General features: G+C 53.6%; 54 protein-coding genes and 1 tRNA gene (1 of these 55 running past the window's edge). 24 read left to right on the top strand and 31 right to left on the bottom strand.

Features of this window, described 5'->3' with window-relative positions; genetic code table 11:
* The 3 genes in view from CKL79_RS02800 to CKL79_RS02790 are tightly spaced (at most 18 nt apart) and all read left to right on the top strand, a layout consistent with a single transcriptional unit that may run on beyond the window.
* Positions 1-223 carry the end of a GNAT family N-acetyltransferase gene (locus CKL79_RS02800; protein WP_121968063.1) on the top strand. Its footprint begins 281 nt before the window's first position, so the window shows 223 of its 504 coding nt (coding positions 282-504); its start codon lies off the left edge, out of view; its stop codon occupies positions 221-223.
* 7 nt (positions 224-230) lie between these two features.
* Positions 231-1,679 (top strand): ATP-binding protein, encoded by a 1,449-nt coding sequence (locus CKL79_RS02795; RefSeq protein WP_121968062.1) that lies wholly within the window; start codon positions 231-233, stop codon positions 1,677-1,679.
* An 18-nt stretch (positions 1,680-1,697) separates the two neighbouring features.
* The gene (locus tag CKL79_RS02790; RefSeq protein ID WP_121968061.1) at positions 1,698-2,996 is read left to right on the top strand and encodes a DNA cytosine methyltransferase; all 1,299 of its coding nucleotides are present in this window, start codon (positions 1,698-1,700) and stop codon (positions 2,994-2,996) included.
* Here CKL79_RS02790 and CKL79_RS02785 read toward each other — a convergent pair.
* Positions 2,971-5,316, bottom strand: a complete 2,346-nt coding sequence (locus CKL79_RS02785; protein ID WP_121968060.1) for an ATP-dependent helicase — start codon at positions 5,314-5,316, stop codon at positions 2,971-2,973. The genes CKL79_RS02790 and CKL79_RS02785 overlap by 26 nt on opposite strands.
* Before the next feature lie 15 nt (positions 5,317-5,331).
* Positions 5,332-6,816, bottom strand: coding sequence for an MFS transporter (locus CKL79_RS02780; protein ID WP_205878974.1), 1,485 nt, complete (start codon positions 6,814-6,816; stop codon positions 5,332-5,334).
* Positions 6,817-7,263: 447 nt separating this feature from the next.
* On the opposite strand from CKL79_RS02780, the gene CKL79_RS02775 reads away from it, so the two are divergent.
* Positions 7,264-9,765 carry a CHAT domain-containing protein gene (locus CKL79_RS02775; RefSeq protein ID WP_121968059.1) on the top strand — a complete coding sequence of 834 codons (2,502 nt, stop codon included), beginning with the start codon at positions 7,264-7,266 and terminating at the stop codon, positions 9,763-9,765.
* A gap of 44 nt (positions 9,766-9,809) precedes the next feature.
* Here CKL79_RS02775 and CKL79_RS23025 read toward each other — a convergent pair whose 3' ends face one another.
* The gene (locus CKL79_RS23025; protein WP_170943942.1) at positions 9,810-9,983 is read right to left on the bottom strand and encodes a hypothetical protein; all 174 of its coding nucleotides are present in this window, start codon (positions 9,981-9,983) and stop codon (positions 9,810-9,812) included.
* 103 nt (positions 9,984-10,086) lie between these two features.
* A complete protein-coding gene (locus tag CKL79_RS02770; RefSeq protein ID WP_170943941.1) occupies positions 10,087-10,413 on the bottom strand; it encodes a DUF4282 domain-containing protein in 327 nt (108 codons plus the stop codon).
* Between the two features lie 113 nt (positions 10,414-10,526).
* Between CKL79_RS02770 and CKL79_RS02765 the strand changes: the two genes are divergently transcribed.
* The 7 genes from CKL79_RS02765 to CKL79_RS23725 all read left to right on the top strand — a co-directional run bounded on the left by CKL79_RS02765 (position 10,527) and on the right by CKL79_RS23725 (position 16,007).
* The gene (locus CKL79_RS02765; RefSeq protein WP_121968057.1) at positions 10,527-11,948 is read left to right on the top strand and encodes an FAD-binding oxidoreductase; all 1,422 of its coding nucleotides are present in this window, start codon (positions 10,527-10,529) and stop codon (positions 11,946-11,948) included.
* Positions 11,949-12,075: 127 nt separating this feature from the next.
* Positions 12,076-12,441 (top strand): hypothetical protein, encoded by a 366-nt coding sequence (locus CKL79_RS02760; RefSeq protein WP_121968056.1) that lies wholly within the window; start codon positions 12,076-12,078, stop codon positions 12,439-12,441.
* A complete protein-coding gene (locus CKL79_RS02755; RefSeq protein ID WP_121968055.1) occupies positions 12,434-13,228 on the top strand; it encodes a hypothetical protein in 795 nt (264 codons plus the stop codon). Before CKL79_RS02760 ends, CKL79_RS02755 begins: the two co-directional genes overlap by 8 nt.
* A gap of 261 nt (positions 13,229-13,489) precedes the next feature.
* Positions 13,490-13,672 (top strand): CsbD family protein, encoded by a 183-nt coding sequence (locus CKL79_RS02750; protein WP_121968054.1) that lies wholly within the window; start codon positions 13,490-13,492, stop codon positions 13,670-13,672.
* Positions 13,673-14,121: 449 nt separating this feature from the next.
* Complete coding sequence (locus CKL79_RS02745) at positions 14,122-15,525, top strand: MFS transporter (protein WP_121968053.1); 1,404 nt, start codon at positions 14,122-14,124, stop codon at positions 15,523-15,525.
* Between the two features lie 32 nt (positions 15,526-15,557).
* Complete coding sequence (locus tag CKL79_RS23730) at positions 15,558-15,770, top strand: hypothetical protein (protein WP_240518604.1); 213 nt, start codon at positions 15,558-15,560, stop codon at positions 15,768-15,770.
* 36 nt (positions 15,771-15,806) lie between these two features.
* Positions 15,807-16,007, top strand: coding sequence for a hypothetical protein (locus CKL79_RS23725; RefSeq protein WP_240518603.1), 201 nt, complete (start codon positions 15,807-15,809; stop codon positions 16,005-16,007).
* On the opposite strand, the gene CKL79_RS02735 is transcribed toward CKL79_RS23725, so the two are convergent.
* From CKL79_RS02735 to CKL79_RS02715, 5 genes are all read right to left on the bottom strand, one after another.
* Positions 16,004-16,567 (bottom strand): Uma2 family endonuclease, encoded by a 564-nt coding sequence (locus CKL79_RS02735; protein WP_121968052.1) that lies wholly within the window; start codon positions 16,565-16,567, stop codon positions 16,004-16,006. The genes CKL79_RS23725 and CKL79_RS02735 overlap by 4 nt on opposite strands.
* 47 nt (positions 16,568-16,614) lie before the next feature.
* Positions 16,615-17,685 carry an anthranilate phosphoribosyltransferase gene (gene trpD / locus CKL79_RS02730; protein ID WP_121968051.1) on the bottom strand — a complete coding sequence of 357 codons (1,071 nt, stop codon included), beginning with the start codon at positions 17,683-17,685 and terminating at the stop codon, positions 16,615-16,617.
* A 60-nt stretch (positions 17,686-17,745) separates the two neighbouring features.
* A complete protein-coding gene (locus tag CKL79_RS02725; protein WP_121968050.1) occupies positions 17,746-19,593 on the bottom strand; it encodes an ABC transporter ATP-binding protein in 1,848 nt (615 codons plus the stop codon).
* A 99-nt stretch (positions 19,594-19,692) separates the two neighbouring features.
* Positions 19,693-20,340: an ATP phosphoribosyltransferase gene (gene hisG, locus CKL79_RS02720; RefSeq protein WP_121968049.1), complete on the bottom strand. Its 648-nt coding sequence runs from the start codon at positions 20,338-20,340 to the stop codon at positions 19,693-19,695.
* An 84-nt stretch (positions 20,341-20,424) separates the two neighbouring features.
* Positions 20,425-21,729, bottom strand: a complete 1,305-nt coding sequence (locus CKL79_RS02715; RefSeq protein ID WP_121968048.1) for an aminotransferase class I/II-fold pyridoxal phosphate-dependent enzyme — start codon at positions 21,727-21,729, stop codon at positions 20,425-20,427.
* A 159-nt stretch (positions 21,730-21,888) separates the two neighbouring features.
* Between CKL79_RS02715 and CKL79_RS02710 the strand changes: the two genes are divergently transcribed.
* The gene (locus CKL79_RS02710; RefSeq protein WP_121968047.1) at positions 21,889-22,704 is read left to right on the top strand and encodes a fatty acid desaturase; all 816 of its coding nucleotides are present in this window, start codon (positions 21,889-21,891) and stop codon (positions 22,702-22,704) included.
* Positions 22,705-22,792: 88 nt separating this feature from the next.
* On the opposite strand, the gene CKL79_RS02705 is transcribed toward CKL79_RS02710, so the two are convergent.
* The 5 genes from CKL79_RS02705 to psbZ form a co-directional block, all read right to left on the bottom strand.
* Entirely contained in the window at positions 22,793-24,007 is a 1,215-nt protein-coding gene (locus CKL79_RS02705; protein ID WP_121968046.1) for an aldehyde dehydrogenase family protein, read from the bottom strand.
* A gap of 3 nt (positions 24,008-24,010) precedes the next feature.
* Complete coding sequence (locus tag CKL79_RS02700; RefSeq protein ID WP_141242137.1) at positions 24,011-24,325, bottom strand: hypothetical protein; 315 nt, start codon at positions 24,323-24,325, stop codon at positions 24,011-24,013.
* A 355-nt stretch (positions 24,326-24,680) separates the two neighbouring features.
* Positions 24,681-24,752: transfer RNA gene (locus CKL79_RS02695), tRNA-Gly, on the bottom strand.
* Positions 24,753-24,821: 69 nt separating this feature from the next.
* Positions 24,822-25,379: a 6,7-dimethyl-8-ribityllumazine synthase gene (gene ribH / locus CKL79_RS02690; RefSeq protein WP_121968044.1), complete on the bottom strand. Its 558-nt coding sequence runs from the start codon at positions 25,377-25,379 to the stop codon at positions 24,822-24,824.
* 79 nt (positions 25,380-25,458) lie between these two features.
* A complete protein-coding gene (gene psbZ / locus CKL79_RS02685; RefSeq protein WP_121968043.1) occupies positions 25,459-25,647 on the bottom strand; it encodes a photosystem II reaction center protein PsbZ in 189 nt (62 codons plus the stop codon).
* A gap of 183 nt (positions 25,648-25,830) precedes the next feature.
* On the opposite strand from psbZ, the gene CKL79_RS02680 reads away from it, so the two are divergent.
* The 6 genes from CKL79_RS02680 to CKL79_RS02655 all read left to right on the top strand — a co-directional run bounded on the left by CKL79_RS02680 (position 25,831) and on the right by CKL79_RS02655 (position 33,771).
* Positions 25,831-28,587: a CBS domain-containing protein gene (locus tag CKL79_RS02680; protein ID WP_121968042.1), complete on the top strand. Its 2,757-nt coding sequence runs from the start codon at positions 25,831-25,833 to the stop codon at positions 28,585-28,587.
* 47 nt (positions 28,588-28,634) lie between these two features.
* Positions 28,635-29,306, top strand: a complete 672-nt coding sequence (locus CKL79_RS02675) for a hypothetical protein (protein WP_121968041.1) — start codon at positions 28,635-28,637, stop codon at positions 29,304-29,306.
* 145 nt (positions 29,307-29,451) lie between these two features.
* The gene (locus CKL79_RS02670; RefSeq protein ID WP_170943940.1) at positions 29,452-29,775 is read left to right on the top strand and encodes a DUF6825 family protein; all 324 of its coding nucleotides are present in this window, start codon (positions 29,452-29,454) and stop codon (positions 29,773-29,775) included.
* Positions 29,776-29,975: 200 nt separating this feature from the next.
* Positions 29,976-31,961, top strand: a complete 1,986-nt coding sequence (locus CKL79_RS02665) for an AarF/ABC1/UbiB kinase family protein (RefSeq protein ID WP_240518602.1) — start codon at positions 29,976-29,978, stop codon at positions 31,959-31,961.
* A 48-nt stretch (positions 31,962-32,009) separates the two neighbouring features.
* Positions 32,010-32,747, top strand: coding sequence for a protein phosphatase 2C domain-containing protein (locus CKL79_RS02660; protein WP_121968039.1), 738 nt, complete (start codon positions 32,010-32,012; stop codon positions 32,745-32,747).
* Between the two features lie 139 nt (positions 32,748-32,886).
* The gene (locus tag CKL79_RS02655; RefSeq protein WP_121968038.1) at positions 32,887-33,771 is read left to right on the top strand and encodes a universal stress protein; all 885 of its coding nucleotides are present in this window, start codon (positions 32,887-32,889) and stop codon (positions 33,769-33,771) included.
* A gap of 14 nt (positions 33,772-33,785) precedes the next feature.
* Here CKL79_RS02655 and CKL79_RS02650 read toward each other — a convergent pair whose 3' ends face one another.
* The 4 genes from CKL79_RS02650 to CKL79_RS02635 are packed head-to-tail and all read right to left on the bottom strand — an operon-like array spanning position 33,786 to position 37,727.
* Positions 33,786-35,363 (bottom strand): serine/threonine-protein kinase, encoded by a 1,578-nt coding sequence (locus CKL79_RS02650; protein WP_121968037.1) that lies wholly within the window; start codon positions 35,361-35,363, stop codon positions 33,786-33,788.
* Between the two features lie 20 nt (positions 35,364-35,383).
* Entirely contained in the window at positions 35,384-35,824 is a 441-nt protein-coding gene (locus CKL79_RS02645) for a hypothetical protein (RefSeq protein ID WP_121968036.1), read from the bottom strand.
* 38 nt (positions 35,825-35,862) lie between these two features.
* Positions 35,863-37,011: an anhydro-N-acetylmuramic acid kinase gene (locus CKL79_RS02640; protein ID WP_121968184.1), complete on the bottom strand. Its 1,149-nt coding sequence runs from the start codon at positions 37,009-37,011 to the stop codon at positions 35,863-35,865.
* The gene (locus tag CKL79_RS02635) at positions 37,011-37,727 is read right to left on the bottom strand and encodes a TrkA family potassium uptake protein (protein ID WP_121968035.1); all 717 of its coding nucleotides are present in this window, start codon (positions 37,725-37,727) and stop codon (positions 37,011-37,013) included. Before CKL79_RS02635 ends, CKL79_RS02640 begins: the two co-directional genes overlap by 1 nt.
* Before the next feature lie 359 nt (positions 37,728-38,086).
* On the opposite strand from CKL79_RS02635, the gene CKL79_RS02630 reads away from it, so the two are divergent.
* The 3 genes from CKL79_RS02630 to CKL79_RS02620 all read left to right on the top strand — a co-directional run bounded on the left by CKL79_RS02630 (position 38,087) and on the right by CKL79_RS02620 (position 41,454).
* Positions 38,087-39,250, top strand: coding sequence for a GuaB3 family IMP dehydrogenase-related protein (locus CKL79_RS02630; RefSeq protein WP_121968034.1), 1,164 nt, complete (start codon positions 38,087-38,089; stop codon positions 39,248-39,250).
* Positions 39,251-39,634: 384 nt separating this feature from the next.
* Positions 39,635-39,955: a thioredoxin gene (trxA, locus tag CKL79_RS02625; RefSeq protein ID WP_121968033.1), complete on the top strand. Its 321-nt coding sequence runs from the start codon at positions 39,635-39,637 to the stop codon at positions 39,953-39,955.
* A 407-nt stretch (positions 39,956-40,362) separates the two neighbouring features.
* On the top strand, positions 40,363-41,454 hold the full coding sequence (locus CKL79_RS02620; protein WP_121968032.1) for an LOG family protein: 1,092 nt from the start codon (positions 40,363-40,365) through the stop codon (positions 41,452-41,454).
* A 26-nt stretch (positions 41,455-41,480) separates the two neighbouring features.
* Here the strand turns inward: CKL79_RS02620 and CKL79_RS02615 are convergent, their stop codons facing one another.
* The 9 genes from CKL79_RS02615 to CKL79_RS02575 form a co-directional block, all read right to left on the bottom strand.
* The gene (locus CKL79_RS02615) at positions 41,481-42,968 is read right to left on the bottom strand and encodes an N-acetylmuramoyl-L-alanine amidase (RefSeq protein WP_170943939.1); all 1,488 of its coding nucleotides are present in this window, start codon (positions 42,966-42,968) and stop codon (positions 41,481-41,483) included.
* A gap of 152 nt (positions 42,969-43,120) precedes the next feature.
* Entirely contained in the window at positions 43,121-44,449 is a 1,329-nt protein-coding gene (locus tag CKL79_RS02610) for an aminopeptidase P N-terminal domain-containing protein (protein WP_121968031.1), read from the bottom strand.
* Between the two features lie 28 nt (positions 44,450-44,477).
* Complete coding sequence (locus CKL79_RS02605; RefSeq protein WP_121968030.1) at positions 44,478-45,260, bottom strand: MBL fold metallo-hydrolase; 783 nt, start codon at positions 45,258-45,260, stop codon at positions 44,478-44,480.
* A 108-nt stretch (positions 45,261-45,368) separates the two neighbouring features.
* Positions 45,369-45,959 carry an aminodeoxychorismate/anthranilate synthase component II gene (locus CKL79_RS02600; RefSeq protein ID WP_121968029.1) on the bottom strand — a complete coding sequence of 197 codons (591 nt, stop codon included), beginning with the start codon at positions 45,957-45,959 and terminating at the stop codon, positions 45,369-45,371.
* Positions 45,960-46,019: 60 nt separating this feature from the next.
* Entirely contained in the window at positions 46,020-46,538 is a 519-nt protein-coding gene (locus tag CKL79_RS02595) for a diacylglycerol kinase family protein (RefSeq protein ID WP_121968028.1), read from the bottom strand.
* 64 nt (positions 46,539-46,602) lie between these two features.
* The gene (gene ybeY / locus CKL79_RS02590) at positions 46,603-47,109 is read right to left on the bottom strand and encodes an rRNA maturation RNase YbeY (protein WP_121968027.1); all 507 of its coding nucleotides are present in this window, start codon (positions 47,107-47,109) and stop codon (positions 46,603-46,605) included.
* Positions 47,110-47,142: 33 nt separating this feature from the next.
* Positions 47,143-47,328, bottom strand: coding sequence for a DUF3285 domain-containing protein (locus CKL79_RS02585; protein WP_121968026.1), 186 nt, complete (start codon positions 47,326-47,328; stop codon positions 47,143-47,145).
* Positions 47,329-47,374: 46 nt separating this feature from the next.
* Positions 47,375-48,500 (bottom strand): peptide chain release factor 2 gene (gene prfB, locus CKL79_RS02580; protein ID WP_121968025.1). Its coding sequence is split into 2 segments (ribosomal slippage): positions 47,375-48,424 and positions 48,426-48,500, totalling 1,125 coding nucleotides; the frame shifts between segments, so codons are not numbered across the junction.
* Between the two features lie 40 nt (positions 48,501-48,540).
* Positions 48,541-49,269 (bottom strand): Bax inhibitor-1 family protein, encoded by a 729-nt coding sequence (locus tag CKL79_RS02575; protein WP_121968024.1) that lies wholly within the window; start codon positions 49,267-49,269, stop codon positions 48,541-48,543.
* Positions 49,270-49,841: 572 nt separating this feature from the next.
* Here CKL79_RS02575 and CKL79_RS02570 point away from each other — a divergent pair.
* On the top strand, positions 49,842-50,669 hold the full coding sequence (locus CKL79_RS02570) for an RNA polymerase sigma factor SigF (protein WP_121968023.1): 828 nt from the start codon (positions 49,842-49,844) through the stop codon (positions 50,667-50,669).
* A 220-nt stretch (positions 50,670-50,889) separates the two neighbouring features.
* The gene (locus CKL79_RS02565; RefSeq protein WP_121968022.1) at positions 50,890-52,467 is read left to right on the top strand and encodes a peptide ligase PGM1-related protein; all 1,578 of its coding nucleotides are present in this window, start codon (positions 50,890-50,892) and stop codon (positions 52,465-52,467) included.
* Between the two features lie 46 nt (positions 52,468-52,513).
* On the opposite strand, the gene smpB is transcribed toward CKL79_RS02565, so the two are convergent.
* On the bottom strand, positions 52,514-52,996 hold the full coding sequence (smpB, locus tag CKL79_RS02560; protein WP_121968021.1) for an SsrA-binding protein SmpB: 483 nt from the start codon (positions 52,994-52,996) through the stop codon (positions 52,514-52,516).
* Between the two features lie 97 nt (positions 52,997-53,093).
* The gene (locus CKL79_RS02555; protein ID WP_121968020.1) at positions 53,094-53,396 is read right to left on the bottom strand and encodes a YciI family protein; all 303 of its coding nucleotides are present in this window, start codon (positions 53,394-53,396) and stop codon (positions 53,094-53,096) included.
* Positions 53,397-53,515: 119 nt separating this feature from the next.
* Between CKL79_RS02555 and CKL79_RS02550 the strand changes: the two genes are divergently transcribed.
* Positions 53,516-54,082, top strand: a complete 567-nt coding sequence (locus CKL79_RS02550) for a 2'-5' RNA ligase family protein (RefSeq protein WP_205878973.1) — start codon at positions 53,516-53,518, stop codon at positions 54,080-54,082.
* Positions 54,083-54,086: 4 nt separating this feature from the next.
* On the opposite strand, the gene CKL79_RS02545 is transcribed toward CKL79_RS02550, so the two are convergent.
* Together CKL79_RS02545 and CKL79_RS02540 are read right to left on the bottom strand one after the other, a co-directional pair.
* Complete coding sequence (locus CKL79_RS02545; protein ID WP_121968181.1) at positions 54,087-54,707, bottom strand: TenA family protein; 621 nt, start codon at positions 54,705-54,707, stop codon at positions 54,087-54,089.
* Positions 54,708-54,821: 114 nt separating this feature from the next.
* Positions 54,822-57,041, bottom strand: a complete 2,220-nt coding sequence (locus tag CKL79_RS02540; protein WP_121968019.1) for an alkaline phosphatase PhoX — start codon at positions 57,039-57,041, stop codon at positions 54,822-54,824.
* Positions 57,042-57,137 lie beyond the last annotated feature (96 nt).

Genomic DNA, 57,137 nt, shown 5'->3' with positions numbered 1-57,137 from the left:
GCTGCCAGCAGCGCGAGGGCAGGGTTTGGGCCGGTTTTTGCTAGCCCAGCTAGAGCAGGCCGCCGCTATTCAAGGCTTTTTAGAAGTTTGGGTAGAAACCGCTACCGTCTTACGCGAAGCCGTGAAACTCTACGAAAAGAGCGGCTATCAGCCAATGAGTGGTGTAGAAACCGAGCGCTGCGATAAAGTTTACAGCAAAGCTATTGCAGACCCTCAACGGTAGAGAGAGCATGGATTCGATTAATGCGTCGCCGACCAAGAATTTTTTCGTAGACATGCTGACGCGAGATATCGATTTAAAGGACGCCATTCTCGACCTGCTCGATAACTGCATAGACGGCATTCAGCGTACAATTAGGGGCCAAGCGCCCTCAGAGACGCCCTACGAAGGCTTTTGGGCCAAAATAGAAGTTTCCGAAACGTCTTTCAAAATAGAAGACAACTGCGGCGGCATCCCGCTCGATGTCGCGCAGCGCTATGCCTTTAGAATGGGCAAGCCCAAAGAAATCACCGACGATGACGATATCTTGACCATCGGCACCTACGGCATTGGCATGAAGAGAGCCTTCTTTAAGCTGGGGCGCTCTGCTCAAGTTTTTTCTCAAACAGAAGCTGAATCCTTCAGGGTCATCATTAAACCAGACTGGCTGCTAAGCGATGAAACCTGGGATTTGCCGCTAGAGATAATAGACAGCCCGCTCGGTAGAAACGGCACTTCTTTAGAGGTGCAGGCGCTGCGAGACGAAGCGGCCAAGCAGCTCTCAACCCAGACTTTTCAAAACATGCTTGCCGGTGAGATAGAAGCGCTGTACAGCTACATCATTGGCAAAGGCTTTCAAATCACTGTAAATGATAAACCGGTCAAGCCTAGACCGCTAGTCCTTCAATGGGAGGGCCTCTCAAAGCTGAAAAATACCGACAAAGAAGCCGTCGCACCCTACCTCTACGAAGCTTACGAAGAAAACGTCGAGGTTCAGCTGGCGGTGGGGTTTCATCGGGCGCTGCCCAGCTACGAAGAAATTGAAAACGCCGAAGGCAAGCGCCGAAAAAGAGATACCGCCGGATGGACGAGTGTCTGTAATGACCGGGTCGTCGTCGCTAACGACAAGACGCTGCTAACCGGCTGGGGCGAAGCGGGTGTGCCCCGATACCATCCGCAGTACATCTCTATTTCAGGCATTGTTCACTTCAAAAGTACAGACGCCAGAAAGCTACCGATTACCACAACCAAACGCGGCATTGACGCTTCTTCTGATCTGTATCTGCATGTCAAAGAGCGTATGAGAGAGGGCCTGAAGGTATTTACCACCTACACCAGCAAATGGAAGCAAATGCCCAAAGAGGAAAAGCAAAGGTCTAAAAAGGCCAAAGCAGCAACGCCTGCTGCCATGTTCGACCAGGTCAAAACCGTGGATACTAGCGAGCCTGTCTCTGGCGGTAGCAAAAACATTTGGAAAGCGGTTGCGCCCACCGCTAGAAAGCTAGACGTAGAGCAAAGGTACATTCCCAATCTACCCTCGCCGCCGCCCATCGCCCAGCGCAAAAGAATCAGCTTTAATAAACCAGTTGAAGAAGTCAGACTGATTGCTGAACACTTGTTTGGCGACCCAGACTGCCCGGCTTCTACTGTAGGCGAAGCCTGCTTTGAAGAGATTCTCAATCAAGCTCAGGAAGACTAATTACATGCTGTCAAGACTATGACCTACAGGCGACCTATAGCGGTTGACCTCTTTGCCGGGGCAGGTGGGCTCAGCTTGGGGTTTGAGCAGGCCGGTTTTGATGTTGCCGCTGCCGTCGAAGTTGATCCTGTTCATGCTTGCGCTCATCAATTCAACTTTCCAGACTGCGCGGTCATTCCTAGATCGGTCTCTGAAGTCAGCGGCAAAGATATCTGTGCAGCCGCTGGCCTGACCAGCGCGAGGATTGATGTCGTCATTGGCGGTGCGCCCTGTCAGGGGTTTTCTTTAATGGGTCAGCGGGCACTTGATGACCCGCGAAACTCTTTAGTGCGAGAGTATATTCGACTGGTTCGCGAGCTTCAGCCTTCATATTTTTTGTTTGAAAATGTAAAGGGACTGACCGTTGGCAAGCATGGCCAGTTCTTAAATGAAATTATTCAAGTACTCAGTGATTCAGGCTACGTTGTCTTGCAACCGTGGCAGGTGTTGAACGCAAAAGACTATGGCGTGCCGCAAAGCCGGGAACGGTTATTTTTGGTGGGCGCTAAAGCCGGTAGTCCTTTGCCTAGATACCCTATCCCCTTGAAGTATCAGGTTACCTGCGCCGAGGCTCTGGGCGACTTGCCCGATGCGGAGCAATTTGAACAGCTCATGTTCGGCGACGAAGTTCGCACTGGCTGTTTAGGGTTGTCCAAACACTATTCATCCTTGATGCGGTGCAGCACAAAAGAGAGTTGGAAATATGGCTACCCGCGTCGATGGAACCAGAATCTATTGACGAGTAGTCGTCGCAGCCAACATACAACAACTTCTCGCAGGCGATTTGAACAAACTGAACCGGGCACAGTAGAGCCAATTTCAAGATTTTTTAGACTATCTGCCGATGGCGTCTCTAATACACTGCGGGCAGGCACTGATTCTGCGCGAGGCGCGTTCACCAGTCCTAGACCTATTCACTATCGGTATGCCCGCTGTGTGACTGTTCGCGAGATGGCACGTCTGCATGGGTTTCCAGACTGGTTTCGCTTCCATGAGACCAAGTGGCATGGTGCCAGGCAGGTCGGAAATTCGGTGCCGCCGCCGCTGGCATTTGCGATCGCCCAAGAACTCATCAAAGTACTGCCCACAAAACCCATCTGCCCCACAAAGATAGTCGCTTTGGGCGATCGCGCCTTGCTCTCACTCACTATGTCATCCGCCTCAAGATACTGGGGCATCAGAAACCCGATCAAAAAGCGCAATCGAAAGAGTGGCCAGCGAAAGCGAAAGCAAACAGAATTGTTTCCTACCCTTACAGATCGCGAGCTAGTGCCGTAAAAACAGGGCTGGCTTCGGCGTCTTGCAGGTTGTCAGGGTTACTCCAGGCAAAGGGAGCCTGACGAGCGGCAGACATCCACAGCAGTTTTTTGGCGCGGGTCATGGCGACGTAGAGTAGGCGGTACTCTTCAGCTTTTTTGAGGTTGCTGGCCTGCTGCCAGGCAGTCTCGATGTCGGGGATAGGTGCAGGTTTGTAGCTGTGGGCGTAGGTGGCGTGCGTGTGGGCGCGAAGCTGAGCGCGGGCGACTTCATCTAGGGCAAAATCACCGAGAAACTGCATTTGCTGCGGCACCCAGACTTCGCCAGGAATGCTGCGTTTATGCAAAAAGGGCAGATAGACCATATCCCAGTCAAGCCCTTTGGCTTTGTGCATGGTCATGATCGTGAGCCGACCGGGGCGAGCGTACTGAGATTCGGTATCTTCGGCTTCGACGGCGCTGAATCGTTCGCTGCTCAGCAGTTCTTGAAGTGCGATCAGCATCGCAGTCAGAGTACTGTCTTCTAGAGTTTGCTGGGCAATGCGGGCGGCGAGCTTATCGGCAGTGGCCAGTTCGCTCTGGTCGTAGCGGAGGGTGAGGCCCAAAAAGGGGATGAGATGGTAGGCGGGCAGTTCTAGCCTGGCTCGGAGCAAAGAGGCGCAGTAGCGGCGGGCCTGCTGAGCTGGCTGAGTTTGAGGCGGAGTGTCGAGCGGGCCGGGATAGAGAAACTGCTCGGGATGAGTGGCAAGCGGGTTGAGGTCTTGGGTGGGAATGAGCTGACGGGAGACCAGTACGCGCAGCGCGGCTTTGATATTGTCGGGTGAGTGAGGGCGCTCGATGAACTGCAGCAGATCGAGCATTTCTCTGGGGATGTGGGTTTTGCGATCGCGCGCGCCCACATCATAAATCTCAATCCCAGTTGCCTCAAAATCGAATCCGAGCCGGTCAGCATCTTCTAAGATTTCTCGAATGAATTTACCCTGCCGCGCTTCTCTCACCAATATCGCTGCGCTGAGATTTTTATCCGCTTCAAAAGCGTCTACCACTCTTTGAGCAAGCTGTTTGACGGTTTCAAGCGTGCTTTTAGGACGAACCAATTCTACACCGCTCCCAATGGGCTCCGGGTTAGCGTTTGGCTGCGGATCGTCAGCGCCAACCGGCAGGATATCTTGAGTGCGAAAGGCTTGGACCGCCGCGTTTTGATTGACCCAGTGCAGGGTGAAGTTAGCTGCCGCCATGATGCGATCGCAGCTCCGGCCTGCCTGCTCAATGCTGGCCAGCCGTCCGATTTCTTGAGCTCGATCGCAAAACTGATTGAAAAATACTGGGTCAGCCGGAGTAAACGTGGAATTGATGGCCTGGTTCGGATCGCCCACTCGTACCAGGTTTAGCGGCTGCTGAGGATTGTCGGGGTCAGCGGCGAGCACTTCCAATAAGCGGGTTTGTAGCGGCGAAGAGTCCTGCGCCTCGTCTTCAAAGATGGCAAATACTCGGCTCTGCCAGAGCTGACGCAGGGTTGGCTCCTGTAAGGTTTTGAGCGCGGCTAAGATCATGTCGTCGTAGTCAATGAGCCCTTGGTCAGCCAGCAATGCCTGATAGTGGGCGTAGAGGCCAGCGGCGATCGCCACTACCGCGTAATCAGCAGCCCCTTCGGGCACCCCGATCACCATTGTTTGAGCAATCTCAGCTAGCTCATCGGGCAACAGCCCCGAGCTTTTAGCTTCGTGGATGACGGTATCGGCCAGCGCGGGTAGCACTTCTGTCCGCAGCACCGACTGACGGCGCAGTCGTTCAGCCTCTTCGCCGTCAAAGCTTTGCCCCTCAATTAGCCGCTGATAGTCGATGGGATTATCGGCAATCCAGCGTTCCACCGCCATGCGAATCAGCCGATGGTTTTGGGTCGGGGAGACTAGCGTTGTGCCTTCTGAATCCAAGGGAGACAGGTTAATGCCGGAAACTTCGGGATGTCGGGTGGCAATATTGAGCGCTAGGCCGTGCAGGGTGTGGACGACAAAGCTATTGAGTGGTAGCGAGAGCGATCGCAAATGCTGACGCACTTTAGCTTTAAGATTAGCCGCCGCCGAGCGCGTAAAGGTCACTAAAACGAGCTGTTTGCGGGCGTGCAGCTGATGGTGGGCAATGGCGATCGCTGCGCCCGCCGCCATCCCAGTAGATTTACCAGAGCCGGGCACCGCCGAAACCGCCAGTGGGCCAGATCGCCATTGCGCCAGAGACCGTTGCCCCGGACGCAGACTATCCGCTATCTGCTGGAGCTGAAGCGCTCTGTCTTCAGCCAGGTCGGCGGTATTCGCATCAGTCACATGAGTAGGAGTGGCAACCATACCTAGATTTTAGCGTCAGGCTTTGACTCTAGAGAGCCGCCACTGTCGCGGAGCCCAGTACCCGCGCAGGTTGATAAGCTGACGGATAGGTTGAGCGCGGGCTTCTGTGACAAAGACCAGGGGTGTAATACTGGCCAGCCGAACGAGCGCCGAAAGCGCAAAGACACCCAGCAATCCAAAGGCAGGCAGCTCAGCTAAAAAGCTGCCGACCGTTGCCCCCAGTGCGCCAGCAACGCCCATAATCGCCGCTGCGATCGCAAAATAAACCGACTGCCGGGTTACTGGCGCTAGCTCTAACTGAATATTACCTAAGCAGAGATCAATGGCGGCAAAAGTACCACCCTGCAGTATGTGTAATAGCGGCAGTCCCAGCAGCAAGGAGACCGCGCCGCTGTCGGTATAGAGCCACAGCAGCGGAATGGCTGCGACCAACAGACAGTTAATCATCAAAACCGGACGGTTACCAATCCGATCTGCTAGCCGACCCCACAGCATAATCATCAGGAAGAATGCGCCGTAGTTCAGGCTGCTGTAGAGCGTCACCCATTTTACATCTAGCCGCAGCGTATCGAGCAGGTAGAAGTTGAAAAAAGGTGCGCTCAAGTTGACGCCAAAAGTCCAAAGGCCCAGGAATAAGAGCAGGGTGAGAAAATTGCGATCGCCCCAGATACCGGGTGGTGACTGATCGCCTTCAGCAGAAAGTTTGTGATCGGAGCCTCGAACAGACCTGGCTACCTTCTGGCTAGTGACCATCTTCGGATTGGCGTCGCTCATCCGAAACTGAAAGCCCAGACTCACTAACCCCATCAGTACAGCCACAATCAAGACAATGCCATAGCCTTCCACTTCGCCGCCCATCCAGCTAGAAACCAGCCAGCCGCCCACCGGAATGGTCAGCAGCGCTGCCAGACTAGAGAGCGATCGCCGCAGGCTAAAATAGCGACCTCGCAGCTTAGCAGGCACCAGCACCGCCATCCAACTCATCCAAGATGCGCAGCCAATCGCGTCGAGAATATTGCTGATGGTCAGCACGCCCATGGTCAGCAGCGTCAGTCCGTGGGCATCAAGAAAGCCACTGCTGAAGCAAAAAATGCCCATCGCTGGCAGCAGCCACAGCAAGCGCGACGTGCCATAAATCCACAGACAGTAAAGGTGGCGGCTAGTCGTTTTCTCTGAAAAATAGGCTCCCAACGGCTGCAGCAGGTGAGCCAGCATGGGGATAGAAGCGAGCAGTCCCACTTCAAAAGCGCCTGCCCCTAGTCCCAGCAAAAAGTTGCTAATTAGCACCCCTCTGACAACATTTTCAAAAGCAGAGGAAAAGGTGCCATCTAAAGTAGAGGCTCTCAGGCTCTTGCGAACGTCAGATTTTGGCAGCCGTCCGACTGCTAACGGCTGGTCTACTAACGGCAGCTCTACTAACGGCGACTCAGTTGAGGAAAGCGGGGCGATCGCCATCATCGAAACGGCTGGCTGGGTGGCTTCAATCTGTAAAGAAGTCATCCGATAAAAGCTCTTAAAGGAAAGTACTTAAAGAAATGAAAAGCGTCTGTAACGGAGCAAGTATAAAAAATCTGCAATTATTTACACAAGCTTAAATCAGATTGAGAGCCAGTGGTTCAAGTCGCTGAACAAATATGTCCTGAGTCGCAGAGGCTTCATCTTTGCTTCAGTATTGAGACAGCATTGAAACAGACTCATTCCGAATGAGTGGGCGCGCTCACAACTGTCCTAACATCGTCCTGAAAATAGAACTTGCTCCCTACTCTAGGGATAGGGATAGCGGCCTTGAGGTATTAAATACTGCCCAGCCTCACCAATTACAGCGCCTTAGCAGAGCGTTTAAAGTAGTGAGGTGGGCTGTGTAGGCGACTAACGCTGAGGCGATCGCCGTTGTGCCTCTGCCAGACGAGGCTATCGCGACCTATCTACCAGGGGATAAGAGCTGCCGTGATTCAGGAATTTGAAATATCCATCACTGCTGTGGGTGGCGATCAGTATTTGGTGCGTACAGAAAATGTCGCCAAGGGCGTCCCACTGGCTGAAGAAAAAGTGCGCTGGTCTGTCAGTGAGTGGCTAGAGCAGACCAAAGCTTTGATGCACGATCCGCTGCTGGGGCTGCTAAAGGGGCAACAGCGTCACGCTCTGACAACTCGGACAGGCCGTCAGCCCAGCCAGCACAGCGCTCTAACAGATGCCGAAGCGGCTACCCTGATTCACTTAGGGCAAACCCTACACGACGAACTCTTTCAGGGGCAACTGCACGATAGCTGGGTCACCGCTCAAGGAGTTGCCCAAAACCGTCAAGATCTGCTGCGGCTCAGAATTGGCATGAAAGACAGCCGCCTGCAGCAGTTGCCCTGGGAAACTCTGCATGCGGGCACGAGACCGCTGGCAACGGGCACTGACGTAATTTTCTCCCGCTACATTTTAGATCGGCGGCAGGCTCACTCACTGCCCCTTACAAGAGCGAGTGAGCCAGGGCAGAGCTTACGCATATTAATGGTAATTGCCGCGCCTGATGACCAGGAGCGCTTGGAACTGAAGCAAGAGGTCTATCATCTACAGTCTGAGCTGCATCCCGATCTACTGGTTAAGCATGCAGACACTGGCGAGACGCTGCTAGACGTGCAACTGACCATCCTTGAGCAACCCGGACGCGCTGAACTCACCCAGGAGCTAGATCGGGGTAACTATCAGGTACTCCACTACGCAGGCCATAGCAATCTGGGCAATGCTGGCGGCGATCTCTATCTAGTGAGTCGCCAAACGGGCTTAACTGAGCCGCTCAGCGGTGAAGACCTCGCTGGCCTACTGGTCAATAACGGGATTAAGCTAGCGGTCTTTAACTCCTGTCGGGGCGGCTACAGCTCCAGCAGTGAGCCGGGCTGGCAGGAGCGCAACCTGGCTCAGGCACTGGTAAACCGGGGCTTGCCGGCTGTGATCGCCATGACCGAGCGCATTCCTGACCATGTGGCGATTACGTTTACCCAACTGCTCTATCGCAACCTGAGAAAGGGCCAGTCAATTGACCTCAGCTTGAACCGCACCCGGCAAGGGTTGATCTCAGCTTACGGTTCACATGAGTTTTACTGGGCGCTGCCAACGCTCTATATGCAGCCTTCTTTTGACGGCTATCTGGTGAGAACAACAAACAGCACCGAAAACGCCCAGGCACTAGACAACGATCTCTTTGGCGACCTCTTTTTCGAGTCGGAGCTAGCCGATACTGATGCGGCAGACCGTCGCACTAGCCAGGCGACCGATGCAGCGTTAGCCGGTTCAGAGACAGCAGCATCAGCGCCTCAACCCTTACTGCCAAACGACAGTTCGGCGGTAAGGGCTGATGTTAGCCCAGAAGCTAGCTCGGACAATCAAAAGGTGAGCTACCCAGTGAGGAGCAGTGCCGATGCCGACGCAACTAACGCTTTGCTAAAACAGCTATCGATGCCGCTGTCTACCGCTGATACGTCTACCGCTGATATAGATGACGAGCTGCACGTACCGGAAGCCGTTGAGACCCCCAGCGGGTTTTATGGAGAGCAGCAGACTGCCGTTCCTGTGCCGCCCGAGATCGCCGATCCGACGACTGAAGCCGTTCCCGCTGAGCGAGTAGGTAAGCGCCTGCCCCGCCGTCGTACGCCTCAGCCTAGAAAATTTTCTCAGAAGCAACTGTTGATAGTTTCGGGCATTGCGGGGGTGGCTTTGGTCGGTTGGCTAGGGGTGGTTACAGCCGGTTGGTTACAGCGCGATCGCCTCACCCCAGATCTGCTGCCCACTTCCGTAAGCGAGCTAGAGCTACCCGCTCAATTGGAGATCGCCCTCAATCAAAAAGATCTTGATGCCGCGACAATAGCGACTCAAAAATTGATTGATCAAGGAAAATTTACGGCGGCAATTAATGCCTTGAATACCGCTAATCGCAGCCAGCAGACAGATGTCATTGTCTCCTTCTTTAAAGGCCGGGCGCAGTGGGGATTAGTTAAGCAGGGCAGTAATGACTTTTCAGTTAACGATGCCATGCGCTCTTGGGTAACGGCGCTAGCGGGCGAGCCTGACTGGATGGAAATCTCTATGGCACTGGGATTTGCCCAATATGCGATGGGCGATGACGATCTGGCGCTAGAAAGCTGGCAGCGAGCCATTGTCTTAGCTGAGCGTCAGCCCGCAGCGGAGAATATCTATTTTTCTGATCAACCCGCTAGCGAATATGTGCTAAATGCCTATGCTGGCGTGGCCATGGCGGCGCTCTCCCTCTCAAAAATCGAAGCCGACCCGGTTCAGCGGAACTTGCTGACAGAACAAGCCCTGGCCGCTTTTGTTCAGGTTTTAAATGAAGCCCCTGACGAATTTAGAGCCAATTCTCTAGGTGATAACTGGCTCTGGTTAGGAAGTGCGATCGCCGACTGGAGTGAGACAAAGGAAGAACTCAGTTTGCTCCTAATAGAATAGGCTGCATGAGGTGAAGCAGAGATCCGATTGTGTCAGACGGCAGCTTAATGCGTTCGCTCTTCGGGCATATAAGACTTCACCCAGCAGCGCTCGATGTGGTGAATTTTTTGCTGGTGCCAAAACTTTAGAGGATTCACAACTAGCCGATGCTCAGGCTGCCCGATAGGCTGAGTCAGGTATTGCAACAGCGGAAATGTAGAGACAGGATTAGCAAACATATTCTTTACAGGGCGACAGGTTGACTCAAAGGGCGTGGCGATGCACTTACCTCTCCATAATTGGCAATATGCCAGAGCTTCTCTCACCGTAAAAATACCTCAGTTATTCTGGTCGAGAAGAATCAGCCGGATTATTCAGTACATTCTCTGCCAGTACTCGGGTATTTTCCGCAGTGCGAATAATGGCAATAAAGCTCTCTAAAGAGACTCTCAACACAATTGAGTAAACGAGGAGCCCTACAAGCGATGCGATCAGCGTGATAACGCCTTCGATAGGGCTAAATTGAAACCCATTCACAACTGCGATTAGCGCAAACAGAACAGCGCCAATTAGCCCCAAAATGTAGAGAACACCCACTACTTGAGGCGCGACAAACGTCGAGAAAGAAAAGTCAAACAGCTTTGCAAAAAAGCCTCTACGCTGATTCATCGCCATCTCCCTTGTCTATTTGAGCGGTCAGACCGCTTGTGAGTAACCGTACTGCCATCGTAGGCGGTTTAATATGGGATTGGTATCACTGCTAGGTTAGCTAAAAAAACGTGATGAAACCTTCGGATCAAGCCTCGGCGCAAACGACAGCCCAATCGGGGATTCAGTTAGCGTCTCAATCAACAGACTGGCAGGCGTTTGCTGACCGCTTTGGCACTATCGAGACCATACTAGACCCTAGCCAGGTCGCTAAGCTTTCTAAAGACTACTATCACTTCAGCCCGATTTTAGCGGAGCAGCTCAAAGATAAAGTCGGCAATCTGGTCGTGCGGCCTAAAACTGAAGCCGAGGTTTTAAAGGTAGCCAAAGTTTGTGTCGATAGCAAAGTACCGCTAACGGTGCGCGGCGCTGGGACGGGTAACTATGGGCAGGCGATTCCGTTGGCGGGCGGCGTGATTGTAGACCTGAGCGCAATGAATGCGGTGAAGTGGGTGAAGCCAGGGCAAGCTTGCGTGGAAGCGGGGGCTAAGCTGGCGGCGATTGACCGGGTGACTCGTCTGCAGGGGTGGGAGATTCGGATGTTTCCCTCCACCTATCGGACGGCGACGATTGGTGGATTTATCGGTGGGGGCAGTGGCGGCATTGGCTCGGTGATGTATGGGCAGTTGCGCGATCGCGGCAATCTTCAATCCGTCCGCGTGGTCACCTTAGAAGACACCCCTCGCGTGCTCGAACTGCGCGGCGGCGACGTGCAGCAGGTCAGCCACGCCTACGGCACCAACGGCATTATTACCGAGCTAGAAATTCCCTTAGGGCCAGTCTATCCCTGGGCAGACGTGATTGTCGTTTTCGATGACTTTATGAGGGCCGCTCACTTTGGTCAGGCACTGGGCGACGCCGATGGCATTATCAAAAAGCTGATCAGCATTCACGCCTGGCCTATTCCTAGCTACTTTGCCGCGCTCAAAGACGCCTTGCCCGAGGGAAAAGCAGCGGCGCTGCTAATTGTCTCCGAAGCCGACCTGTTGGCATTAGGCGAGCTCATCAAAGAATACGAGGGCACCCTTACCTATCAAAAAGACGCGCAGGCGGCGAGTAAAGGCGCAGCCCTCGGCGAATTTACCTGGAACCACACGACGCTTCACGCTCGCAATGTGGATGAGCGCTGGACTTATTTACAAACAGTTTTTCCTTACGACCCCGACTTGCAGCTACTGCAACATATGTATGAGCACTTCGGCGACGAGGTGGTCATGCACTTGGAGTACATCCGGGTGCAGGGAAATATTTTGCCTGCCGCACTTCAGCTAGTGCGCTACTCCACCGCCGAACGCCTGAATGAAATCATCCGCTACCACGAAGAGAACGGTGCATTTATCGCCAACCCACACACCTATATCCTGGAAGACGGCGGACGCAAAACCATCGATGAAAAACAGCTTAAGTTCAAAGAAAAGGTAGACCCTCACGGTCTGCTAAATCCTGGCAAAATGCGCGGCTGGTCAGAGCGGCATCTTCAACGGCGATTCAGTTGAGAGAATTTAAGGAATTGTCACACAGGCTGTATTGAGCAGAAGAATTAATTGTCTAAACTGGTCGAAGCGGTCAATCTTAACTTGTAAAGATAGACAGTAGCCAATATTTCTGACTCTGTGGCAAGTCGTGCTAAATATCTCTTGGAAAGCTCAGCTCAGCGGTGGTTTAGCTGCTGTCGCTCTACTCTGCGCAAGCAACACTGCACAGGCACAGTCAACCGATCTTACCCTAGCTAAACAGCTAGCAGACATCGCCTTTGGGTACGCTCAAGCCCAGCAGCCCGAAAAAGCGATCACGCTGCTTGGGCAGGCCGAAACCTATGCGGGCGAAGACTGTTTTGAGTCGATTGCCTGGTTAAAAATCGGCGTAGCTTACCAAGCTGCTGGTGATCAAGCTCAGGGCGAAAAGTTCTTGACCCGAGCCGCCGAGTCAGCTGTCGAGCGCACCGCTAGCAGAGCTAGGAAAGTCTCAGCAAGCCCTGTCGTTGCTTGATTCCATTGTACCCAGCATTCAATCCTCACCACAGTACCCGCTGGAAGCAAACTATAGCCGGATTGAGGCTGCGCAGATTTATCACCGACTGGACAGCCGCCAAGCTATAGAAGTTTCAGCGCAGGCCCGAACCAGCTCGGCTCAGCTGTCAGATTCTCAAATGCTGCCATTGGCGCAAGCTGCGCTTGTGAGGGGATACGCTGAGGTAGGTGAGTTTGACCAGGCCCTTGTTTTAGCCAAATCCATAGACAATGTCTCTCAGCGACAGGTGGCATACGGAGCGATCGCTACTGCCTATGCCAGAGCTGGGCTGCCCGGGGAAGCCGATAGCCTGGTCAAGTCAATCGGCAATCCGCAGTTTGCGCGGGCTGATATGCTGCGCGCCTACCTGGAAACCGAGCAGTATGTCCAAGCCGAGCAAGTCGCCCAGCAGCCTAACATGATAGAGTTCCTGCCAGAAGTAGGACGCACCTACTGCAAAGCCGGACGGCTAGAGAAAGCAGTCACCCTAATTGACCAAAACCCGGTTGAGGATTGGCTACGTGAGTGTGTTGCTACCGAATTTGCCAAGCAGGGAGAATTTGAGCGCGCACTAGCGCTGGTTCAACCCATCGAAGCACCCGATGACAAAGCCGAAGCCCTCACTCAAATCGCGGTTCAATACGCTAACCCTGCTGCCGATTCGCGCTGGCAGCGATTCTGGCAACGCTGGTTTGGAGGCGATCGCTTAGAACCAGCAGCCGAAATCTTAGACCAAGCCCTGAGCCTCATTCAGCCTAAGACGTAGGGAGCGATCGCTGGAGATATTTAAAGTCAGCATTCGCATTATTTCGGCGCGCAAAGCGACTCGTAAGGAACGTGAATATGTTGACAGTCTGAAACGTTACGGGGCCAGTGATGGAGTGATTCGAGCAGCTCTCAACGAGGTGGCTAAGCAGTAGATCTATCTTTCGATTTGCCAAGAGACGCCATTGGATAGAGCTGATTGTGGTTTTTTTGTCATATACTATTTATAAATTAAGACAAATAGCTTTGGAGAATACTTGTTATGGGTCTCGACGACAAGATTAAAAACGCTGCTAAAGATGCCGAAGGTAAAGTCCAGGAAGCTGCTGGTAAAGCTACCGACAATAAGGAAGCTCAAGCTAAAGGCAAGGCTAAGCAAGCAGAAGCTTCTGCTAGAAAGGCAGGGGAAAACGTCAAAGATGGCGTGAAAGACGCTATCGATTAGGTAAGCATTCCTGAATTACTTTGCTTGGGTAAGTAAGCTTATGTTGAGAAGAGCGAAAGCCTTGCCTCACGAAGCTCTTAAAAACTGGTGCAAGGTAATTTTGAATGATTTACACATCAGGGTTTGCGCATTTTTGCTCTCTTATCTAGTGAAGCATCTTGGTGTCGCTTAAATCTGATTAGAAGGGTGACCTGAACGCACTGCGTTCGGGTCACCCTTTTTAGTTGCTATAGGGACTTAGGCGGTCAGGGGCACTGAGTTATTCTGTTTACATTTTTTGGCATCATGATCTCATCGCCGATTTCTAGCGTTACCTGCTAGTTCATGGCTAGCCGGAGGCTGGTGTTCGTGGGGGCAACTCTAGTTTTTGCGCTCCAAATACCGGTTGGTAGGGCTGACTGTAGGTGAGTTAGGGTGATGGTAGTACTTGGTAGATATGTGGTTCATCGATGGCAGACGGGCAGATTGACGTGCTCTCCGACGTTTCAGGGGATAGTACAGAAGAGGTAGAACAGGGTGAAAATGCGACTGCGATCGCCCCAATAAAAGTAAATCTTAGGTTCTGGCAGCTGTGGAATATTAGCTTTGGCTTTTTCGGCATTCAGGTGGGCTGGGGCCTGCAAATGGCTAATACTAGCGCCATTTTTGAATCGCTAGGGGCTAATGCGGAGCAGATTCCGGTTTTGTGGCTGGCTGCGCCGATGTCGGGGCTGATTATTCAGCCGGTGGTGGGGTATCTGAGCGATCGCACCCGCTCCTCCCTCGGTCGCCGCCGCCCGTATTTTCTTGTTGGTGCCCTGTTTAGCTCTGTTGCCCTGCTGGTGATGCCGAACGCGCCTTCTCTATGGATTGCCGCAGGGGCGCTATGGCTGCTCGATGCCTCTGCCAATATCAGCATGACGCCTTTTCGCTCTTTTGTTTCTGACCTGGTGCCCAAGCATCAGCGCACGCGGGCATTTTCTATGCAGGGAGTGGCTACTGGCTCAGGCGCGGTGCTTGCCTCGGCGCTGCCCTGGCTAGTGGCCCGGTTTGTGCCGCCTCAGCTAGGCGAGGTGATCCCCCAGTCGGTGAAAATTTCCTTTTATATTGGTGCGGCGGCTTTTTTGGGGGCAGTTCTGTGGACGGTGATAAGCGCCTCTAAGCCGTTTTTTCCGCCGGATGAAGTCGAAACGCTGGAAGAAGGCAATCTGGTCGCCGATATCTGGCAGGCGATGCGGACCATGCCGCCGCTGATGCGTCAGTTGGCCTGGGTGCAGTGCTTTAGCTGGCTGGGCATGTTTTGCGTGTTTTTGTACTTTCCGCCCGCGATCGCTCACAACGTTTTCCACGCCATCGAGCAAGACACGACACTCTACGCCGCCGGGATCGAATGGGCCGGACTCTGCATGGCGCTGTACAACCTGGTCTGCTGTGGCTTCTCTTTTGCGCTGCCGATGTTTGTGCGCCGCCTCTCCTCACCGGTGACTCACGGCCTCTGTTTGCTCTGCGGGGCGCTTAGCCTGGCATCGCTTCACTATGTTCACGACCAGTACTGGCTGCTGCTGCCGATGGTAGGGCTAGGGATTGCCTTTGCCAGTATGCTGTCGCTGCCCTATGCCATGCTGGTAAAAGTGCTGCCGCCAGAGCAAAACTGTCTATATATGGGCATTTTTAACTGCTTTGTGGTGATTCCTGAGATTGTGGTGTCGCTGCTATTGGGGTGGTTTATGGGAGCGTTTTTGGGGGGCGATCGCCTTTCAGTCGTTGTGCTTGGCGGTGGATTCATGGCTGTCGGTGCTGTCCTCGCGCTTTTGGTCAGCCAGCCAGCCGAAGCGGGTAATCAATCACCTAAAATGGAAGCGACAGATACCTGAGCTAGTTGCGCTGTAACCGGAGAATTGTTGATATGAAGACGTTATTTTCCGATAATTCAGCGGGCGCAGTTTATTCGACGATAAAGCTCACCAATGCCGCAGATGAAGCAATGGTCAGCCGAGGGGTATTAGCGCCAAAGCACCTGCGACAGCATGAAGAGAGGGCGCTGGTGGATACGGGTTCTGTACACTTAGTCATTTCCGAGCAGATCGCTCAAAAGTTAGGCTTACGAATTTTAGATTAGCAAGGCGTTGAATTCGCCGATGGCTGCAGGGAAACTGTGGGCGTCACTGAAGCTATTTTGATCGAGTGTGAAGGGCATCGAACGACTGAAGATGCTCTGGTTGTCGGCAATGGCATCTTGATTGGTCAAGTCGTTTTAGAAAAGCTGGATTTGCTCGTAGACTGCCGCCAGCAAAAGCTGATTCCGAATCCGGCTCACCCAGACTATCCAGTGACTTACATTTTGTCAGCGGCTTAGCCATTCAGAAGTTCATCAACGGTCACACTGAACCCTGGCAATACCAGCCGCGTTTCAGCAATTTCACTTGGCCCAAAGATCTGCTTGCTCTCTGCTGTCACCACTATTATCCAGCGAACTTCTGGATACACCAGCCAGACTTCCTGTCCGCCTGAAGCAAGATATTCGTAGGCTTTTGCAATCATTTCTTCTGCTAAATCGGTGGGTGAAACAATCTCTGCAATTAACGGAGCGCTTTGGGGTACCACCTTGACATTGCCGTACTGTTCCAGTAGCTCGGGTGTTAGGTAAGCGATATCCGGTTTTCGCCCCTGTTGATTGGTTTGGCAAGGCAGTTCGGTATAGACCTCTCCTCCCAGCGCTTGGTTGGTTTGATAATTAGCCCACAGCGTACTTAATAGTCGCTGAGCCCTGCTGTGCTTCACCGTTATGCCGCTTTTCTCAATCAGATGATCGTTTGCCCATTCCGTTCCTTCGAGGGGGTTGTCTAACCAGGCTTCTAGAGAGTCTGGAACTGAAAGTGCAGCTTGTCCAATAGCTTTATAAGAGGTCGTGACCATAACCCATATTCCCACCGTTGATTTCTTCTAGTGTAGCTAGCGATTTATTAGTTCTTTAAGAAAGCAACTAGCTGCTCCAGCTTCTTCCAGGCAGCGCCGCTTTGAATAATTTCCTGAGCTTTTTGTAAGCCGTCCGCGCAAGCTGCTTCAAAGGTGTCGCCGGTTGCCATGCCGCCGACTTTGAGCGCCAGCGCTGCATTCAGCGCCACGACATCTCGCTGTGCCTGTGTGCCTTTGCCCTGAAGCACATCGCGGAAGATTGCTGTATTTTCCTCTAGCTCACCTCCTTTCAAAGCTTCTAAGGGAGCGCGATCTAGCCCAAACGCTGCCGGGTCTAGCACTTCCGAGGTGACTGAGCCATTTTCTACGACAGCCACATCGGTTTCTTTGCCTAAGCCGACTTCATCGAGCTTTTCTCGCCCGTGTAACACCATTGCCTGCTGTATTCCTAGCTGGCTGAGCGCTTCGGCCATGGGCATCAGCACTGAGGGGTCGTAAACGCCGATTACTTGTCCGGTGGGTCTGAGCGGATTGACCAGTGGCCCTAGCAGGTTGAAAACGGTGCGAACTTTTAGCTCGCCGCGTATGGGCGCGACGGCTTTCATGGCCGGATGCCAGCCCCGAGCAAACAGAAAGGTAACGCCGACTTCTTTGAGGGCGGCTTTGACCTTGTCGGGCGGCGCGTTGAGATCTACGCCTAGTGCTTCGAGTACGTCGGCTGAGCCTACTTTGCTGGAGGCTGAGCGGTTGCCGTGCTTGGCGACCGGGATGCCAGCGGCAGCGGCAACAAAGGTGACAGCAGTAGAAATATTGAAGGTAGAGGAGCCGTCGCCCCCGGTGCCGCAGGTATCAATACGGGGAGAAGGCAAGCTGAGATCCGCGCTCATACCACCGAGCGATTGGCCTTGCAGGACTCGGGCCATGCCTGCGAGTTCGTCGCCAGTGACGCCTTTGGCCTGAATTGCAGCGAGGATGGCACCTGAGAGGGCTGGGGTAATAGATTCGGTGAGCCAGCCGTCCATTAGGGCTTCGGCCTGGGCGGGGGTGAGCGATCGCCCCTCAATTAACTGCTCCAATACCTGCGGCCCATAAAACTCAATGTGCTTAGTCCCGGTCACGGCGGCGCTCCTTACTTAGGTGATATGCCTATTAAATCAAAGCATGTGACCGCAAAACATCTACTGACCTAACATCTGTAGCTTGTACAGACTGGCGTAGAGCCCGTTAGTTTCGAGCAGTTCGTCGTGACTACCCTGCTCCACGAGCTGACCCTGCTTCAGCACCATGATCCGATCCACGTTGCGAATGGTCGAAAGGCGGTGAGCAATAATGATGGCGGTACGATTTTCGAGTAGTTTGTCGAGCGCCTGCTGAATCATCGCTTCGGTGCCCACGTCCAGATTGGCGGTGGCTTCGTCCAGTACCAGAATGCCAGGGTTGCGAATGGCGGCGCGGGCAAAGGCAAGCAGTTGCTTTTGTCCGCCCGACAGGTTGGTGCCGCGCTCTCGTAGAGCGGTATTGTAGCCCTGAGGGAGCTGTTCAATAAACTGCGCGACGTTGGTTTGCTCAGCGGCCCGGCGCACCTGCTCAAAGCTGTAGTCTTCGCCGAGTGTGATGTTTTTCTCTACGTCGCCTGAGAACAAAAAGCCGTCTTGCAGGATAACAGCCATGCGATCGCGCAAATCCTGCTGCGCAATCTCTCGAATATCCACGTTGTCGAGCAAAATTTGCCCTGCGCTCACCTCATACAGGCGGCAGAGCAGCCGAATAATCGAGCTTTTTCCCGCCCCGGTGGGGCCAACTAAGGCAACTTTCTCCCCTGGGCGAATCGTAAAGTCGAGATCCTTCAGCACATAGTCATCTGCTTTGTAGCCAAAAGATACGTTGTTGAATCGAATCTCGCCAGGTACGACCGTCTCATTATCAGCCAATGTCTTAGACGGCAGCGACACCGGATTTTTGGCATCGCGGATGGCAATCGGTTCGCTCATCAGGTCATTTAGCCGCTCCACGGCAGTTAGCCCGGCCTGAATGGCGGTGAATTTATCGGCAAACTGACGCAGCGGGTCGAATAGCTTTTGGGCAAATAAAATAAATGCCGTTAGCGTACCGATTTCTAGAAGGCCCCCTGTGACTAAAGATCCGCCCAGCGCTAAGACGCCAGCGATCGCCACCAGCGCAATCCACTCTAGGGTCGCTGAGACTGCCGAGTCATAGAAAATTGTTTTGTCAAGGGCACTCACATAGCGCTCATTGATGATCCGAAACAGCTCAGAATTGAACCGTTCACGGCGAAAGAGCTGCACCACATCGATACCGCTGATGTTTTCTTGCAGGTCAGAGTTGAGTGCCGACAGCTCCTCTCTCGCTTTGTAGTTGGCCTTACGATACTGCTGCTGAAAATATATGATCAAAGCTGTCACCGGCAGCAGCATGGCAATTAACATCAGCCCTAGCCGCCACTCCTGCGAGAGCATCGTCCCCATCAGCACCAAAATCAAAAACAGATCGCTGATAATGCCAATGGCACCGGTGGCAAACACATCTCCTAGCGCGTTGACATCGCTGGTCAGGCGAGTGATTAACCGGCCAACTGGCGTCCGGTCGAAAAAGCCCATGGATAGATTGGTCACATGGACGAACAGATCGCTGCGAATGTCGGCGGTGATATCTTGGCCGACTTTTTGGATTTGGTAGCTTTGCCAGCCATCGAGGGCCAGGCGAATGGCGATCGCCAGCAGCAGCCCCCCAATAATCCAGTTCAGCCCTGTCCGCAGACTCATCGCGGCTAAAATTTCCCAAACACCACTTTCCTGTCTGATCAGCGAAATCGCCTGACCGATCAGCACAGGCTGGATGGCTTGAGCCAGCGATAGCGGCACCAGCAGCAATAGGGGTACCACCAGCTGCGAGCGATTGCGCTGGATGTAGGGCAGCAGCCGTAAAAACAGCCGCCAGTCGTTCTTAACGCCTCGTCTCTCGTCTAGCTTGGCGTCCCGCTGTGGACTTGAAGAAGCTGATGCCATGACGCACTCTCTAAAGTAGGTATCCTAACGAATGGGCCTAACGAACGGGCGATCGCACAAACAGATAGTAGATAGCCAGATATAGATAGCCAGGCTGTATCAAGCCGTCACTGCTGATTGACTGGCCGTCCGCAACTGGTCAATCACTTCACTCAGGCGATCATCTACCCGATAGCTGAGTGGGTGAGCAATTAGCCGAGCCGTACTGTGATAAAGCATTTCTAACTCAATCAAATTGTTTTCCTTGAGCGTGCGCCCGGTCGAAACCAGATCGACAATGGCTTCTGACATACCGGTAATTGGCCCTAATTCTACCGACCCAGAGAGTGGCACAATCTCTACCGGCAGATCTAAAGATTGAAAATACTGCCGGGCACTGTTGACAAATTTAGAAGCCACCCGGCAGTGGGGCGGCAGGTCTACCGCTGACTGGTAGCCGCTGTTGGCGGCAACAGCAACAGAGAGATGACAACCCCCAAACCCCAAATCTGCCAGGTGAGCTACCTGAGGCTGCTTTTCTCGCAGTACGTCGTACCCCACAATGCCAATCTGCGCCTGACCGTATTCCACATAGACAGGGACATCCTGCGCGCGTACCAATAAACCTCTCGCCTGACTGTCGCTGTCGGTCAGCTGTAGCTGCCGGTGGCTGCTGTCTAGAAAGCCGCTAAAGTCGAGGCCAGCAGATTGGAATAGGCGAATGCTCTCTTTGAGAAGTGAGCCTTTGGGCAGGGCGACTGTGATCATAAGTGAGCAAACCATAACGTCGGGGGAAGCCCATGAGCGCAATCGAGCGGTTGCGATTCCTTGGCTAACAGCCATGGTACCAATTCAAAAGCCTTGTACTGAAAGCTTTTTGTCTAGCGTTGTCTCTGCGGCTGGGCCCACAGCGGCGGCGGCGGCTTCGAGCGCGATCGCCACATGCGTCCAGTGCGTCCCTCCCTGGCAATACACCACATACGGTTCACGCAGCGGGCCATCGGCTGATAGCTCCGACGTACTGCCATCGATAAATGAGCCGCCCGCCATCACCAGCTGGGCGTCGTAACCTGGCATGGGTGCAGGCACCGGACTCACGTAAGACTCTACAGGTGAATGCTGCTGCACCGCCTGGCAGAAGGCTATGAGCTTCTCAGGCGTCCCTAACCGGACAGCTTGAATTACCTCGCGCTGCTGAGCGGAGGCCGGTGGATTGACCGCATAGCCTAAGCGCTCGAAGGTCTGAGCGATCAGGTAGTTACCCTTCATCGCTTCCCCTACCATTTGCGGCGCTAAAAATAAGCCCTGAAACATCAGCCGTCCCTGGTCTAAGGTCGCGCCACCGCTGCTGCCAATGCCCGGTGCCGTGAGCCGACAGGTCGCCGCCTCTACCAGATCAGCTCGGCCAGCGACATAGCCGCCGGTCGTGGCAATCGTACCCCCCGGATTTTTAATCAGCGAACCGGCCATCAGATCAGCGCCGACCGCTGTAGGCTCTCTATCCTCGGTAAATTCGCCATAGCAATTATCAACGAAACAAATTGTGTTCGGATTTTGCTGCCTAACTAAATGTATAATTTTGTTAATATTATGAATACTAAGGCTAGACCGCCAGCTATAGCCGCAAGAGCGTTGGATAAGAACCAGCCGGGTCTTTTCATTCACTGAAGAGCAAAGCCCGTCAAAATCTACCTGACCCTCCTGCGTAAGCGGTAGCTCTCGATAGCGAATACCAAATTCCTGAAGCGATCCTTGACCCTGCCCGCGCGTGCCAATGACCTCTTCAAGCGTATCGTAGGGCGGCCCGCAGGCTGATAGCATTTCATCTCCAGGTCTGAGCACGCCAAACAGTGCGCAGGCAATAGCATGGGTGCCTGAGACGAACTGCACTCTAACCGCAGCCGCTTCAGCCTCCACGATTTGAGCAAACACTTTATCTAATGTCTCTCTACCCAAATCATCGTGGCCATAGCCTGACACACTGGCAAAATGATGAGCGCCTACTCGCTGATCTTTGAACGCTGCTAAAACCTTTGCTAATTTTTTTTTGACCTGGCTGTCAATCTGGTAAAAAAACTGAAGTGATGACAGTTCTCGCTGCGCTGGCGATATCTTTAGGTCTTCCCAAAGGAATGTTTGCCTGCTTGAATTGTCCATATGTTTTATGCCAACAGGTGGCTAGAGAGTGCGATCAGTTGCCGTCAAATTGACCTATCTATACAGTTTAGAAGGTGTCAGTGACCGCTAAGATCTCTATATAGACCTGAGTAAATAGACCTGAATAAGCCCTGACGTTTTGCGCTGAGACTTTAAATTATGACTATTGCAAAATCAATTGACCGCTCCCTCAACTGGACAAACATCCTCTTTATGGTGGCCATTCACATTGGGGCATTGTTCGCGCTGGTACCGGCAAACTTTAGCTGGAGCGCGGTGGGTGTAGCCTTCCTACTTTACTGGATTACAGGCTGCTTAGGGATTACCCTGGGATGGCACAGGCTGATCTCCCACCGCAGCTTTCGGGTACCTCGGTGGCTGGAGTACTTTTTTCTGCTATGCGGCTCCCTCTCCTGTCAGAGCGGTGCGATTGAGTGGGTTGGCTTGCATCGCCATCATCACGCCTTTTCTGACCAGGAAGAAGACCACCATAATTCAGGCCGAGGCTTTTGGTGGAGTCATATGGGCTGGCTACTACATGAGGTGCCCTCTAAGACAGATAAGATTCGCCGGTTCACTCAAGATATCAACAGCGATCCGGTCTATCTTTTAGTCGATAAGTACTTTTTGGTGCTGCAGATTGCCTTGGGCGCGCTGCTCTATGCGCTGGGCGGCTGGTCATTTGTGGTGTGGGGCATTTTTGCCCGCCTGGTGGTGGTTTATCACTTCACCTGGTTTGTCAACAGTGCCACTCACAAGTTTGGCTACCGCACTTATGAGTCGGGCGATCGCTCGACTAACTGCTGGTGGGTAGCGCTCTGTACCTTTGGCGAAGGCTGGCATAACAACCATCACACCTATCAGTACTCTGCTCGCCACGGCTTGCGGTGGTGGGAGATTGATGTCACCTGGATGATTATCCGGACGCTACAGGCTGTCGGTTTGGCCGATAAGGTAAAGCTGGCAAAACCCTAGTTCGGCCTTCAAATAGCGATTATGTCAATGGCCCTGCCCTTCTTGTGGCGGGGCTTTTTGGCGTTTGTAATACTCGTAGAATGGGCCGCTAGCACCCGTGGGAAATGCGCTGGTGCGATCGCAACGTGTCCAGACCGATTAGCCCACCGGTAGTCCCCTTATAGTTCGACATACCTAACGCAATTTCACCCGGCTGCTTTGGGTTCCGTACAAACTGAGGTGAGGCATTGATATACAGCGAGGCGCTGCGACAGCCGGCTGTGAACTGACGGCTGTCTGCGTAGTCGGCGGTGACGATGCTGTCAGCATGGCCGCTGCTATGGGCGTTGATCCACTGGATGGCCGCCGCGCCGTCTGCCACCTGACGAAAGGCAACCGTGCGCCTGAGATAGGCGGTATTCCAGTCTGAAGAACTGGCGGCTTCCAAACTGTAGTTGCGGGCGATCGCCCCGTCCGCCCTCACTTCAAACCCCTTTTCCTGGAGCTGGTTCCACAGCCGGGTAATGGCGTTTTCGCTGTGCGACTCGTGCAGCAGCACTTTCTCAATCCGATTGACCGCATCGGGTGTGCCGGTGTGGCTCTCTACAATCATTTGATAAACCTGGTCAAGGTCACCGCTAGCTGACCAGTACAGGTAGCAGTTCCCCATGCGTGAGGGAATCACCGGAATGCTCGCCTGCTGGACAGTCTGCGCTACCAGACTGGGTCGCCCGTGAGCGATAATCACATCAATATCAGCGCACTGGGCCAGATCCAGTCGCGACACGGCGGTCGGCTCAATCGGTAAGATCAGCGGTGCGCTCAAGCCGACTTCTTTTAGCGTGCTCTGTAAAATGCTGGCAATGGCCTGGTTGGTGCGGCTAGCTTCGCTGCTGCCCTTAAGAACGATGGCATTGCCCGTGCGAATACACAGCGCTGTGGCGATCGCGCCCAAGTCGGGAAACGCTTCGTAGATAAAACCCACAATGCCCAAAGGCCGGGTTTGTTCGCAGCCGCTAGCGTTACCAAAACCATTTTTGGTAGGCAGGTCTGTACCCATCGCCGCCAGCCGCTGAAAGATGCTAGCAGCAGTCTGCACCCGTTCTGGCGTGAGCTTGAGCCAGTCTACTACCAGGTCAGGCACAGCCATATCGCGGCTGATTTCTAAATCTAGTGTGTTGGCCTCTAAGATATCGTCCTGGTCTCGGGCAATGGCCTTACCCATCGCCGCTAATGCCTGAGAGCATTTATCGCCATCTAGCTGATCGGCTGCCTGCCGAACTGCCGCCAGCGCCGTTGTGAGATCGAACGAAGATAAAGCCATGAGCTAGCGTCGCAACACCACCCAAAACATTACTACCAAAGCTAGCAGGATTAAAGCCGCAATCCCAATTGGCACCGAAAGGCCGGTTAGCGCTGGCAGCATTAGCCCCAGCCAAAACAGGCAAACAAGAAAGGCGATCGCCACCATAAAATCAACGGTGGTAGGCTTTGCCAGCTTGCTACCTATCACCCAATGCTTGCCGTTCCACCGCCAAGTGCGCTGACGATGATAGGGCGTCGATAGCTTGCCAATCGTGTTCGGATCCTCTCGCAGCTCAAAGATTTGCTCGCAGTGGTCGCAGCCCCAAGCTTCCGTCAACGTAATTGGAACTAGAGAGCCCTGGCGACAAGAGGGGCAAGGATAAGTTTTATTGAGATCTAAAGTCTGGTTCTCTTTGGGTTGCACTGGCAGTCCTACCAGATGAACGACGGGCTATGTATAGGAAAAGGTAGCGCAATTCAGTCGGTTCGTCAGGCTCCCCAACGATACATACTGCGCCTTCTCTAAATATCTATAGTTTAAAGGGAATAGTTTTAAAAAACTAAACGCTCATGTCAGAGACATCAGCGTTCAAGATTACAGATGGGTAGCCCTAGTCCTATCTTAATCTGCTACTCGTAAAAAGACCGCTTTTGGAGATGTATCACCTACAAGAACAGCTATTTATTTAATAAGCGGGTGAAGAGATTCGAACTCTCGACATCAACCTTGGCAAGGTTGCGCTCTACCACTGAGCTACACCCGCATGTGATTGCAGACTTATACTAGATTCCCAAATCGGGGAGCGTTTGTCAACTCCTTTTTAGCTCATTTGCTAGCTAGCTGTCTCTGCCGACACTGGCAGCGCTGGCGACTGGCTACCGGCAATCCCATTTGTAGAAGATGTCGGTTCACCGCTGCGCAGTTGAGGCATCAGACTGGCCATCTCCAGCGCACTCATGGCGTAGTTCCAGCCCAGGTTGCTCTTAATGCCGGCTCGCTCTAGCGCCTGCTGCATAGAATCGGTGGTGAGGACGCCAAAGACGACCGGCACACCAGTTTGAAAGCTGGTAGCCGCAATGCCTTTAGCAACTTCGGCGGCAACATAGTCAAAATGAGGCGTCTGACCGCGAATCACCGCCCCCAAACAGATAATGGCGCTATAGCGACCGCTCAGGGCGAGCTGTCTGGCCACCATGGAGACTTCAAAGCTGCCGGGCACCCAGGCGTAGTCTACTTGGGTGCCCTCAGGATCGACCTCTATGCCGTGACGCTTGAGACAATCTTGGGCACCGGTCAATAGCTTGGTCGTGACCAAATCATTAAACCGGCCAATCACGAAGGCAAACTTCATGGCGCTGGTCTGAGTGAAATTGCCTTCAAAAACTGCCATAGCGATTCAATAGATAGTGAAAAACAAACGGAGGGCTCGATCTTATCAAACCTGCCGAACTGACGGCCAAACTAATTGGCTAAACCACCAGATAGTTTAGACCACCCACCAGGACAACTAACGCACCCCATACAATAGAGCCCAGGAAGATCAACCGTTTGGACTGGTCCCAGTTGCTAGGCGAAGCATAGGCTACCGGTACGCCTATGATCATGACAAAAGACCACAGCACTAAAACAAACAGAGCTAGCTGAAAAATAATAGACATGATCTTCGTACTCTCAAAACACTATTTAATCGGAGTGAGGTCAACCGCTATTGAGCACTAGATCCGTCGGGGACTGGTCTGAAGCCAGCATCACTAAGGGACAATAGCTGATGATTCCTATATAGGTAAACTATCAAAAATCAGGCCCCTTGCCAAAGGAGTTTTATCTTTAAAAATGCTGCTATGGATTTAGTTTTGTGTCATACGATGGCTGATTTTGATACGCTGGGCGCGGCGGTTGGGATCAGCTGCCTGCGCCCGGGCAGCCGCATTGTCCTAACAGGGGGCGCTGACCCTACGGTGCAGGCGTTTTTAGCGCTGTGGCGAGACGAATATGCGCTGATTGAGCGGCGGGCGGTGTCGTTTGACCAGGTGCGATCGCTTACCCTGGTCGATGCCCATGATCGCGATCGCTTTGCCCCGGTCAGCGACTGGCTACAGCAGGCTGAGCAAACCAACCTGCCGATTTACATCTATGACCACCACGCCCCGGCAGATCCATCTACAGATGGCCCAGATCGCGATCAGCAGAGCGATTTGCCAACCGCCGAGGCCCATATAGAAGCGGTCGGCGCAGCCACTACTCTGGTGACAGAGCTGCTGCAACGCCATCAGGTTTCTCCCACGCCTTTTGAAGCAACGGTAATGGCCCTGGGCATTCACAGCGATACCGGATCGCTTACCTTTGAGCAGTCCACTGCCCGCGATGCGGCTGCTTTGGCCTGGCTCATGGCTCAAGGGGCCAATCAGCAGGTGATTGCCGAGAATAAAGACCCCGGGCTGTCACCTCAGTTGCAAAAGCTGCTCACGGCGGCACTAGAAGCCGTCGAAATTGAGCTGGTGCGGGGGCATCAGTTGGGGTGGGTGAAGCTAGAGACAGAGGGGTTCGTGCCGGGGCTGTCGGGGTTAGCCGGACGGTTGGTGTCGCTGCTGGGTCTAGATACGCTGCTGTTTTATGCCCAGTACCGGGCTCACCAGATGATTAAGGCGGTGATGATTGGGCGATCGCGCACAAATCCTCTTCTGCCCGATAGCGCTGTTGATTTGCGTCCAATCTTCGCGGCCTCAGGCGGCGGCGGTCATGCGCAGGCGGCGGCGACTATGCTTAAGGGCGAGCATGTAGAAGATCTTCAGGCAAGCTTTGAACGGGCGCTGGCAGCAGTGCGATCGCAAATTCCCCATCCGATCACGGCTCACTCACTGATGTCATCGCCTGTGCGCACCATTTTACCGACGACCTCGGTCGATGAAGCCCGGCGGATTTTGCTGCGCTACGGCCATGTGGGGCTCTGTGTCGTGACCGGCGAAGGCTCACTGGTCGGCATTATCTCCCGCCGTGACATTGACACGGCGCTGCGTCACGGGCTAGGGCACGGGCCAGTAAAAGGCTGCATGAGTGTACAGGTCAAAAGCATCGCTCCAGAAACCTCGATCACCGAGATTCAAGACCTGATGATTACCTACGATATTGGTCGCCTGCCGGTGCTTGAAGGAGAAAAACTAGTCGGCATCGTCACCCGCACTGATTTATTGCGGCAGCTGCATCAAACGCAGGGTAGGCCGCAGCTTAGCCCATCAAACGGGGGGCGATTGCCGCCTGCCGCTGAGACCCTGTATCAGCAGCTTCAAAGTCGTCTATCAGAGATTTGGCCCGCCTTAATGCTGATTGCCGAAGCCGCTGACCAAAGAGGCTGGGCGCTCTATCTAGTCGGCGGTGCGGTGCGCGATTTGCTGCTGAGCCTATCTGGAGAGCCCTATCCCCTGACAGATATTGATCTGGTAGTCGATGGTGCTGAATCGGGGGCTGGGGTGATGTTGGCCGAAGCGATGCGATCGCGCTACCCTCAAATCGCCGTGCAAGTCCACGGGCAGTTTCAAACGGCGTCACTGATCTGGCCGTCGCCTGAACCGTCAATGGGGCCATCCGTCGAAATTGATATTGCTACCGCGCGCACCGAATTTTATCCCTATCCTGCGGCTAACCCCGAGGTCGAAGCCAGCACGATTCGTCAGGATCTCTATCGCCGCGATTTCACCATCAACGCCATGGCCCTGCGCTTAAATGGGTCGCAGCCAGGTCAACTGCTCGACTTTTTTGGGGGTTGGCTAGATTTGCAACAGCGCCATGTGCGGGTGCTTCATGCCAATAGCTTTGTAGAAGATCCCACGCGCATCTTTCGGGCGGTGCGATTTGCGGTAAGGCTTGGCTTCACGCTTGATCATCAAACTGAACAGTTTATTGATTACGCTATTGATAGCGGCGTCTATGCGCGGCTACAGGCCGCTGGCGATAGAGTGCCCGCTCTGCAAACTCGCCTAAAAGCAGAGCTGAAGTACATACTTAGCGCCTCGCAGTGGGAAGCTGCCCTCACAAAAATCGACTCGCTGGGGGCGCTGGTCTGTTTGCACAGCAGTTTAGCGATGACCCCCATCCTTTGGCGACAGCTGCGCCGGATGGATCGGTGGCTAGATAAGTTTGAGGTGACAGCGCCCCGCTGGCTGATGCTGCTAGAGCTAATCATTGCTCAGCTCGCACCGCCGCTACGCGATCGCACCGCCGCCAACCTGGATTTAGGTGGCCCCAGCCTGCACCGGCTAAAAAATTTGCACCAGTGGGAAACTGACTTAGCCCAGCAACTACCGCAGGCGCATCGATCCAGCCAGCTCTACCAACTGCTGCAGCCCTACGAGCGGCCAGAACTGATGATGATGAGCGATCGCCACCCCATCACCCTCGGCCCGCAAATCTGGCAGTACATCGTTCGGCTCTCAGCAGTACCGCCGCTGATTAACGGTGGTACGCTAAAGCGATTGGGCTACAAACCAGGGCCTCAATTTCGCGATATCTTGACGGCTGCGCATGCCGCCATGCTAGACGGTGAGCTGACGACTGCCAGGGCTGCCGAATGCTACGTTTTAGACCACTATCCTTTAGGGTGATGCAGGCCCGCTGCCCCCATGACCTCTTGACATGACTTCTTAAACTTATGTCTATATCGCCCTTCAAGTCTGGTGCCAGCAAGTCGCCATCATCTGCCTCAAAAGCTCAGAAGCTCACGCTCTCTGAGTCATTGCTGATCACAGCAGGGCTAGCGGGCCTAATTGGGCTGGGGGGCGGCGCGATTGTTCGGTTCTCGCTATCTCATTCGCCTAATGCCAGTTTTCTCAGCCCTTTGCAGACTTTTCCTACGCTCTCTAGCTGGCCGCCGTCTGGATCCACTTCAGAATCCACTTCAGACACTGCCGATGCTCAAGCGCCCGCGACAGAAGATAGCGATCGCTCACCAGAAGCGCTGCCACTTCCTGCCTTCGAACGATTAGCGCCGCTCGCAGACGGAGCGAGCGACCAGCCTAGTTCGACATCTGGTGCCGATCTAGAATCGATTGACACCGCCACATTTGACAGCTTCGCAGATAGACAAAACAGCTCTCAGCCCGCCGATCCATGGGAGACGCTAAAGCGAGGCCCTGATCTGGGAATTGTAAAATCCCCCGCAGAGGCTGATCTCGATCCCGCTGGCGCTGATTACGATCCCTCTCTTGATGCGGCTGACCCTGAGAGCAGCTACAGCGGAGAAAATTACGAAGAGGACTATCCTTGGGTAGAAGAACCCGGTACGGGCGATCGCGCATACTACGAAGACAACGGTCAGTATTAGCCGTTCATCTGCCGTTTGACTACACCACTGCTAAACCACTGCTAAACTTCTCAGGATCAGCCCTCGGGCTTGCTATTTCATATAACTTTCTGAACATTCTCTGAGGGATGTTTATAATTACAGAAGTGTGAGTACGTAAACTTTTATGAGTAATCCAATGCTACAAGCTTTTTTTGTCGGTCGGGCGTTGGCCGCCGCTGTGGGTGAAAGAGCCGAGCATTTGGTAAGCGACGGCCTCAGTCAGCTGGGTAAGTTCGATGCTGAGCAGCGTGAAAACCTGCGTCAGTTTACAGAAGAGGTGATGGTCAGAGCCGAGCAAGAGAAGGCTGCTGCTGGCGCTGACTACACGACTGGCATGCCCGCCGGAGCTCCAACTGCTGCTGAAGACTTGCAGGCCACTATCGATAATTTGAGGGCTGAAGTTGCCCAAGCGAGAGCTGCCATTCAGCAGTACCGCCAAGATGCCTAGCGAGCGGTGGGGTCGCTTGGCCTGTCAGTTTTTGATTCTATGAGCGTAAAATGTAGGCTCGTGGTGATAAAGCTGACGATGGCTGACGAACCCTCCAGTTCAAGTTCGCGCAAAAATTTTTTCAAACTGTTTTAAAACGGGAAGCCTGAGTGTCTGCTGTCTCTAGAGAAAGTGAATCCCCCCCTTCGTCAGAGTCCCTGATGTCTCCGGTGCCGCCTGGTGACAGTCATGAGGCGAGGCAAAACGGCGATCGCAACGGTCACATCCAGGGTAAAAGTCTATTGGGTGCGCAGGCGACAGACAGACATCACGAGCGGGATACCGATGCTGAGCCCGTCAGATCTTCACCGTTGGATGACGCTTCTGTTCAGGCGGCTACAGCTAGTGGCCCAGATCACGCCTCACCTGTGCCGCCTCAGCTACCATCAGAGCAGCCAGCGACCCTGACCGACCGACCGCTGGCCGCTCCAGCGTCTTCAGCTCCAGCACCCTCAATCTACAGCGGTAGCACCTACCGTGATGGTGACTACCGCTGGAATAGCGGTAGCTATTCCAGACCGCAGCGATTTATCGATATTTGGTCGTTTGTACTTAAGCTGCTAGCCAAGCGTTGGCTATACGGTAAGGCTTGGAGCTATGGCGGTTCGATCACGCCCGAAAAGCAAAAGCAGCGGCGTCAGGAAATTGCTGTTTGGCTCAGAGAAACCTGCCTGAGCCTGGGGCCAACTTTTATCAAGATCGGTCAGCTTTTTTCCACCCGCGCCGATCTGTTCCCGATCGAATATGTAGCGGAGCTTTCTAAGCTGCAAGATCGGGTGCCTGCCTTTGGCTACCCGCAGGTGAAGGCAATCATCGAAAGCGATTTTGGCCACCCGCTTGACAAACTCTATCAGAGCTTTGATGTCGTGCCGATTGCCGCCGCCAGCCTAGGGCAAGTTCACTGCGCCCAGCTTCACTCGGGTGAAGAGGTTGTTGTCAAGGTGCAGCGGCCAGGGCTTTCTAAGCTGTTCTCGATTGATCTCTCTATTCTTAAGGGCATCGCTCAATACTTTCAAAACCATCCGGACTGGGGCAAAGGCCGAGACTGGATGGGCATTTACGAAGAGTGCTGTCGCTTGCTGTGGTTAGAGATTGACTTTCTGCATGAAGGTCGCAACGGGGACAAATTCAGGCGCAATTTCCGTGGCGTTGACTGGGTGAAAGTGCCTCGCATCTACTGGCGGTATACCTCGCCTCGGGTGCTGACAATGGAGTACATGCCAGGGATCAAGATCAGTCACTACGAAGCCTTGGAGTCAGCCGGGTTGGATCGTAAGCGACTAGCGCGGCTAGGGGCTGAATCCTATCTGCGTCAGCTGCTAACCGATGGGTTTTTCCACGCCGATCCTCACCCTGGCAATATTGCGGTGAATTTAGACGGGTCGCTGATCTTTTATGACTTTGGCATGATGGGCCAAATTCAGCCAGTGACGCGCGTCCGGCTGATGGATACGTTTGTGGGAATTGCCCAGCGAGATGCCGGTCAGGTAATGACGGCGCTGGTCGCTTTGGGCGCACTAGCCGAAATTGATGATATGGGGCCAGTGCGCCGGTCGATCCAGTATATTCTGGACAATATGATGGACAAGCCGTTTGAAGAGCAGTCGGTGACCGCCATCAGCGACGATCTCTACGCGGTAGCCTACGATCAGCCCTTTCGGTTTCCGGCGACTTTTACCTTTGTGATGCGGGCCTTTTCTACCCTAGAGGGTGTAGGCAAAGGGCTCGATCCGGACTTTAGTTTTATGGAAGCAGCTAAACCCTATGCGAGCGAGCTTATGACAAATGGTGGTCCCGGTGAGTCCAGCAGTATTTTGGGTGAAATTAGCCGACAGGCCGCGCAGGTAGGCAGCTCTGCGCTGAGTTTGCCCCGGCGGATTGAAGCTACCCTCGATCGGCTAGATCGAGGGGATGTGCGGGTGCGGGTGCGCTCTATCGAGAGCGATCGCATTCTCCGTCGCGGCAGCAATTTGCTTCTGGCAACGGGCTACACACTGCTAGTGGGCACTTTTACGCTCTCAGCCACGCTGCTGCTAATCTCTGACTTTTTAGTGCCAGCTGTGTTCATGAGCGTGCTTGCAGCGATCATGGGCATTACGCTCATCCGTCTGCTGATGAAGGTAGCCAAAGCCGACAGAATGCCCTAGTGCCAGTAACTACCGCAGAGGCACTGGCCTCACCTGTTAATTAAATCTATGAGCCCTTCCCTGACTGGTTTAGACTTTGCTGGCCTGAGCGACGTTGGACTCCATCGGGCGACCAATCAAGACAGCTACTATCTGTCGCCGACAGGCGATCTATTTATCGTAGCCGATGGTATGGGCGGTCACGCTGGCGGGCAAGAGGCCAGTCGGCTGACGATAGAAGCTATTAGCAATTGCGTGGCGGCCTATCGAGATAGCGATATTTCTTCGCCAGCGCTGCTGGAACGCGCTGTTCTTGCAGCCAATGAAGCCATTCTACGCGATCAGCGTCAACATCCTGAGCGGGCTGATATGGGGACAACGGTTGTCGTTGCCATGTTGAGAGACCGTCAGTTTTGGTGCGCTCATGTCGGTGACTCGCGGCTTTATCAGCTGTGTCAAGATGAGTTGCTTCAGATCACCCGAGATCATACCTGGGTAGCGCAGGCTCAGCAGGCAGGTGACCTCACCACTGAGCAACTGCTGCATCACCCTTGGCGGCATGTGCTCATTCAGTGCGTTGGCCGGGCCGATCTTCGCCAGGTCAATACTCAGCAGCTAAAGGTTCAGCCAGGCGACCGGCTTTTGCTCTGCAGCGACGGACTCACCGAAGAACTCGCCGACGATATGATTGTCACCTATCTGCAATCTGCTATGACCTGCAAAGATGCCGCGATCACCCTGATCGATGCGGCTAAAAAACGAGGAGGCAGAGACAATATCACCGTAGTTGCGCTGTCTATCTCCTGATTGTCCTGAATCGGCCAGTTATCTGGCCATTTTTTGACCTCTAGAGGGTTCTTTCATCCTGCGCTTAAGACGTATGCTATGCGGGGGTGATACTGTTGAGAAATATTCCCCACCCAAGGCGTTTTATTGGTGCGATCTTATGTTTAAGCGTGCGCTCATTTGTACTGATTTCTCAGATAGTCTTCAGCGCTTTGCCAACTTTGTACCTGATTTGGCTGAAGGCGGAATAGAGCACATTGTGTTTTTTCACAATGTACCCCTGATGACTTCTCGTGAGATTCCTTGCGTAGATGAAGAAAAGGTCAGGGAAGCCCATCAGCGCCTATTGGTAGCAGAGTCATCAGTGCCTGAAGGCACGACAGTCGAGATTGAGATTGCTTCTGGCCGACCCTCTGAGAATATTGTCAGGGCCGTTAAAAAGCATCAGGCTGACATCGTGTTTTCGGGGATGCCGACCCGCTCTGCTTTAAACGAACGGCTGTTTGGCAGTACGACCATGGGCATTGTCGATAAAGTCGATGTGCCGATGCTGATATTGCGGCCCCAGCTCGTTTCGACCTATCGTGAGGCTGAGCTTGCTCAGCGCTGTCAGCATCTCTTTAACTATTTGCTGGTGCCTTACGATGGCAGCGATAGTGCCAAAGAGCTAGTCAGTGAGATCAAAACTAGAATTCAAGCCGACCCCAACTGTTCGCTAGAAACCTGTCTGCTGTGCTGGGTCATAGACAGCGGTGGGCGGCTTTCTAAAAGCAATACGGTAGAAGCTGCTCAAGCCGAGCTAAGCAAGGTAAAGGCCGAGCTAGACGGCTTTGGTACCGAAATCAAAACAGAGGTGCGAATAGAGGTGAGAACCGGTAGCCCGCTAGATGAGATCCTCAAATCTGCGGAAGTGCATGATATCAGCGCAATCGCAGCCTACTCTGGCAAAAGCGGTAGCCTCTTAGACCTGACCACGCCTAGCTTTACTGACGCGCTGCTGAGAACGTCCTGGCACCCAATTGTCCATTTCCCCCGTCAGAAATGAGGTTAGATTTAGATTTAAAAGTCTAGAAATGTGTCTAGGCCGGGTTTAGCATCCGAATGCATGGCTTCGAGGTTCATCAAAATTCTGGGCTTGAGGTTTTCTTCTAATTCGCGTTTGAGCAACGCTTTACTTTCCTGGGGGCTGCCAATAGAAGGGAAATTGCGCGCTGTCGTAGTCCATTCTTTGAAAAGCTTACGCTGACCGGCAGCCACGTTGAGCAGCCGTACGTATCGGCATTGATGAGGCGCTTCTCTCGTGAAGAATAAAATCCGGTAGATCTGCGCGTCAGCCAACGTCCAGAGCAGGCGCTGCGAAGCTTCTATCTTGAGATCGAGATAGCAAGGCAGCCAGCGAGGGCCTTCTACCTTGTGGTAAAGCGCTGTCAGCCAAAGCACCATCGGATGAGGGGTCATGGTGCACATAAAATTGTTGTAGCGGGTATTGCGAATGCGCTTGTCAATTTCGGCAAGGGGCATCATCGCCCACAGGGTGGGAATTTTTTCTTCGCACCGACTGAGCAGCCGAGGGAAGACGATTTGGGCAAGGGGCATCTCCGGCGGCCAGCTCTGCTGCAGGTAGAAGCTTTCTGCTGAAGGTGGCTGGGCGACTGACGGCTGTTCCTGCTCGCTGCTGGCAACCGGTAGAGGTAGATGGGAGAGCCCGCTAGAGAGCCCAGTACCAGTCCGCTGAGAGACCTGAGACCCTGACCCAAAGCAGTCATCTATGGGGGCGATCGCCTCAATAATGCGATCAATCGTCTTCGGTCTGTCCTGCCGCTGTTTAGCCAGGCAAGCCATAATAATATCTTCTAGCGCTCGGGGCACCTGGAGACCTATTTCCAGCCTGGCAAATGGCTTGGGCTGGGCCAGTCGGTGAACTTTGTACCAGCTGCCAAACGTATTGTTAGTCGGCCTCACTGGTAGCATGCCTGAGAGCATTTGATACATCATCACGCCCAGGCTGTAGATATCGGTGCGACCGTCTAACTCGCGGCCTTCCATCTGCTCAGGGGAGGCGTAGGCGAGCGTGCCCATAAAGGTACTGGTCTGTTCGCTATCTGCCTGCAAGAGCTTAGCAATGCCAAAGTCTAAAATTTTGACCAGTTCCCCCATTGAGGGGTCAGATGTCACTAAGACGTTGCTGGGCTTGATATCTCGATGAATAATCGGGACGATCTCTCCCTTGACGAGAATGCCCGTGTGCGCAGTCTTCAGCCCCAAGAGAATCTGGCGCAAGAGCTCTAAAAACCTGGGCACCGGCAAAGGTTCTGTGCGGATAATGCGCCCAATGCTTTCCCCTTTGAGATACTCCATCACATAAAAAGGAATATCGTCTTCATTCACCCCATAGTCGGTCACGCGAACGACATGCATACTCTTTTGGCCGAGCTGAGCGCAAGTCATAGCCTCTCGCAAGAAGCGCTTGCGCATGTCTTCATTCAGCAGCGTTTGGGACAAAAACTTGACGGCCACGGGCACCCCGCCCAGCAGCGAATCACTGGCCAAATAGACTCTGCCCATAGAGCCCTGCCCAATGGCTTCAATCAATTCGTACCGATTAGAAATTTTACGACCAGCGTTAGGATCCGACATTCTCTAGGTGCTGTGGGGCGCTATTGACGAGTGATCTCTGCTTCTATGGTGCTGGTCAGATAGTGTCCGGCCATGACACCGCCCGAAAAGTGATAGCGTTCAGCGCTGAGTTGGCGCAGCGTCTCAAACCCAGTTCGGCGCTGTTTGTCGCTTAGCCCCCAGTAGCGCTGCACAATCGACTCTGGGGCAATCCAGCCCTCGCCTTCTACCTGACCTAAAAGGCTGTGCTGCAAGACAAACGTGTACTGACGATCCTGACTGGTCATCCGTCCCTTAGACTGCATCACAATCTCATCCTGGTCGCTATCGGGAAAAGAAAGTTTGGTTGCCACCATAAAGCAGCTACTGGGTTTCCACGCCACCAGAATTTTTCCCTTGACGACAGTCGGCAAAGCATCCCGAGTGAGCCAGTTGCCTTGCAATGTCCATCGACCGGGCTCAAGTAAAAAGCTGTGGCCCACAGCGCGATTTCCTCATGCCAGCACTTTTAGAATGCCCACTAGGGCGACCAGAGTTCACCGAGCAGGCAAGGCCGAGTAGCGCCGGTCACGCTGGGCAAGTTGCCAGGCACCTGATGCCAGCGCCAGTAAGCCAGGATGGCAAAGGCGATCGCCTCTTTAAAGTCTGGGTCGACCTGGTGCTGGTCGGTAGATCCGACCTGAGTTGCCGGTAGCCGCTGCTGTAGCCTGTCTAGTAAATAGCCGTTGCGACTGCCGCCGCCACCGACCAAAATTTTTGCGGGCAAATGTGGTAAAAACCGACGACAGTTCAGTTCAATCGTGGCGGCAGTAAAGTCTGTCAGGGTAGCTAATAGGTCTGCGGGGCTGAGATTTTGCGCCTGGGCAGTCTGCCAGCACCGCTCGGCGTAGGCGGCCCCAAACAGCTCTCGCCCGGTAGATTTTGGCGGCGGGGTGTGAAAAAAAGGATGCTCTAGCCAATCTGCTATGAGTGCTTTAGAGGGCTGGCCTTGTGCTGCCCAATCGCCGTTTTTATCGTAGGTATGGCGGCCTTGAGAAAGCTTGAAGACAGCCCAGTCAATCAGGGCATTGCCCGGCCCAGTGTCCCAACCTCTGATGCCCTTGGGCATGTCGAAGGATTGCCGATCTCGCTGCCAGGGCGGTAGGTAGGTGAGGTTGCCAATCCCACCAATGTTTTGAACGGCCAGATCGCAGTCAGGCTGGCTGAGCAAACAGGCATCGACGATCGGCACCAGCGGCGCGCCCTGTCCGCCCAGAGCGACATCGGCGGCGCGAAAATTGCTGATGGTAGGGCAGCCGGTTAGATGGGCGATCAGATCACCGCGACCGAGCTGTAGGGTATGGCCGAGTTGATCAGGTTGGGGGGGGCGGTGGTGCAGCGTTTGGCCATGAGAGCCGATCAGGTCAATATCGGTGAGATCGACATCTAGGGCGTCAATCGCCTGGACAAACTGACGGGCGATCTCATCGTCTAAATCGGCCAGATTTGCCAGGGTCGTCGGCTGATCGGCACAGAGGGCCAGAATGCGCGATCGCACTTCAGCCGAATAGGGATGCGTGATTCCCTTAACTAGCCGGACTGTGACCGCATATCCCTGCCCTGAGACCTCGACTAGCGCTGCGTCAATGCCATCGACCGAAGTCCCGCTCATCAAGCCGATTGCTCGCATCATACCGGTAGCCGGTCAATGCCCTTGTTATCGCCAATGACCACCATCAGATTGCCGCTCTTGAAGCGGGTAATTGGGCTGGGGTTAATAATGAACTTATCGTTGTCATCGGCTTTGGCATTTTCCCGGCTTAAGGCCATTAGCGTCAGGCCATAGTGATTACGCAAATCGACTTCCATCACGGTCTTACCTTCAAAAGACTGCGGCACTAGCACTTCTACAATGCTGTGGTCGGGATCAAGTTCAAAGCGGTCTAAAATGCCAGGCCGGGTGAGCGATCGCGCCAATTCGCAGCCCATCTCATGCTCCGGGAAAACCACATGGTCTGCGCCCACCCGAACCAGCAGCTTGCCGTGAATTTCGGAAGAGGCTTTGGCAACGACATTCGCGACACCCGCTTCTTTGACATTGAGGGTTGTGATGATGCTTTCTTGCACATAGTTGCCAATGGCCACAATCACCGTATCAAAGTCAGGAATGCCCGCTTCTATCAGCGCTGAGGGCTGCGTGGAATCGAGCTGGACTGCGTGAGCTGCAATCTGATCGGTCAAGACCTGGGCGACCCGGCTCTCATTAGAGTCTATGCCCATCACCTCGTAGCCCATGCCATGTAAGGTCAAGCAGACAGCCCGACCAAACCGGCCTAACCCAATCACAGCAAACTGACGATTAGTCGCCCTGAGATTTTTGAAAAACTTAAGAGACGAGATGTTCACAAGGAGGGCGATCGCTAAAGGACACAAAAAGGAGTTAGTTTGGGACGTTAAAGCCTGAGCGCTAGTCAGTGATGCGCTAGCTGGCGCGATCAGTTAGGCAGTCAGCTAAGCGTGAAAAATCCATTGAGAGTATCTAAGCATCTTACTGGTTTTGCTGAACTCTATAAATGTCGAGAGATATCGAGAGATTTGCTGCGATCGCATGAGCCGATCTAGCAGCGGCTGAGGCGGCCTGGGGGTAAATGCCTTCTGTCTATCGCTTAGTCCGTATTGTTCAATACCCGTGAATCAAACCCGGCACGCAATCGATTTCTTTCTTTGCTACGCTAGCTAGATGCTTCCTTGGGACAAGTACGGACGTGGATATTCAAATTGGTCGTGGTAAAACAGCGCGGCGCGCATACGGAATTGATGAAATTGCCCTGGTGCCTGGCGCTAGAACACTCGACCCTCAGCTGGCAGACACCCAGTGGCAAATTGGCCAAATCACCCGTGAAATCCCGATTATTGCTAGCGCTATGGATGGCGTCGTCGATGTCACGATGGCCGTCGAACTCTCTCGCTTAGGCGCGCTCGGCGTCCTTAACTTAGAAGGCATTCAGACCCGCTACGCAGATCCCGAGCCGGTTTTAGATCGAATCGCAGCGGTCGGCAAGACGGAGTTCGTTCCGCTCATGCAGGAACTCTATGCCCAGCCAGTGCAGCCCGAGCTGATTCAAAAGCGAATCGGCGAAATCAAAGATCAAGGCGGAATCGCTGCCGTTAGCTTGACGCCCGCTGGCGCTGCCAAGTTTGGCCAAATCGTCGCGGCGGCAGGCGCAGATATGGTGTTTGTTCAGGCAACGGTCGTTTCAACCGATCACCTCTCTCCTCAGTCAGTTTCTCCGCTGGATCTAGCGAAGTTTTGTCAGGAGATGCCCATGCCCGTCTTGCTGGGCAACTGCGTCACCTACGAAGTCACGCTGCAGCTCATGCAGGCAGGCGCAGCGGGTGTGCTAGTGGGTATTGGGCCAGGCGCGGCCTGCACTTCTCGGGGCGTCTTGGGCGTTGGCATTCCGCAGGCGACAGCGGTAGCAGACTGCGCCGCCGCCAGAGATGACTATCAGCGGGAGTCAGGTCAGTATGTGCCTGTGATTGCAGATGGTGGCTTAATTACGGGGGGCGACATTTGTAAATGTATTGCCTCAGGCGCAGACGGGGTGATGATCGGATCTCCCTTTGCGCGAGCTAAAGAAGCTCCGGGGCGAGGGTTTCACTGGGGTATGGCAACGCCGAGCCCAGTGCTGCCTCGCGGTACGCGAATTCAGGTGGGGACAACCGGCACGCTAGAGCAAATCTTACGCGGCCCGGCTCAGCTAGACGATGGTACTCACAATCTGCTAGGGGCGCTGCAAACCAGTATGGGCACACTAGGCGCAAAAGACATTAAAGAGATGCAGCAGGTAGACATCGTCATCGCTCCCTCGCTGCTAACAGAAGGTAAGGTTTATCAAAAGGCTCAGCAGTTAGGAATGGGTAAGTAAATTTACGCGAGTAGTTACGCGCAAATATTACTTAAGGATGAAGAAACCATCGGTAATCGTCGCTAATTTCTAAGACTTTTCTCCGATATCATTGGAAAGCGGTGGCAAATTACTAAGAGTCTCTTACAATTAGGTGTAAGCGGAGACGCAAGTTTCCGTTCACTCCTCACACCACACTCCGTCCAAATCTTCGGGTTTGGGCGGTTCCTTATTTAAAAGGCAGTGTCTTTAAATTGGGCGGTCTTAGTAGGTGACGGCCTGCTTTGTGGCGATCGCTCACCTCCTCAATCAAACAAATTGCCGGGTTCGCCGCAGGGGTAGGTTTTAGCGATGGGTTTTAGCTATGGTAAGATCTCAGTACATGAGAGACAAGGATTTTAAAGAATGTCAGCCGCACAGGTTACCGATTCGACCTTTAAGCAAGAAGTTCTAGAGAGTGAGACACCAGTCTTGGTAGATTTTTGGGCACCCTGGTGCGGTCCTTGTCGCATGGTTGCTCCCGTCGTAGACGAAATTTCTGAGCAGTACGATGGTCAGGTTAAGGTAGTGAAGGTCAACACTGACGAAAACCCCAGCGTAGCTAGTCAGTACGGCATCCGCAGTATTCCGACGCTGATGATTTTTAAGGGCGGTCAGCGAGTAGACATGGTGGTCGGGGCTGTGCCTAAGACAACGTTGGCCAACACGCTAGAGAAGTATCTATAGATCACCGCTGTCTACAAAACGCTGCCGGCTACAAAACACTGCCGGCTACACAACACTGCTGGCTACAAAACACTGCTGGCTACAAAACACTGCTGGCTACACAACACAAAGAACCACTGCTAAGCAGCGGGTCTTTGTAATCGAAGCGGTTTTTGCTCAGCCTGATTAGGGAAAATATTTTAGCAAGGGCACCTGGCCAGGTTCGAACAGATATTCTGAGAAGAAGGCTCTGGCAACGGCTAGGGCCTTTGCTTTGTCTGCATCTGCCTAGGTGGGGCGCATTGATATCACGGCTTGAACGCGATGGCTGGTACGCTGCCTCTTTCGTAAGCTACTGAGAGTTGGGGGGGGTTCCAGCTTAAAATGTAGCCACTTTCAGGAACTGACGATTTTTACTGACACGCACTATGGATGTTTCCACTTCTCAAAATTCAGATCGCAGCTCAAGCGATCGCTCTAGTACTCAGCTGCGCGCGAATGTTCTCCGCGTGCTAGACCGTCTGCACCATACAGAGCACGGGGAACTGATTGAGGAGATTTTTGAGACGCTGGTGCGGATGGCTGAGCAGGAAGCGGAACGACTCGATTGGAAGATTTTGAGTCATTCGCTGCTAGATATGGAGGAAGGGTTTAAGTCGTTCTTTCCCCACCGTCACATTCGTAAGATCACGATCTTTGGCTCGGCCCGAACGCCCGCTCACCAGCCGGAATATCAGATGGCGGCTGAATTTGCTCGGCGGGTGGTGAAGCAAGGCTTCATGGTGATGACTGGCGCTGGCCCTGGCATTATGCAAGCCGGCAATGAGGGAGCCGGGCGCGATCACTCCTTTGGCCTGAATATTCGGCTGCCCTTTGAGCAGGGAGCCAATCCGGTGATGGCGGGAGACGCCAAGCTGGTGGACTTTAAGTATTTCTTTACCCGCAAGCTGTTTTTTCTGAAAGAAAGCGATGCGCTCGCTCTGTTCCCCGGTGGGTTTGGCACCCAAGACGAAGGCTTTGAGTGCCTGACGCTGATGCAGACCGGAAAAGCCGGGCCGCTGCCAGTGGTCCTGATCGACCGACCCGGCGGCGACTATTGGAAAAGCTGGGATCACTATGTGCGCAACCGGCTGCTAGATCAAGGGTTGATTAGCCGGGATGATACGAGTCTCTACCATCTCACTGACAGCATCGACGATGCCCTAGAGTCGATTGAAAGCTTTTACCGGGTGTATCACTCCAGTCGATATGTCGGCGATCAGCTGGTGATGCGACTTAAAGCACCGCTCTCTCCCGGCGGCATCGACCGGCTGAATGAAGAGTTTGCAGATATTCTCAAGCAGGGCAAAATTCGCGAGGTCGGTGCCTTTGATCTCGAACGCGACGATGAGACCGCTGATTTGCCTCGGCTGGCACTGCATTTTAACCAGCGAGATTTTGGCCGACTGCATCAGATGATTCGCTATCTAGGCAACTTGGGTGTTTCCTGCGAAGCGGTTAAGCATCCCGAAACGAAGTAGATGTGGGCTTTGCTCGACAGGCAATTCTATACACCGTTTTGCAGATGTAGCAAAATGCCGTGGGCGATCGCTCTAGCCATCCGCGATCGCCACTCCGGATCTGCCAGATTAGGCGAATCTTCTGCGCCCGTCACAAAGCCTGTCTCGACCAAGATAGCGGGCATTGAGGTTTGGCGAATCACGTAAAAGCGCGCGCTGCGCACCCCGCGATCGCGCATCCCCATCGTATTCAGCACCGTAGCGTGAACGGTATTGGCAAATCGCTGGCCCGCATCGGATGCGTAAAACGTCTCTAAACCGTTGACCTCAGGGCGGCTCAGGCTGATGGCATTAGCGTGAATGCTGACGAAAACCGTCGCGTTAGCCCGTTCAGCAATCTGTACGCGAGGGGCCAGATCAAGCTCGTAGTCGCTGTCTCGGGTCATGACGACATTAGCGCCTTGCTCACGCAAAATAGCGGCCACCTGCGGAGCAATGTCGTTGACCACGACTTTTTCTTGCAGACCCCCAATGCCAACAGCGCCGGGGTCGCGTCCTCCATGTCCGGGGTCAATCACGACAGTAAACCGACCGTTTGGCAAGGTTGGCAGTTCATCAGGCGCTAGCTGACGTGGGGTGGCTGGCTGTGGTACGGGCTGCGATACGGGCGTGGGCGGTGTCCTTGTGACTGTGGGGGCGACTGTAGGGGCTGGTTCAGCCGTTTCTTCCCTCTCGTCAGGAATGCTGCTGATCGAGACATCTTTGGGCAAAATCACTACGCCCTCTGGGGTGGCGGAGATCTCCCAATCTGGACTTGTTTCCCCCAATGCCAGCGTGACCTGAGCGCTGGTTGGATCGTCTGAGACCGGGCCTATTTGCCAGTTCGTAACGCTGTAGCGATTGACTGGGAGGCGCAATCGCAGACTCAAAGCCGCCCTTGCCTGTGCAAACGTCAGGGTAATATAGCGCTGCCCATTTTCTTCAGAGCGGCTAACTTCTAGCTGAGGCGCTGCACCATCTGTGCTGATAAAGAACCCGTCTGCGGTTGCTAAAATCCTCTGAATTCGGGTGTCGCTCCCTGTAGCTAGCTGACCGGTAACGCTGCTTTCAGCTGTGTCGGCGACCGGGCTGCTGTCGCTATTGGCTGAGAGCGCATCAGGCAACTGCACAAGCCACTGCCGCGCGCTTTCGCCGCGAACCTGTAACTGGCTAGGATCGACTGTATAGCCTGAATTGTACTCAACGACGAGGCGAGTCGTGCCGGTATCCAGTTCGCTAGTCCGTATCTCCTTAATAGCCCCTTCAAAAGTCTGGGTTTCGGGTGTGATCAGCGCAGTCCCCGGCAAGTCTATAACGAGACGAGTCGGATTATAGAGCAGCTGGGCAGTGGGCTGAATGCGGTCATCTGTGGTGAAAGTCAGCTGGTTCGCTTCAGTATCAAACCGCCAGAACTGTAGCCTGGCCGCTTCGGCGGGCAGCGCTAAGAGAAGGGCTCCCACCAAAGAGAGTCCGGGCAGTAGACGATTTAATCTCACTATTTGCTTCCTTAATACCGAATGGCTCGCTGACTGGCTTTTAGCAGGGCGACTAAAGCTATACCGACTGATAAACTTTTTGCATCCTACTGTGTTGTTCACAACAGAATGAGTTTCATCAGAAAATTTGATACGATCTTCAAGTCTTTTGATTAATGACTGGCCGCTAATGCTTTAGTAGATACGTCCAGAGATTTGGGAACTCCCGACGTTAGCACTTCATGGCCGGTTTCGGTGACAAGCAAGTCGTCTTCTATCCGAATGCCAATGCCGTGCCAGCGATCCTCAATCACCGGCTGGCCCTCTTCTGGCTCATAGTTAGGCGAAATATAGATGCCTGGTTCTACGGTGACGACGTTGCCAGGGGCAAAGGGCTGCCAGGTTTTATCGAGGTTACGCAAGATGCCGGCGTCGTGGACATCTAGGCCCAAAAAGTGACCCGTCCCGTGCATAAAGAAAGCTTTGTGTTTTTTTTCTTCGATGAGTTTGTCTACGTCCCCTTTGAGCAGACCTAGCTCGACTAGCCCGGCAGTAATCACCTTCGTAGCGGCGTCATGAAAAGCATTGAAAGGCAGGCCAGGCTGTACCTGTTCGATGGCGGCTAGCTGGGCCTGAAGTACGAGATCGTAAAGGATGCGCTGTTCTTCGGAGCAGCGATCGCCGACCGGAAACGTGCGGGTAATATCGGCGTTGTAATAGTCATAGGCGCAGCCAGCGTCAATCAGCAGCAGATCGCCATCTTGCAGCGGCTGGTTGTTCTCTACGTAGTGCAGAATGCAGGCATTTTTACCGCCCGCGACAATCGACGGATAGGCTGGCCCTAGAGCGCCTTCCCTGCGAAAGATATTCTCGATGACCGCCTGAATTTCGTATTCGTAGAGACCCGGTCTGACCATGTCTCGGGCGGTATTATGAGCTTCTGTAGTGATGGCGATCGCCTGCCTTATTTTCTCTAGTTCAGCCGGACTTTTTACCCGACGAAACTGCTGCATCAGCAGCTTAGCGTCTTCTATGGCGACCGGCCCTTCGCCCTTTTTCGTCATCTTCCTGAGTAGATGCTGCCACAGGCTGATGACCCGGTCATTGAAGGCGCGATCGCGGCCAAAATGATAGTACAGCCGGGACGCCTTCATCACATACGGCGTCAGCTTTTCATCCAGCTCATCAATCGGATAAACCTCGTCGGCTCCGTAGCGCTCCTTAGCCGCTTCTACCCCCGTACGATAGCCGCTCCAGGTTTCCTTTTCCTTATCCTTGGGCTGCACAAACAGCACAAACTTATGCTCATCATGACTAGAGGTCAGTACCGCTACAGCGCCAGGCTCATTAAAACCCGTCAGGTAGAAAAAGTCGCTATCTTGCCGGAATAGATGGTCCACGTCATTGTGCATGACCGCCATCGGCGCACTACAAAATATGGCAGTGCCCTGACCAATGGCCTTCAGCACAGCCTGCCGACGCTGACGATACTCACTCTGCATAGACTTTTAGACGGTTAAAAATTGCAACCTAAAAAGCATAGCTTAAAACTTCGATGCGCATACCGCTGCTAGGCAGGCCGCTAGCGCTGACGGTGAGCGAATTGTCGCCTTGCGTAACCGGCGTGCCTGACATCAGTGCGATGAATTCACTCACGCCGACAATGTCGCAAGTCTCCGCATTAGCCGCTTGAGTGCGATAGTGAGTCGGAATCACAATTTTAGGATTGAGCGATCGCACCGCTTCTACGGCTTCTGCTGGTGTGTAAGCTTTAGGCCCACCACCTACCGGCACCAGCAAAACATCCGGGCGTCCAAGCAAAATTTTATCTTCGATAGAAATCGGAGCCGCTGCGCCGCCGAGATGCACCACCTTGACACCAGCCTGAGTCCAAGCCCAGGCCACGTTGGAGCCAAAGCGCCGCCCGTTCAGGCGGTCGTGCGGCATACTGATTCCCTGCACCGCCAGGCCATTGACGGTGTAGTCGCCCGGTTCGTCAATCACCTGCGTACTGGCATAGCGATCTGTTAAAAAGCCTTCGTCAAATAGCCGGCTGCTGAGCAAAACTAGCCCCGCATCGACCGCAGGCTCTTTGTAGCCAGCTGTGCAGCCAACCGCCTTAAACGGATTAACCAAAATGCGCTGACCGCCGCCTGCAAACAAAAAAGCAGTGTGGCCAAGCGCCGTAATCGCCAGCGAGCCACTTTGACTATTGCTTTGAGCCTGGTAAGACTGATAGCTAGAGACGAGCCCCAATCCCAGAGTGCTGACAAACGTCGCGCTGGCGTATTTCAACAGGTGTCGCCGTTTCATGATTTCCTTATCAAATTTTCCACAAGTGTTATATATCCTGCCGCATCGCGTGCCCTTCAGCACATAATCAGTAGGCCAGTTCGTTAAGGCGGATAGTTCCGAGGGCAGTTAGTTGAGGTCTTTTAGAAAATTTCTCAGCAGATCTTTCCCGCTCTCGGTGAGCACGCTCTCAGGATGGAACTGCACGCCCTGAATATGAGGGTAGTCGCGATGACGAACGCCCATGATGGTGCCATTGTCTACCCAGGCAGTGATTTCTAAAACGTCAGGGCAGGTATCTCGATCAATGATCAAGCTGTGGTAGCGGGTGGCGGTGAGAGGATCGGCTAGTCCGGCAAAAACGCCCGTATTGTTATGGCGCACCGGAGACGTTTTGCCATGCATTAGCTCTGGAGCGCTGACTACTTTACCGCCATAGACTTGCCCAATGCTTTGATGACCTAAGCAAACACCGAGGATAGGAATCTGCGGGCCTAGCTGCTCAATGATTTTCAGTGATACGCCTGCGCTATCGGGAGTGCCTGGCCCCGGAGAAATCACGATGCCGCTAGGCTTTTTGGCTTTAATCTCTTCCAAAGTGATCTGGTCGTTGCGAAACACTTCAATCTCGCGGGCGACGCTCAGGGTTTGGCCCAATTCACCCAGATACTGCACCAGGTTGTAGGTAAAGCTGTCGTAGTTATCAATGACTAAAATCATAGGTAGCCTGCCAGCGGCTGAAGAGTCAGTGAGGGTTTTACCTGACCTGCCCCAAATGACTCAGGCTAGGTAGGTTTGTAAATTATCCCAGAGTGGGGGCGCAAAAATCAGTACCGCAATTAGCAGTGCCACGATAGCAGCCATGAGGACGGCTCCAGCAGCGCAGTCTTTGGCTACTTTTGCCAGTTTGTGATAGGTCTGGCCAACGGTGAGATCGACGAGTGATTCAAGGGCGGTGTTGAGAATTTCCATCACCAGCACCGCGCCAATGGTCAGGCAGATAACGGCGACTTCGACGTGGCTAACCTGAAGCGCCCAGCACAGGATAATAGCGAGAACGCCGATGCTCGTATGTACTCTGAAGTTCCGCTGGGTTTGAAAAGCGTAGGCAATGCCCGCCCAAGCATACTTGAAGCTGGTGAAAAGGTTAGGGGCGATTTGCCAGGATTGCGATCGCTCAGCTAGAGAGGCGGCCACTTCAGCAGTTTTCTCACTGTGGCGCGCTAGCTCAGAATCGTGCACGAGTTGGGTATCGGCAGATTCGCTATCACCGGAAAACTGACTATCGCGAGAAAACATAGGTAAGCATGTCCTATTAGCTTCTCTTATGCTACGCTGCTTAGCCCAACTCGTCAGGTTTTAATCAGGCTAGTTCTATCAGGCTTAGCAGATGAGTTTGCCTGTCTAACATTTGGGTCAGGCTGACCTCATCCGGATGGTCCCAGCCCAATAGGTGCAGCAGCCCGTGAGCTGTCAGCCAGGCTAACTCTTTAATCAGGGAATGGTCGCTTTCTAGCGCTTGGCGAGCCGCCGTTTCTACTGAGATAATAATGTCGCCCAAGTACAGCGGCTGCTGCTCATATAGGCTTTCTGCGCCGGGCACGTGGGCTTCTAGCGCGGCAAAAGAGAGCACGTCGGTTGGCTTCGCCTGCTGCCGGTAGTCGGTATTGAGCTGCTGAATCTCGGCATCGTCAGTGAGCCGCAGACTGACCTCGTAGGCGTTGAGCGGAGAGAGCTGCGGGTCGAGGTCGCTAATCCAGGTCTGTAGCCAGGTTTGATAGTGAGCGATCGCTCCTCCCGCTACCTGCTCAACTGCGCAGCCATCGACAAAAGCCTCTACTTGAACCGTCGATAATAAGTTGATAGACATACTGCTTTTCTCAATACCTGCTTTATACCTGCCTTATCGGGTCAGGTAGGCCAAGCCAACAAACAATCCGATTAGCGCGACCGATGAGAGGAAAAAGTGATAGAGCGACGTGCCCCCTTTTTTGACCATATTGCGCATGGCTAGCTTAATAAAGCTTGGCGGTGGCTCATCAAGCGGTGAGGGTTTGGGCGCAGTGGCCACTGATTTGTCAGTGCTCATAATGTTTGGCAATGTTTAGCGGAAATACTTATCAGATACCTACAGTCTACACAGTGCTTTCTTCCAGCAGCTGATTTTCCTGCAAGAGATACGCTTGCGTGAACGCCTCCAAATCGCCATCCATCACATCAGAGACAGCGGTGGTTTCTACGCTGGTGCGCAGGTCTTTGACCATCTGGTACGGGTGAAAGACGTAGTTGCGGATTTGGTTGCCCCAAGCGGCTTCTACGATGTCGCCGCGAATGTCGGCAATGGCCTGCGTGCGCTGTTCTTGGGCAATCACTAGCAGCTTAGCTTTGAGCAGGGCCAGGGCTTTTTCTTTGTTTTGAAGCTGCGATCGCTCCTGAGTACACCGCACCGAAAGGCCAGTTGGCAGGTGAGTGATCCGTACCGCCGTCTCCACCTTGTTCACATTTTGGCCGCCCGCACCGCCCGACCGTGAGGTTTTCACCTCTAGATCTTTGTCAGGAATATCCAGCTCAATATCGTTATTGAGAATGGGCATCACCTCAACGCCAGCAAAGCTAGTTTGCCGTTTGCCATTGGCATTAAAGGGAGAAATTCTCACTAGTCGGTGAGTGCCCTTCTCCCCTTTGAGATAGCCATAGGCATAGCGCCCTTCAATTTCTAAGGTCGCTGACTTCAGCCCGGCCTCATCACCTTCAGACTTTTCTACCAGCTCAAAGCGATAGCCATTTTGCTCACTCCAGCGGGTATACATTCGCAGTAGCATTTCCGCCCAGTCTTGAGCATCGGTGCCCCCTGCCCCTGCGTTGATCGTCAGTACCGCGCCTGATTTGTCGTAAGTGCCCGAGAGTAGCTGCTGCAGCTCCCACTGGTCTAGCTCACGGTTGAGTCTGCTGACAGTTTTTTTAGATTCTGTCAGCAGACTTTCGTCGGCCTCTGCTTCCAGCAGTTCTAAGATCGCCTCAGCATCTTCAAAGCTGCTGGCCCAACCTTGCACTTGTGCCAGGCTCGACTTGTAATCGTTCAGATCTTGCAGGTGCTGCTGAGCGCTTTCTTGGTCATCCCAAAAATCAGGCTGTGCTGCCAGCTGCTCTAGATCGCTGATCTTGGCATTGAGAGCCGGTACGTCAAAGGTAGTCCTGAGCTTTGCCCAGGCGCTCAGAGATCGATTCTAGCTCTCGTTTGAGTGTGGTGGTATCAAACATACGGTTAGGGGGAGGGGGCTTTGCCGATTAGTTGCTGCCGTTAATCTCTGCCGTTAATGGCAATCAACAGTCGGAGAATAAAGACAAACAGGTTGATATAGGTCAGATACATCGACAGCGCTGCCGGTATCGCCTGGTCGTCGCGATAGGTGCGAGGCAGCACAAAGAAATCTACCACCGCCGCGCCGACAAACAAAATCACACCAATGGCCGAAATTGCAATCTCAAGAAAATTAGGCGCGTACACTCCGAAGAAGCTCAGCGCAAACTGACCAACAATCACAACCAGCAGGGCTAAGATCCCTAGCTGGACGGTTTTAGTCAGCGCCATACCGTCTTCTTCAGACAGATTAGACCCAATCGGACGCGCGGCGATAAAGGTGATACCGCAGGCGAGGGCCGCAAACCCAACTCCCTGAATACCGACACCGCTGCTTTGCAAAGCCACCGAGACCAAACCGCTCAGCGTGTAGCCCGACAGCAAGCTGTAGGTAGCTAGTAACGGCAGCGCTACGCCATTGTTGCCCTTAAGCGCAATGCCACGGGCCACGAAAAATAGGGCAATCTCGGCTACTAAGGCAACGAAAAAGGTGGTCATAAACAGGCTAGGGTTGGCCCCCAGCACATTTAATCCGCCAAAGGTGCCTGCTGCGGTGAGGATGAGACCACCGCCAACAAAAGGCAGCGCATTGGCGATCACATTGGGGCCAACTAGCGCCTGACCTTTAGCGTCGCTGATCGCCTTACGAAAATTACTGGTGTTGCTCATATAGATAAGCGCTCTCAAAGAATAGAGTTTCTGTTTATAAAGTTTACTGAATTCATTGCCATCTGACGATTACGGTTCTCTCGCCTACTTTTCGACATTGGCTGGTGACCTAGTCAAATCGACTCAATCAGATTGCTCGGGTCGTATTGGTTCAACCTCACGGTTTTGAGAATCGTTTTGCGCTTCGGGAAAAATCTACTGCGATTTCTGATCTACTGCGATTTCTGGGATGGAGCGGTGCTAAAAGCGTGCGGTTAATTTACGTAGAAACCCCGTATGAAAGTAGGCCGATTCAGGCATGTCAGGCCGGGTCTGAGTGGGGGAAATAAATTAGCCGAGCGGCAAACATATTCCGGATATCTACTGAACGGCGCAGCAGGAAACGGCTCTGCGAGACACTTTGCCGGCGGTGTGGTGCGTGTTTGATTTGTGTCTCTATGCGTGGATCCGCCTAAGTATCGGTGGGGTGCCCTGAGTGACTACCGTGTTTCAACGATGGTGAGCTAAGGGCCTCTTCCCGAGAATGAGTTTAATTCACGCACCGCTTCGACGCAGAAAATCCTGCAGTTACTATGGTTTCTTCAAAATCGGCACAGCTTCGTTCTCGTGGCATGGAATTGCTCATGCAGTATAAGCAAGATCGTTCGGTTCGGCTGCGTAATGAACTGGTGCGGCTGAACGCTGGCTTAGTTCGTAAAATTGCGCATCGGGTCAGCCATCAGTGCGCTGAGCCGTATGAAGATCTTGAGCAGATTGGTTACATTGGGCTGATCCGTTCGATTGAGCGTTTTGACCCGAGTCAGGGGTGTGCTTTTAGCTCTTTTGCAGTGCCTTACATTCGCGGCGAAATGCTGCATTTTTTGCGCGATCGCGGCACTACCGTTAAGATTCCCCGTCGCTGGCAAGACTTGCAAAAGGAAGGTCAAAAGCGGCAATCTGAACTAATTCGTGAGTACGGTCGTCAGCCTTCTGATATTGAGATGGCAGCAGCGCTAGAAGTGTCTGTGCAGGAATGGCGGCAGGTAAAGCTTGCGAATAAAAACCGGATGCCGCTGAGCCTGGATGCTACGGTATGTCACCAGATTGATTCGAGCATTACCTTGGGTGATACCTTGCCGGACGCGCACTATCAGCTGCTGCAAGGGCTAGAAGAAGATCGTCAGCAGATCCAGCGGGCGATGAATCAGCTAGAGGAGAAAACTCGCTCAGCAATTGAGTTTGTATTTTTCAAGGGGCTTTCTCGTAAGGAAGTGGCCGAGCGGATTGGCGTCAGCCCGATGACGGTGACTCGCCGCATTCAGCGCGGGGTAGAGCAAATGATCGTTTATCTGCAACCTCAGCCGGGTGAGCAAGATGAACTGTCGTCACTATCAGAAACACTCTCTACAGAACTCTGCTAAATATTATTCCAAAGTATCCGTGTGAAAGTATTCCTAAGGTATTGAACTCTCCTAAGTGAATAGGTCGGCGTGGTTGAATTGGATCGCGCCGACTTTTTTTATGTTTTGTTGCGAGGCTCTGCCTGGGGTCGTGGATTTAGCCGTTAGAGAGAAAGATTCAGCCGCTGCGCGTATTAAGCTTTAGAAGTTAGCGCGATCGCACAGATACAGAGGAGGCCCTATGGTCACTGCCGAAGCAATTTTTCCGGTGAGTCAGACTCAGGGCACTGGGCCAGAGCCTGAAGCCGCGGCTGAAAGATTTCACCAGTTGCAGGCTCAGCTCGCAAATCGCTGGCAGTCAATAGATGCGTTTGACCGGCGGCCCCGGCAGATTTTAGTAGTGCCTTCTCTCAGCCTGGCTCAGTCTGAACTGATGAAAATTAAAGGCGTGCATCACTACGAAGAGCGGTTGCTGTTTTCACTGATTCGGCTGCGCAACCCTGAGACGCGCATTATCTATGTGACCTCTCAGCCGCTGCACCCCAGCATTGTGGACTACTATTTAGAGCTGCTGCCGGGTATCCCTAGCTCTCATGCGCGCGATCGCCTCGACCTTTTTTCAACCTACGACTCTTCGTTGCGACCGCTCTCAGAAAAGATCTTGGCTCGCCCCCGGTTGATTCAGCGCATTCGGGACAGAATTAAGCCCGGTGAAGCCTACATGACCTGCTACAACTCTACTGAGCTAGAGAAAGAACTGGCGCTAACGCTGAACTTGCCGCTGTTGGCAGTTGATCCCGATCTGCTGCACTGGGGTACGAAGAGCGGCAGTCGGCAAATTTTTGCAGAGTGCGGGTTGCCCCTTCCCGATGGCAGTGAGCTGACTCACAGTGCAACAGAGTTAGCAGAAGTCACAGCGGCGCTGTGGGAGCGGCAACCCGAGCTGCAGCGGATCGTCATTAAGCTGAATGAAGGGTTTTCTGGAGAGGGTAATGCGCTACTATTGCTAGCGCCCTTAGCTGATGTTGCGCCTGGCAAGGCCGACCATTCGGAGCGGGCGGCGGCCATCAGAGCAGCGATGCCCCAACTGCGCTACCAGTGTGATACCGAAACCTGGGAATCTTTTGAGCTGAAAATTGAGGAATTGGGGGCGATCGCCGAAGCCTTCATCGAAGGAGAGCAAAAGTACTCTCCCAGCGTGCAGGGGCGGGTCACCCCTCAGGGCGAGGTCGAAATTCTCTCGACCCACGATCAGGTACTGGGCGGCCCCGATGGCCAAATTTTCTTAGGCTGTACTTTCCCGGCTGACGATGCCTACCGGCTGGCGCTTCAGGAGATGGGCCGTAAGGTCGGCGAAAACCTGGCGGCAAAAGGCGCACTAGAGCGCTACAGCGTCGATTTTATAGCGGTAAATCAGCCGCAACAGGCTGAGCCCTGGCAGCTACACGCCATCGAAATCAATCTGCGCAAGGGCGGCACAACGCATCCCTTCATGGCCTTAAAGCTGATGACCAATGGAGCCTACAGCTGCGAAGACGGCAAGTTTTACACCAAAAATGGTCAGGCAAAGTACTACCGGGCTTCTGACAATTTGCAAAAAGATGCCTATCGAGGGCTACTGCCTAACGATCTGATGGACATCATTATGGGTGAGCAGCTGCACTTTAGCGCCATTGATGGGGTTGGCGTTGTGTTTCATTTGATGGGCTGTCTGAGCGAGCACGGCAAGCTTGGCCTCACCTGCATCGGCAATACGCACCGCGAAGCTGAAGCGATTTATGAACAGGTGGTGGCAGCGTTAGACCGGGCAACTCAATAATTAGCTCAGATCGAATAATAGGCGACCTGACGACACCGGACACCGATCAGTAATTACCCTTCGCGACTCTGGCCATCTCTCGGTTATCCTGCTTTTTCTTCAGGCTTTCGCGCTTATCGTGCAGCTTTTTACCCCGACCCAGGGCGATGCTCACTTTCACCCGACCGTCTTTGAAGTACATTTTGAGGGGAACTAGCGTCAGGCCCTGCTGCTCAGTTTGACCGATTAGCTTGCGAATTTCCTGCTTGTGCAGCAGCAGTTTGCGCACGCGGCGAGGTTCGTGGTTGTAGGCCAGGCTGGTCATGCTGTGCGGCGAGATATGCACATTGTGCAGCCATGCTTCGCCGCGCTTGACATTGGCAAACCCGTCTCGCAGGTTGACTTTGCCAGCGCGAATCGACTTGACCTCAGTGCCGGTCAGGGCGACACCCGCTTCGTAGGTTTCTAAAATTTCGTATTGGTAGCGGGCCTGTCGATTATCGGCAGCAATTTTGATGCCGCCGCCGCTATTTGGACTCTGTTTGGCCATAGAAAATCGGTCTTTAAGGGGCGAGAAGAAAGCAGCAGTGCTACTTTGGAAATTTAGACAAGGCTACACAGCAGTGAGGCCATATCCCCTATGGTACTCAATCGGGAGCAGGCAGGGGAGCAGGCGAGGACGTAGACTCGGCGACGATGCACCACTCATGTAGCTCATAGTTTACGCAGTGATTGGCCACTAAGGGATCGGCCTCAATGATGGTTTTGGCGGCAGCTAAGGAGTCGGCTTCAAAAATCAGCATGCCGCCCCCCCGCTCTGCCCAATATCCGCTGCGAGCCCGATGTCCATTTGCGATCAAGCTGTTAACGTAGTCAACATGGGCAGCTACAAACCGATCAAACCGGAGCTTGTTAACGATGCCACGCTCAATTTTGACAAACCAGGCCATCGCTAATCATCCAATGCGTCTATAGCCCGACGCGGCCATGCTCATGCCACTACTCTGGGCTTTTATCAGATTATTCTATGGGCAACAGCAAATCTGTGGGACTTAATGAAAAATCGGATTTGATTTCTTCAAGCCGGAAGCGATTTTTTATTGCTCTGCTGCCTCCCGAAGAGGTGCGGGTGCGAGCGAATCAAGTGAAAGCTGTGATGCGCGATCGCTATGCTAGCAAAGCCGCCTTTCGCTCACCGCCCCACATTACGCTGCTGGCCCCGTTTGAATGGCCCGTTGCCGAGCTGCCTGAGCTAGCGAGTACGCTGAGCGATTTTGCGGCCAGTCAGCCGCCCGTGCCGATAACGCTAGAGGGCTTTGGCGCGTTTAAGCCGCATGTGATCTATATCAACGTGGTGAAGAGCGATCGCCTGATGACCATTCAGCCTGATCTGCTCGCCTATTTAGAAGATCGGGTCGGGCTAGTGAGTGAGCGCGATCGCAACCGCTCCTTTATCCCTCACCTGACCGTTGCCTTTCGCGATCTCAAGCCCAATATGTTTCGTCAAGCCTGGTCGGTGTTTCAGCATCAGGAAATCCATTTTGACTTCACAGTTGGTCAGCTGACGCTACTTATTCACAGCGGCCAAATGTGGACGGTGAAGGAAAGCTACGAGTTTGCCAATCCATCAGTATAGTTTGCTAGCGCTGCCACGCTGCCTGAAAGAAATCGCGCTCACAAGTCATAGCATAGCGATAAGTCGAGTGGGTCAGCGCTGTCTCGGGTGAGTGCTGATCGACCAAATCTTCTAGCTGCTGAGCTAGTGGTTCAAACTCATTGCTGCTATAGGTCGCAATCCAGTCTTTATAAATATGTGAGGGCATGCCGTTTTTAGCCAGCGCCTGACCCAGGTAGGCGTAGAGCCGCATACAGGGAGCCATCGCCACAGCGGTAATGCCCACTGGCTGGCTCCAGGCTGTTGCTAATAAAAAATCGGTGTACTGACGAGTCGCTGTGCCGGGTTCTACCGTTGTAATATCAACATTCCAGGACTGGGCATAGCTCTGGTGCAGGTGCAGCTCTTGCAAAACGCCGGCTGCCAGGCTGTGAAAAACCTGAAAACTCTGCCAGTCGGGCGCTTTAGCAGCGGCAATACTATAGGCCCGCGCAAACGCCTCCAAAAAGAAGGCGTCTTGCCCGACGTAGTAGGCAAACTTTTCCTTTGCCAATGACCCGTCGCCAATGCCCTGAACAAAAGGATGGCTCAAAGCGGCTTCGGCTAAGTCCTGATTGGCATGCCAGAGGGTGGCAGATAGCGTCACAGCAGCACCTATGAAAGCGGCGCTCACCATCATAGCGCGGTAGATTGAGTGAGCGGGGAGGATGTAATCGCCCCGCTTTCGTTTCTCAAAACAGCGCTTCTGACTTCCGCTGCGCTAGATCACGGCGCCGGGTTCTACTCGGCGAATAGCCACTACGGCGGGCTTAGGGGCTGCACTTTCGCTCCGGTCTGGCCAGTTCGAGCCGATAGGTACTTCACGCGACTGCATAAAGACCTCTCCCGCCGTCGTCTTTAAGGCAAATTCACGAGTTTCAACGGCCATCGCTTGTCGAGTGCCGTTGCGCTCGCCAGGGTGCTGAGCTGCCAAAAACAGAGTCGTGCCGTCGGCTGTGAAGAACGGGCCAGTGAGTTCACACTCCATCGGACCGTAGGCAAACATTTTGGCTTCTCCAGCAGTTTCCCCGTCTAAAGCAATTTGCCAGAGAGAGTTGTTGCCGTATAGCCCGAGCAAATCCTTATCGCTCAGTGCTTTACCTGCTTCATCCTGACGCTGAGGAACGGCGTTGTTATGTGTGCTCGTTGACATGTCAGTGACCACCCAAAGGTCGCCCTGGCTGTCAAACTCCAGATTGTCTGGATTCGCAAAGCCGATGCCGCCCTCTGCGGGTTCGCCGCCTGTGGCAAACATTTCCCAATTAAACGTCAGGGCCGCCGGATCATTGTTGGCTTCAATGAGCTTCATGATCCAACCCGCCTCATAGTCTGGCTCGCCTTTAGGGCCAGTGAAAATGGCTTTGTCGGGTCCGCCATCACCCCCTGCTGTGCCTGAGGTAAAGGCGATAAAAAGTGTTCCATCTTTAGCCACGTCTGTATCTTCAGGCCGAGCGGTGGCGGTCGCACCAGCGGCGTTGGCAGCAAAGTGAGCGTCAATCAAAATTGCCCCCTGCTTTTCTAGATCGCTACCTTCGTACAGGTCGCCTAAGGTCGCAAAGTTGCCTTTAAAGGCATTGACAACCGCGTCGTCTTCGATTTCTTCAAAGCCGCCTTCGGGGCGTTTAGGCAGGGGAACCATCTCCCCAACGACACTGCTGGGCAAAATCGGATTGACCGGTGTCTCTAGAGTCAATGGAATCCAGCTACCAGTGCTGTCGGCGTTGAATTTGGCGGCATAGAGCATGCCGTCGGTAAGCAGTTGGGAATTGGCTTTGTCGGTGGGGTCGCTGACGGTGCCTGCGCTGATGAATTTATAGAGATGTCCGCCCCGGCGATCGCATCCCGAGTAAAAGGCCAGCTGTTTACCCGTTTCTACCCGAGTACCGACTGCTTCATGGCGGTAGCGCCCCAGCCAGGTGTGCTTGGTGCCGTAGTCATCTGCGTTGCTCGGGTCAACTTCTACAATCCAGCCATACTTATTGCCCGCTAGCCCTAAGACATTGCCCTGACCGTCATAGCCCTTATCAAAGACCTTTTCACTGGGCGAAAAAGCGGAGCCATCGCCGTAAACTGCTTCGGGCACCTGGCTTTGAATATTCTCTTCAGCACTGAGAACGGTACCCCAAGGCGTAGTTCCGCCAGCGCAGTTACCAAAAGTCCCAATAATCTGGTCGCCTAAGCCATCGGTGTAGCCGTTGACTTCAGTTTTGGTAAAGACCGCAGCAGCGGGGCCAGTGGTCTGGAGATAGCGGTCGTCTTCTAGTCCAGAGATGCCAGAGATACGGCGATCGCTCTCAGCCGCCACTCGCATCCAGCTACTGTCGGCCTGCCGCCGCACAAAGATCACGCCCATTCCCTGGTCAAGCAGCGCCGCTTTAGAAATTTCCTCGATCTGAGTCTTGAGCAGCGTGCCATCGGCCAGAGTAAACGCATCGACCTCATCGCCTGTCGCCGCTAATGCCGCCAGCACTTCTTCAAACGGTAGAGATTGGCCAATCACCGCCGGGTAGGTCTGCTCCCAAGTTTCCGCACTGATGTACTCAAAATTGACTGTGAGGTAGCCCTCGTCTGCTCCGGTCGGGATAAAGGAAAGATAGTCGTTGTTATAGCCAAATCGAGAGTCGCCAACGGGATCTCCCCAAGCGGCAATCACATTGTAGGTAAAGCCTTCAGGCAGTACCAGGTCATCTTGAATGGCATAGTCGGCATATGCCATCGGCTGCCGCTCAGCGCTGATCTTGACTGCGCCATAGGGCATAGGCCCCTTTACCGGTGAAAAGGGAGCGGGCGGGGTGGCGGCGATCGCAGTGCCCTCTGCCACACGACTAGAGGCGATCTTTCCCTGTGCTTGCGAATTTAAAGAGCCGCCCAAAGATCCAATCGCGGTAGACCCAGCGGCCGCACCCAAAAACAGCAAAAACTGCCGACGCTTTAAACTCATAGGAGTTACGCATTGACAGCAAAACGAAACTATGGTCAAGCGAAAGTAGCTTCTGTTACGTTTTCTAGAATAAACTGTCGAATGACGGGGACAAAG

The sequence above is a fragment of the Leptolyngbya sp. BC1307 genome (assembly GCF_002286735.1).
In the GTDB taxonomy this organism is placed as follows: domain Bacteria; phylum Cyanobacteriota; class Cyanobacteriia; order Phormidesmidales; family Phormidesmidaceae; genus Phormidesmis.
This window is presented reverse-complemented; position numbering and strand designations above follow the sequence as displayed.

Bases quoted from the DNA above. Each gene is read 5' to 3' on its own strand.
- CKL79_RS02570 (WP_121968023.1), top strand. From the start codon at position 49,842: ATGGTTTCTTCAAAATCGGCACAGCTTCGTTCTCGTGGCATGGAATTG.
- CKL79_RS02770 (WP_170943941.1), bottom strand. From the start codon at position 10,413: ATGAATCAGCGTAGAGGCTTTTTTGCAAAGCTGTTTGACTTTTCTTTC.
- CKL79_RS02665 (WP_240518602.1), top strand. From the start codon at position 29,976: ATGTCTCCGGTGCCGCCTGGTGACAGTCATGAGGCGAGGCAAAACGGC.
- CKL79_RS02790 (WP_121968061.1), top strand. From the start codon at position 1,698: ATGACCTACAGGCGACCTATAGCGGTTGACCTCTTTGCCGGGGCAGGT.
- CKL79_RS02620 (WP_121968032.1), top strand. From the start codon at position 40,363: ATGGATGTTTCCACTTCTCAAAATTCAGATCGCAGCTCAAGCGATCGC.
- CKL79_RS02795 (WP_121968062.1), top strand. From the start codon at position 231: ATGGATTCGATTAATGCGTCGCCGACCAAGAATTTTTTCGTAGACATG.
- CKL79_RS02640 (WP_121968184.1), bottom strand. From the start codon at position 37,011: ATGCGAGCAATCGGCTTGATGAGCGGGACTTCGGTCGATGGCATTGAC.
- ybeY (WP_121968027.1), bottom strand. From the start codon at position 47,109: ATGTCTATCAACTTATTATCGACGGTTCAAGTAGAGGCTTTTGTCGAT.
- ribH (WP_121968044.1), bottom strand. From the start codon at position 25,379: ATGGCAGTTTTTGAAGGCAATTTCACTCAGACCAGCGCCATGAAGTTT.
- hisG (WP_121968049.1), bottom strand. From the start codon at position 20,340: ATGATCACAGTCGCCCTGCCCAAAGGCTCACTTCTCAAAGAGAGCATT.
- CKL79_RS23730 (WP_240518604.1), top strand. From the start codon at position 15,558: ATGAAGACGTTATTTTCCGATAATTCAGCGGGCGCAGTTTATTCGACG.
- CKL79_RS02710 (WP_121968047.1), top strand. From the start codon at position 21,889: ATGACTATTGCAAAATCAATTGACCGCTCCCTCAACTGGACAAACATC.
- CKL79_RS02725 (WP_121968050.1), bottom strand. From the start codon at position 19,593: ATGGCATCAGCTTCTTCAAGTCCACAGCGGGACGCCAAGCTAGACGAG.
- CKL79_RS02650 (WP_121968037.1), bottom strand. From the start codon at position 35,363: ATGTCGGATCCTAACGCTGGTCGTAAAATTTCTAATCGGTACGAATTG.
- smpB (WP_121968021.1), bottom strand. From the start codon at position 52,996: ATGGCCAAACAGAGTCCAAATAGCGGCGGCGGCATCAAAATTGCTGCC.
- CKL79_RS02655 (WP_121968038.1), top strand. From the start codon at position 32,887: ATGTTTAAGCGTGCGCTCATTTGTACTGATTTCTCAGATAGTCTTCAG.
- CKL79_RS02750 (WP_121968054.1), top strand. From the start codon at position 13,490: ATGGGTCTCGACGACAAGATTAAAAACGCTGCTAAAGATGCCGAAGGT.
- CKL79_RS02675 (WP_121968041.1), top strand. From the start codon at position 28,635: ATGTCTATATCGCCCTTCAAGTCTGGTGCCAGCAAGTCGCCATCATCT.
- CKL79_RS02605 (WP_121968030.1), bottom strand. From the start codon at position 45,260: ATGAAACGGCGACACCTGTTGAAATACGCCAGCGCGACGTTTGTCAGC.
- CKL79_RS02575 (WP_121968024.1), bottom strand. From the start codon at position 49,269: ATGAGCAACACCAGTAATTTTCGTAAGGCGATCAGCGACGCTAAAGGT.
- psbZ (WP_121968043.1), bottom strand. From the start codon at position 25,647: ATGTCTATTATTTTTCAGCTAGCTCTGTTTGTTTTAGTGCTGTGGTCT.
- CKL79_RS02610 (WP_121968031.1), bottom strand. From the start codon at position 44,449: ATGCAGAGTGAGTATCGTCAGCGTCGGCAGGCTGTGCTGAAGGCCATT.
- CKL79_RS23025 (WP_170943942.1), bottom strand. From the start codon at position 9,983: ATGTTTGCTAATCCTGTCTCTACATTTCCGCTGTTGCAATACCTGACT.
- CKL79_RS02705 (WP_121968046.1), bottom strand. From the start codon at position 24,007: ATGGCTTTATCTTCGTTCGATCTCACAACGGCGCTGGCGGCAGTTCGG.
- CKL79_RS02600 (WP_121968029.1), bottom strand. From the start codon at position 45,959: ATGATTTTAGTCATTGATAACTACGACAGCTTTACCTACAACCTGGTG.
- CKL79_RS02660 (WP_121968039.1), top strand. From the start codon at position 32,010: ATGAGCCCTTCCCTGACTGGTTTAGACTTTGCTGGCCTGAGCGACGTT.
- trxA (WP_121968033.1), top strand. From the start codon at position 39,635: ATGTCAGCCGCACAGGTTACCGATTCGACCTTTAAGCAAGAAGTTCTA.
- CKL79_RS02565 (WP_121968022.1), top strand. From the start codon at position 50,890: ATGGTCACTGCCGAAGCAATTTTTCCGGTGAGTCAGACTCAGGGCACT.
- CKL79_RS02555 (WP_121968020.1), bottom strand. From the start codon at position 53,396: ATGGCCTGGTTTGTCAAAATTGAGCGTGGCATCGTTAACAAGCTCCGG.
- CKL79_RS02595 (WP_121968028.1), bottom strand. From the start codon at position 46,538: ATGTTTTCTCGCGATAGTCAGTTTTCCGGTGATAGCGAATCTGCCGAT.
- CKL79_RS02715 (WP_121968048.1), bottom strand. From the start codon at position 21,729: ATGGACAATTCAAGCAGGCAAACATTCCTTTGGGAAGACCTAAAGATA.
- CKL79_RS02540 (WP_121968019.1), bottom strand. From the start codon at position 57,041: ATGAGTTTAAAGCGTCGGCAGTTTTTGCTGTTTTTGGGTGCGGCCGCT.
- CKL79_RS02765 (WP_121968057.1), top strand. From the start codon at position 10,527: ATGAAACCTTCGGATCAAGCCTCGGCGCAAACGACAGCCCAATCGGGG.
- CKL79_RS02785 (WP_121968060.1), bottom strand. From the start codon at position 5,316: ATGGTTGCCACTCCTACTCATGTGACTGATGCGAATACCGCCGACCTG.
- CKL79_RS02780 (WP_205878974.1), bottom strand. From the start codon at position 6,816: ATGACTTCTTTACAGATTGAAGCCACCCAGCCAGCCGTTTCGATGATG.
- CKL79_RS02745 (WP_121968053.1), top strand. From the start codon at position 14,122: ATGGCAGACGGGCAGATTGACGTGCTCTCCGACGTTTCAGGGGATAGT.
- CKL79_RS02735 (WP_121968052.1), bottom strand. From the start codon at position 16,567: ATGGTCACGACCTCTTATAAAGCTATTGGACAAGCTGCACTTTCAGTT.
- CKL79_RS02670 (WP_170943940.1), top strand. From the start codon at position 29,452: ATGAGTAATCCAATGCTACAAGCTTTTTTTGTCGGTCGGGCGTTGGCC.
- CKL79_RS02585 (WP_121968026.1), bottom strand. From the start codon at position 47,328: ATGAGCACTGACAAATCAGTGGCCACTGCGCCCAAACCCTCACCGCTT.
- CKL79_RS02680 (WP_121968042.1), top strand. From the start codon at position 25,831: ATGGATTTAGTTTTGTGTCATACGATGGCTGATTTTGATACGCTGGGC.